Here is a 56651-nt window from a genome sequence, read left to right as displayed (position 1 = left end):
AAAAACACAACGACCATCTGTTTGTAACGCGGTTGAAACCATTCTTGTGCATCAAACTTGGGCAAAAAATCATATGCATGCCTTGTTAAACGCTCTTGCTGAGAAAGACGTAACTTTTGTTGGAGATGAAAATGTAAAACAATATAATACCAACATAACTACCGCAACGGAAGACGATTGGGCGAACGAATTCCTTGATCTGAAAGTGGCTTTAAAAATTGTGAATACCGTTGATGAAGCAATTGAACATATTCATCATTACGGAACAAAACATTCAGAATCAATTATAAGTGAGGATGCTGAAAGTGTTACTGCCTTTTTAAATAAAGTCGATGCAGCAGCTGTATATCATAATGCCTCTACACGCTTTACTGACGGTTTTGAATTTGGTTTTGGTGCAGAGATCGGGATTAGCACACAAAAACTACACGCTCGTGGACCAATGGGACTAGAGGCATTAACATCAACAAAATATATTGTTCATGGTACTGGACAAGTGAAAGGCTAGGTGCTATATTTTGCTACAAAACAAGAAAATTACATTTTTAGGTGCAGGCTCAATGGCCGAAGCGATTATTGGCGGACTCATATCAGAACAAGTTGTAGCACCGGAAAATATTATCGCAACCAACTTGAGTGATCATGAAAAATTACATTACCTCAAAAAAACGTATGACATTCAAACAGAAAGTGATCGTATGAAAGCTGTTCATGAAGGTGACATCGTTATTTTCGCCATGAAACCAAAACATGTAAAAGAAGCCATTGAAGCCATTCAGTCATCTACAAGACCGGATCAACTATTTGTCTCGGTGTTAGCTGGTATCCCTACGTTATATATTGAGGACCTTTTAGGGTCACAAGCTAGTGTGGTTCGCACAATGCCAAATACATCAGCAAAGGTTGGTGCTTCTGCAACAGCGATTTCAAAAGGAAGCTATGCAACTAATGAGCAACTTAAAGAAGTCGAACAACTTTTTGCAGCTGTTGGAACAGTTACCATTGTGACAGAAGATAAACTAGATGCCGTAACCGGGCTTGCTGGAAGTGGGCCTGCCTATTTTTATTACTTAATCGAAGCAATGGAACAAGCAGCCCAAGATGCAGGTCTTACAAAAGAAGAAGCATCTGAGCTCATTACTCAGACCGTTGTTGGTGTCGGTAAAAGGCTCCAAACAACCAGTAAAACATCAAAAGAACTCTATACGGAAGTCATGAGCCTAATGGAACAACCGAAGCGGGCATCAATGTTCTGAAAGAAAGAGATAGTCAAGAGGCCATGGTAAAAGCTGTGACCCGTGCTATTTCTAGATCAAAAGAATTAGGAGAGGTTTTCACCAAGTCAAAATAACTTATGGGTTTTTGAGAAGAACTTAAACACGTTTTTCTCAAAAACCTTTTTTATATTTATTGTTAGTTGTTTAATCGGAGGTGTTCTCTCCTTACTCCAGCTAGCCACTTCCCCCTGCTTTGGGACATTTAATAAACTTGCTTCTCTCTATTCCCTCTTACATATTGAACGGATAGAATTCTGTCTAATCGAAACATCCGAAAGCCTTTGCGTTCATAACAATAAGCCACAACATGGAGCTCATTAAACGTCTTTATTCGTACAATTCTCTGTGACAAAGAACCATCTGCAGCTTGATAGATCATTTCAAGCATTCTCTTTTCCTTTATGCTGTTCTTGAGAAGTTGCTCCATTCTTTCCCCTCTCTATCCTCTTTTTTGATTATCATACAAAATTACAACTTAAATTTCAAGAACATATGTTCGTTTAAGAATAACATCTTTTAGATGCACCTAAAATCTAGTAAAATAAATACTAGTATGTATTTTGAAGGAGCTATTAAATATGGAAACTAGAAATCCCGAATATGCTGCATCGCCATTTATTCGTGCTGTTCAGAAAATTGTTTTTCATCGAGCTTTTACGGCGACAATTATTACATTAATCGTCATTAATGCCATTATCGTTGGACTTGAAACGTATCCAGCCATTTACAAACAATATTATGACTGGTTTTATATAATAGACTACACTCTATTGTGGATTTTCACGATTGAAATTGCGATGCGATTTATTGCAACACGACCGACAAAGGACTTTTTTAAAAGTAGTTGGAATTGGTTTGATTTTCTTATTGTCGCAGCAGGACACATTTTTGTTGGTGCCCATTTCGTAACAGTGCTTCGTATTTTACGTGTTCTTCGTGTACTACGTGCAATCTCAGTTATTCCATCATTAAGAAGACTTGTTGATGCCTTATTAATGACCATTCCTGCACTGGGGAATATTATGATCTTAATGAGCATCATTTTCTATATCTTTGCTGTTATCGGAACGATGTTGTTTGCTGGAGTGGCTCCTGAATATTTTGGAAATTTACAACTTTCTCTTCTTACTTTGTTCCAGGTAGTGACATTAGAATCGTGGGCAAGTGGCGTTATGAGACCAATCTTTGTTGAAGTATCTTGGTCCTGGATTTATTTTGTTGTTTTTATTCTCGTTGGGACATTCATTGTTTTTAATCTCTTTATTGGGGTTATCGTCAATAACGTCGAAAAAGCAAATGAAGAAGAAGAAGAGGAACAAAAGAACTCGGAGCTAAAAGAACTTCGCCAAGAAGTAGCAGAAATGAAAGCAATGATTCAAACACTAACAGAACGAAAATAAAAAGGTTGTCCAAAGGTCTATTTATGACCTCATTGGACAACCTTGAGTTTTTTACGGACTCTTAGAAAAACCAAGTTTATTGAACCGTTTCATCTGCTCCGCCGAAAAATTCTTGATATAATTCAATGACAGCATGATCTGCATCAGAAGCATGAATTCCTAAAATTAAACTCACTTCTGAGGATCCTTGGTTAATCATTTCTATGTTAACATTTGCCCGCGTCAACGCTGCTGTTGCACGAGAAGAAATTCCAATTGTGTTATGCATTCCTTCCCCAACAATCATGACCATCGCAAAATCACGTTCAATATAGACATCATCCACCTGCAGTTCTTCTTGAATTCGTGAAACAACTCGTTCTGCTATCTCATCAGTTAGCTGATCTTGACGAAGAATAACCGATGTATCATCAATTCCTGATGGCATATGCTCATAAGATAGGCCTTCATCCTCCAAAATTTGAAGTAATTTGCGTCCAAACCCGACTTCTCTATTCATTAAGTATTTTCGTACATAGATGGTAGCAAATCCTTCATCTGCTGCTATTCCAATGACCGGATTCATAAAGTACTCTCTCTCAGCGATAATCATCGTTCCAGATGAAGATGGATTGTTTGTATTTTTCACACAAACAGGGATTCCATTGCGAAATGCCGGGAACAGTGCTTCATCATGGAACACAGAAAAACCAGCATATGACAATTCACGCATTTCTCGATAAGTCATTTTTTTGATCTTAACTGGATTTTCAATGACGTTTGGATTTGCTGCAAATACAGAATCTACATCAGTAAAATTCTCATATAAATCTGCCTTCACCCCAGCTGCTAAAATAGACCCTGTAATGTCTGACCCACCACGTGAAAACGTGACAAGAGAACCTTCTTTAGAGTATCCAAAGAAACCAGGGAATACAATAACTTCATCACGGTCTCTCAGCGCCTTTAAGTGATCATAAGCTTCTGGTAACACTTGAGCATTCCCAGGTTGATCACTAACAAACAATCCTGCATCTTGAGGATTTAAGTACGTAGCATGTAGTCCAATACTTTGAAAATAAGCAGCAATTAATTTGGCATTGTTGTCTTCCCCACTTGCCTTAATTAAGTCCATACAAGCTCCTGGTCGTAATCGATCAAACTGAAGCCGTTTACGCAAATCAGCCTCAATCGTTGCGACAACCTCTTTCCCTAAACCTAAACCATTGGCAATGTCATCATATCGATTAAGGACCGCTTGCAACTCGCTTTCAGTATCTTCATTTTTTAAGTAGGTTTCCCCCAATTGAATAAGAAGGTCCGTCACTTTCGTATCATCACTGCTTCGTTTTCCTGGCGCGGATACAACGATAATTTTTCTTTCTTTGTCTTCTGCAACAATGGAAGCTACCTTTTTAATTTGCTCCGCACTTGCGACTGATGTTCCCCCAAATTTCGCTACCTTCATGTTTTGTCTCCAGCTCCCTTATTCTTCAATTCTCTCTTCATATATACAAGTTTTTTGAACATTCTCAATATAGCACAATGCCTGAAGTTGTGCAAAACGATTCTTATGCGTTATTCGCCTACATTTTCTCATGAAAGTTCGTCAGTTATTCTCACCACTTTGTTCCATAAGATCCTCCCCGTTTCTTGGCAATGGCTCCCATTCCGACTAACCGAGGAACTGAAAGATTCTTCACTTCTTTTTCAGGGCCTTCTAAGCAGTGTGCAGAACGATTTTTTTAATTGAGCTATAAATAAAGTTGCATTGAACCTCTGTTCCCATTAACAAAAGAGTAGGTGACTTCTCACCTACTCTTTTAATTCATTATCCATTTTGACATAATAAAATAGTACATGTTCATAATCATCGTTTGGTTTAAGAGCTAACTCGTGATCAAAAGCACGTATAAAACTATCACTATTTTCAACATAATACGCAACGTATATTTTTTCACCAATTGGTATATGATCTAAACGATCAATCAAATATCCCCTTGACAACGCACCGACTTCTGCCCCTTCGCGCGTAAAGGAATACGTTGAGCTGCCAGAACTACCACTATCAAAAAGAATCTTCAAAGTCCCATTCATTTCAAGGTGATTATCTTTTTCTTCTTTGTTCATTGTAAATAAAAATCGAGCTCGTTCATCTCTTAATTCGGACTCTCTATCATTTGTCGCCATTGTCATTCCAGGGAGTGATTCAACAAGATTTCCGTAGTGAAAATAATCTACACCAACTTCGATTGTTTGAAAGTCTCCTGAGTCATCTGTGAAGTCAAAATAAAAAATTTGGTCTGCTAGCATCGAGAAAATCACTTGTTCATTTTCTGTTAGAACGATTTCCTTCATCGTCGTTTGCTCACTTGAGATCGATGTACGGAGTGAATCACATCCTGTTAACAATAGGAAGCTAACCATAATAAGAAACGTTGCTCTCATGCTTCGCTCTCCTTTATTGAAAAATCCCTATTAAGAAAGGCTTTGATTCTTGAAGTTGTTCTTCTGTACAAGAAGACTCACTCATGTAGTTTAATTGTTTAGCGTAAGATAGGGTTGTTTCCTCTAGATTATTTGTCAAGTCAGCTTGATCATAACAGCTAGGTACACTGTATACTTCAAGTGTATGATCAATAATAACTCTTGTATCCCCTGATATTTCTACATTGATTGGTATTAAAAAGCCTATAATTAGTAATAGAACTGCGAGTACCATCCAGATTTTTGTTCCTTTTTTCATTAGTTACCTTCTCCCTTTCATCCATGGAAACGATTCTCAACGATATTTAAAGTCGATATTCTTGTTTCCTTTTCCCTTTGTAGTGTAATATGGAGAAAGCACAACTGCAACATTTTTACTTTGCTATTCTTAAATAGCGAAACAAGTATCTACATGATAATCAGCCAACAATTGATTTTATTTTCAGGAGTGATAGATAAATGAAACGTTCGTTACCACCTAAAGCTGAGCGTCATCGCCATTTCGGGACAGTTGATCCAATTATAGGAACAAAGCCAACCGATAAAGAGAAGATGCCAGACTTACAAAATAAACCAGATGATTTTTATTTTCCAATTCAACAAGTCGGGATTTCTGAAGTCAAGTATCCGGTCATGATTGAATCGGAGCTTGCACCAACGACTCAAACGACGACAGCAACATTCGCCCTAACAACAAGCCTTGATCAAAATTTTAAAGGGATTAACATGAGTCGCTTAACAGAGCAACTTCATTTGTTCTTCCAATCACATTTATTAACAGATCAAACATTACGAGAATTCACGGCCATTCTTGCTCGTGAAATGAAACAAAGAGCTGCCAATGTCCGTGTAACATTCCCTTGGTTTTTTACAAAGACAAGCCCTGCAATGGAAAAAGAAGGAATGGCTCATGCTGATGTAACGTATGATGTAACATTTGATGAAGATAAAGGCTATACGTCGATTATCACATTAACAGGAGCTGTTACAACACTTTGTCCTTGTTCAAAAGAAATTAGTGAGTATAGTGCCCATAATCAGCGTAGTTTCGTGACAATGACGGTAACCGTCGATGATGCGTATGAAGCAGATTGGAAAACGGTTCTTTTAGAAGCTGCGGAAAGCAATGCGAGTTCGATTCTTTTCCCAGTCTTAAAACGTCCAGATGAAAAAGCCGTTACGGAGAGAGCGTACGAAAACCCTCGCTTTGTAGAAGACCTTGTTCGTCTTGTTGCTGCTGATTTATATGAGCACGAAGCGATTCGCTCATTTGAAGTGCAATGCCGCAACGAAGAATCGATTCATCAACATGATGCGATCGCTAAATTGAGCTATACAAAATAATATAAAAAGAAGAACCATTCCACTTTCGAATGGTTCTTCTTTTTTGAGTAAATTAGCACTCTTACTTTTTATTTGCTTTGTTGATTAACTTTTGTAATAGTTCTTCACGATTGGAACTTTGTAAGAAAGAAGCCGATGCACAAGAACGCAAAATTTCTCTTCTTTTCAGCTGATCCAATTGACTATTTAACACTTGTTTTCGTGCCTTCTCCAAAAAGAGTAGATCGTCTTCAATTGTTTCAGGTAGTATGCCTTCTACTTTTTTCATCAGTTTTTTTCCATACGTAGGGCTAGCTCCTCCAGTTGACAATGACACTGAAAGAGAACCTCTTTGTACAGTTAAGGGAAAATGAAAGTCACTTAAAGAAGAGTCATCTGCAAAATAAACGAGTTGATAAGGCTTCTTTTTCTCAAAAAGAGCCAAATGAAGCTCTGGATTATTCGTAAGGAAGAACAGAAGTTCCTCATCAAAATAAGCATGTGACTCAACAGAACCTTTTACCCAATGAAATTGTGGATTTTCTATAAATTGTTCTAGCTTGGAATCAATTGTCGGGGCATATAGGTTTACTTCTTTTATTCCAAGTTCCAATAATTTTGGGATATGCCTTGCCGCAACAGAACCGCCACCAATGACTGCCGCTCTTTTTGTATCAAGCTTTAACATAATAGAAAGGTGACTCATGATGACTGAGCACTTCTTTCATCAATCCGAACACGAAACGAGCAAGTGTCACAATTTACTCGAACATTTTCATCTAAAACCTCTTGTACACGAGTTCCTAAAACTGAAATCAATTGATCATCAAATCCTAAATAATCACAGAGAATAAATTCTTTTTCTGTTTCATCCGACCAATCATCTAACATTTTTTGTAAATCATTCATTAACACTCCTGTAAACAATAAGTAAGGAACAACATACACTTTATCGTTCGGAAGACGATTCATTCTCACTAAGCCCTCTTCTACATTTGGCCTAGTTGCTGCTAAAAACATACATCGACTTCATCGACAGGGACATATTCCCAAACAAGACGAGCAATCTTCATTAAATCACTAGTCTGGTCGGGATCACTACTCCCTCTCCCAACTAAAAGAATGGAAATCGGCTTACGCTCCTCATATTTAGGACGACGGTCAGAAAAGTCAAATCCTGCCGACCGCAGTCGATCTTTAATTATGGTTATAACAGTCGACTCTATTCCAATCGGACGCCCATACGAAAATGTTACGTTTGTATACTTTTTCTTCATTTTATTAATCTCATCTGGAATGTCTACCTTTGCATGCATGGCTGTTAGCAAAAGCAAGGGCACAACCGCAATTTTAGTGGCGCCTTGATTGATACATGCTTGAACCCCTTCCTCAATCGTCGGTTCAGCAAGCTCCAAAAAACAACACTCTTGAATTTCAATATTTGGATGTTGCTCTTTTGCTTTTGTAACAAACGATAAGAGCTCTTCATTCCCAGCTTGAACTCGACTACCATGACCTACGTACAAAATAGCTTGCATACATTCACCTACTTTTTGCAATATCTTTTACTATTTGAATTAATTCATCTTTAGAGGGCTCATTCATCATGAAATCCACTCGGTATCCTAAATCTTCAGCAGCTTTTTTTGATTCTGACCCAAAACAAATGATTTTTGCTCGATCACATAACGTGCTTGGTGTTTCACCAAGAGTAGCAATTTGATCTGTTACGACCTTAACAGCTTCAGCACTTGGGAAAACAATCGTATCAACCCGATCTTCATCAAGAATTCGCTGACAAGTAAAGTTGGATTGCTCGATAATTTCATCCACATGTGAAACAACAAAGTCATGGTCTCCATAGAGCTCATTCCTTTTTTGTTCCTTTGTTGACCAATTAGTAGAACCAACAACTAAACGCTTATTGCTGTCCATCATCTCCTGAACTGGAAATGCTGAACAGGCAAATGACTCAATTTCTCTTCTTGACTTTTTAGAGGCACCAAAAAGCTGAGCTTGTATGGAACGAATATCAATATGATTCATTTTTAACTGAGCAAAAAACCATTGAACAGACTTCGGTGAATGAAATATAATTTGATCATAATTTGAAAACGAAATGCTTTGTTCAAGTTTAGCGTGCTTCGTCACAAAACGTGGATATTCAAACACATCTGCTCCCAGTTTGACTAATTCGTTTGCAATTTCACTTGCTCCTTCAGTCGTTCGTCCAAATAGTATATGCTCTCCAAACAATGGCTGTCTTTCAAACCAACTTTCCTTTGTACGCAATTTTGCAACTTGTCCAACTAAAGTAATGGCTGGGTTTGAAAACTTTTCTTTCTTAACGAGATCTGCAATGGTTTCTAAGTCTCCGCTTAATGTTTTTTGCTTACCAACAGTACCCCATTGTACCAATAGAACTGGAGTTTTAGGATCTCGTCCAAAGTGAATTAACTGCTCACATATATATGGTAGATTTTTTACCCCCATATAAAATGCAATTGTATCAATTCCTGTAGCTAACCCTTTCCAATCAATAATAGGCTGGCCCGTTGGTGATTTGTCGTGACCTGTCACAATTGCAAAAGAAGCACCATAATCACGATGTGTAACAGGAACACCTGCATATGTTGATGCCCCGATACTCGCTGTAATTCCCGGAACAATTTCATAGGAAATCCCAGCTTCTTCTAGTGCAGCAGCTTCCTCTCCAACACGGCCATAAACACTCGGGTCTCCTCCTTTTAATCTGACAACGTTCTTTCCTTCTTGTGCATATTTTACTAGCAAATCATTTATCGCTTCCTGACGAAGCAAGTGGCGATCAGGTAATTTTCCACAATAAACCATCTCTGCACCTGGTTTCGTTACTTCGAGTAACAATGGATTTACTAGTCGGTCATATAAAATAACATCGGCTTTTTCTAAACATTGCTTACCTTTTACTGTAAGTAATCGAATATCGCCCGGACCCGCTCCTACTAAATAGACATACCCTTCATTCATCTTGATTCCCCTTCTCTTCCTACTTTCTCTATTTCCAACCATCAATTCCCGACTTTTTTATAAGATTAATCAATTATATAACAACCACTCTTGTAACTCAATTATAAATGTATTCTCGTGATATAAGGAGAGTTTGCATTCATTTTTTGTTACATTCTCAATTATGTATGTAAGATTTCCTTACATTAACAACCCAAAATGACAAGATTCTATGCTATGATATAAAAAAGATCAGAACATTCTAACTTAACAAGGGGTGGAATGGGTGTCATCATATAAAGATAAAAAAGTGATTACAATTGGAATTGTTAGTGAACTTACAGGCCTATCAGAGAGAAAAATACGCTATTATGAAGAGAGAAAATTAATTTATCCCGAAAGATCAAAAGGCGGTACTCGAAAGTATTCATTTCTTGACGTAGAACGACTATTAGATATTGCCAACAAAATGGAAGATGGTATGCAAACGTTCGAGATCCGAAAAATGGAACAAAAACAAATGCAAAAGAAAGAAGTGCGTGACCGTATGCTTCGGGGGCAACTTAATGCCGCATTTAATATTCGTAAATAAAACATGTGTGACGAGCAACTACTCGTTAGACATGTTTTTTTTTGCGTTTTTTACTGTTTCTTTTTTAGTTTTCCAAAAAACCTCCTCTTTTTATCATAGAATATGAAGTCGTTTGACAAACTACATACAAAGATATGTAAATGATAAAAGGTGGTTACGTATGCGATTTTATGTTGGATATCTCACGTTATTCCTTTGCCTAATTGTTAGTTCACCTTCATACAGCTTAGCTGTTACAGCCACAGACCATCAAGCTGCTATCATCATCGATGATTTTGGTGGAGATGTACGTGGAGTTTCATCTTTTTTATCGGGAGATGTTCCAGTAACGGTCGCGATTATGCCATTTATGGAACAATCAACAGAACAAGCAAAACTAGCCCATGAAAAAGGACTGGAAATTATTATTCATATGCCCATGGAACCGAAAATAGGGAAAGCATCATGGTTAGGTCCAAATGCCATTACGAGTGATCTGTCGAATGAGGAAATACGAAAAAGAATAGAAGCAGCGATAGAAAATGTTCCCCATGCAAAAGGCATTAATAATCATATGGGCTCAAAAATCGTAGAGAATGAGCGAATTATTCGGGTTATTTTAGAGGTAGCGGCCGAAAAGGGATTGTATGTCATTGACAGCAAAACAAGCTCTGCTTCCGTTATTCCAAAGATTGCTCGTGAGCTGAACATTCCATGTGGGACTAGAAGCATCTTCCTTGATGATACTCATTCTTCAAAACAACAAGTATTGAAACAAATGAACTCATTATTGAATATGGCAAAAAAGCATGATGACTCTATTGCAATTGGACACGTCGGCATTAAAGGTCATGAAACGTTTGCCGGGATTGAAGAAGCACTTCCTTTGTTTCAAAAAGAAGGGGTAACAATCGTTCCAACTTCTCACTTATTAAAAACCAATATAGATGAAGACCACTCCGATTTTTGGAAACCATTAGTGGAAGGTGAGGAAGATGACTAGGGATATCAAGGAACTACCAAATAGAACGTTCACAGCAAAGGACAATTCCAAGATTATTATCCGACCGGCTCACATACAGGATGCTGATGATATTCTTTATTCCGTAGCATCCATTATTAACAAAGGTGTATACATTCAAAAAGAACGTGTCCGTACAAAATTAGAAGAACAAAACTTTATTGAAGAAATGAAACGAAACGGACATATGTATATCGTAGTGGAAATAGATGGTGCAGTAAGAGGCATTGCAAGAGTCATTCGAGGAGAGCTCGAGATGAAGCGCCATACCGGACTTTTCCGAACATGGCTGCATGAAGATGCACAAGGAAAAGGTATCGGGAAACAAATTATGGATTATACTTTAACTTGGTGTAGGAGACATCAATTACACAAGCTCTGCCTCACCGTGTTCGCTTCAAACGAAGTCGCCATTCATTTATATAAAAAGGCCGGTTTTATTATCGAAGGAAAGCAGAAAGATCAAGCTTATCTTAATGGAACCTATGAGGATGAGTTATTTATGGCTTACTTTTTTAAGTGAAATTAGAAAGGAATGATCACATACATGTTATGGAGAATGGCACGAACCGTGTTAATAGTTGGTCTTGTCGGAATAGGTTTAGCCATTATCGGACGGGCATTAATCGATGATTATCAATACTCGTTTGAAACAAAGCAAATTCCACAAGAGCTTGAAGTCTCTGCAATGAACCATTTAATGGCAGAAGACTTATCGATGACAACATCCATGTTTTTAAAGCAGTTATCCGCTCAAATGCAACGATGGTCTAATCAAGACTTAAACAATCAAGAGCTCCAGACACGCTTTGCTGAAGAAGTAAACGAGCACCCTCATTTTCATGGATTTGCGGTAATGAAAGAAGATAAAGTCATTACAGCTATAGGAGAAATGGAGAGGCTAGATCCTTCAAAAGTTACACACACCCATATGGCTAGTCGCTTTTCGGATCCTTATTCTGTTGATGGGCGTCAATATATGTTAATGGGTGAAGAATTAAACGATGGTCGAATGGTGCTTGGTGAGATCGACTTATCTTTTGTGAAATCATTTGTGAAAGGGCTAGCTTCTGTTGCTGATGCAAATGGAACGTTTTTTGTATCAGGCGCTGACCCAGAAGTTGACTGGGAAACAACCGCAGACATACCAGAAAAATTAGAAGCAGAAACGGTTCCTGAATTAGGATGGCAAATTGTTGTTCACTCCGACGAGCATAAACCTGAACAGTTGCAACAACCTTTCTATGAACATCAAGCTGTTATTAAGTTTAAACATCCTGAATTTGCTACGACATGGTTTAGTGAAAATCAGGACCTTGAAATAAAAGAAGACAATAATCCTTTATTTGTCGTTGAATCAACGAGAGAAACAACGGAACAGCTGGTAAGAAGATTAAGATTAGAATACGATTTAGCTATTGTGGAACCAAATTATAAGATGACCAAACAAGTCATTTTATTCTCTACAGATCCGAACGAAACAAGAAATCAAGCTCCACGAACAACAAACAGAGAAGCAGAAGAAGCACCTCATCAAACACCAAGGCATGCTGAAGGTGTGCAGCAAAATGTGTTAACGACTACTCCAAACGATGAATTTTTTGAGCCATATCAATGGAATTTAGATCAAATAGAGATTCATGAAGGATGGAACTTAACAGGTGGCCAAGGTGTTAAAATAGCTATTTTAGATACAGGAGTTGACCCGAATCACCTCGACATTGCAGAAAAATTAGGCCCTGGCTATAACGCTTTTGATGATAATACCGATTTTTCTGATGCTCATGGACATGGAACACATGTAGCTGGTGTAGCTGCAGCGTTAACAAACAACGTTACCGGAATAGCTGGAATCTCTTGGGATAGCACGATCCTTCCTGTAAAAGTTCTGAACGATGAAGGAGAAGGTTCATCATATGAGGTAGCGAAAGGAATTTATTGGGCTGTAGATCAGGGGGCTGACGTTATTAACATGAGTCTTGGTGATTATTATCCATCTGAGTTGTTGCATGATGCTATTCGTTATGCATATGAACAGGATGTCGTCTTAATTGCAGCTTCAGGAAATGATAATGTGCAAGACCCGATGTACCCTGCTCAATATGAGGAAGTGTTCACTGTCGGAGCAGTTAATGATGCTAGAAATCGAGCTTTCTTCTCTAATTACGGAGATCATGTAGATGTAACAGCACCTGGTGAGCACATTCCAAGCTTATTTCCTGATAACAACTATGTCGTCATGTCAGGGACTTCGATGGCCGCTCCTCACGTTGCAGGCTTAGCGGGATTGATTCGTTCGTTACGTCCTGAATTATCAAACGAAGAAGTGTACAATGTTATAAGATCAACAGCCAAAGACTTAGGAACAGATGGACATGATCCATACTACGGTTTTGGTGAGATTGATATCGCTAAAGCATTGCAATCTATTGCCAACTAACCACTAAGGTATGATCATCAACAAAAAGATAAAAAACAAGAGCAACATGAGAATGTAAAAAGCCAGACCCTTCAGTGTCTTGCTACGAATAGATGTAGTAGGAAATACTGAGGGTCTGACTTCTTATATGATGTTGTTGTCCTTTAAATAATCCAAAATCGCTTGTACAGATTCTTCAACCGTCTGTTTATCTGAATCAACAATAATTTCAGCTGCATTGGGTTCTTCATACGGCGAGCTAATACCAGTAAACTCTGGAATTTCTCCCGACCGTGCCTTTTTATATAGTCCTTTAGGATCACGTTGTTCGCAAGCTTCTAAGGAACAGCGCACATACACCTCAATAAACTCTCCCTCTTCCACTAATTCACGCACGCGATTCCGATCTTCTTTAAATGGGGAGATAAACGCCGTGCAAACAATGGTACCTGCATCAACAAAAAGTTTTGCTACCTCACCAATTCGTCTAATGTTTTCTTTACGATCTTCGTCACTAAAACCTAGACCTTTATTTAACCCATGGCGAACATTATCCCCATCCAATACGTAACTTGTTTTCCCTTGTTGAAACAGTTGCTGCTCTAAAGCATTTGCTAATGTTGACTTTCCTGCCCCGGAAAGACCTGTAAACCACAAAATGGCACTTTTATGCCCGTTGCGTTCTTGACGTTCTTCTTTTTTAATGGTTGTCTCATGCCAAACAATGTTATTCGTCAAAGCTATTTCCCCCTTAAATAAGTTCATGTATGTTAAAAAGAAAAGCGATTGATAAGCTATTTTAGCTTCAACAATCGCTCCAGCAAACAACAACGTATCCCGTACTTTAGGAAGTATTAGATCCATTGTCGATTCAGTTCGACTGAGTACTATCTACTATGCATGAACTTTCATGCCACGAATTAATACTTCAACGACTTCACGTCTACTAAATTCCGGAGGCGGTACAACACCTTCAGATAACATTTGACGAACCTTAGTACCTGAAAGGACAACATGATCGTCTTTACCATGAGGGCACGTTTTTGTAGATGCCATGTTTCCACAAGCCTTGCAAAAGAAACTATGTTCAAAGAACAATGGATTAATTTCCAATTCTCCTTCTTCAAACTCAGAGAAAATTAATTGTGCATCATACGTTCCATAATAATCACCAACACCAGCGTGATCACGCCCAACAATAAAATGAGTACAACCATAATTTTGACGAACAATTGCATGGAATATTGCTTCACGCGGACCAGCATAACGCATAGCAGCTGGGAAAACCGCTAAAAACACTCGGTTTTTCGGATAATACTTCTCAAGCAATACTTCATAGCTTTCCATACGAACATCTGCTGGAATATCATCCGACTTGGTTTCACCGACAAGTGGATTTAAAAACAACCCATCCACAATCTCAAGTGCTGACTTCTGAATATATTCATGCGCACGATGAACAGGGTTACGCGTTTGGAACCCTACAATTCGTTTCCATCCTAACTCTTCAAACTTTGCACGAGTTTCTTTAGGATCTAGGTAATAGGTTTCAAAACGTTCATGTTGAACACGTTTCGTCAACGTGATTTCCCCACCAACATACACATTTGGACGTTCAAACATTTTTTTCACGCCTGGATGTGCATCATCACTTGCCCGGTAAACTTTTTCTGCTTCTACTTGCTTATTAGGTGTATAAATATCAGCAATGTCGATTACGCCATATACATCTCCATCAAAAATAAGCTTCGCTTTTTCCCCTACAACAAGATCAGCTGCCTTTTCTTCTGTAACTGGTAATGTAATGGGAATGCTCCAAACAGTCCCATTAGCTAGACGCATGTTTTGGACAACAGACTCATAATCTTCTTTTCCTAAAAACCCTGTTAACGGACTGAATCCTCCAATTCCAATCAATTCTAAATCAGATAGTGAAAAAGAATCTAATGCTATTTCTTTTGTTATAGCTGATGTGTCATAAGATTGATCAAAACGGTTAATTAATGTGCCTCCATGTGCTTGAATCATCGAAAAACTCCCTTTCTATTTCGCTTATTTGTGTAATCCACATTCCGTTTTGGCTGAATTTGCCCAACGCCCACTACGAGGATCTTCTCCTTTTGCAACTGGCTTTGTGCAATATTCACAACCTATACTCGGAAAACGTTTGTCATGCAACTCGTTGTAATCTAACTGATGAAGTTTTACATACATCCAAATTTCTTCTTCTGTCCAATGAATCAAAGGACAAATTTTAATTGAGTTGAATCGATTGTCTTGATTGACAAACTGAGTGTTCGCTCTTGTTGGCGATTGTTCTCTGCGTAACCCTGAAATCCAAGCATTATAACGACTTAATTCACGCTCAAGAGGAACCATTTTTCGCAAGTTACAGCACGCATCCGGATCTCTCTCCCACAAACGATCACCATGTTGTTCTGCTTGTTGTTCTGGTGTTAACTCAGGTTTCGCTAGTTCAATATTTAACGTTGGATAACGTTTCTTTACTTTTTCAATCAATTCATATGTTTCTTTAAAATGAAAATCGGTATCAAGGAAAAGAATGGTCGCATCTTTTTTCACCTTACTAATTAGATCAATCAGCACCATACCCTCGACACCAAAACTACAGGAGTATACTAAGCGATCGCCAAACTCACCGTAAGCCCACTTTAAGACGTCCAGAGAATCTTTCCGTTCTAAATCCTTATTTAGTCTTTCATAATCCTCTTTATTTAATGATTTATAATTTAAACTCATCTTCTCACCCCTTGATAAGTAAAAACGACGCTGATTACACGTGCATGCTAATCAATCGCCGCCTCTAGTTGTTCTAGTCAGCACGCTTTTTTATTTCAATCGCACTTTTTCACTTTTTTCTATTTGAACAATCTTTCCATCTTGAACAATTAACGTCACAGAACCAAATTTTAACCCGTCTAGTAGTTCTTGCAATTGCTTGCTTACACGTTGAAATTCTTGTTCACTTGCCATCTTATCCTCCCTCAAATCCAATTATTTCAAACGAGGAAGTTCAATTCCTTGTAATTTGATATGATTTATTAGTTTAATAGTATTCTATCCATCATTCAAAAAAAAGTCAAGATAATATGTCGTAAAAAATTCGCGGTGAGTGCAAAGAAGCACACTCCCCTTTATGGGTGGTGCGCTTCCGATTTATGGTTTTGTAACTGTTCCTGTTACCTCTTCAATTGTAACTGTTCCACCACGGCTTTCTAAAATGTCGACATCGCCTTCTATATCTTGAATAAGTAAGTTTCCAGAACCGCTTCTTATCGTAACATTTCCTCGATGATCTTGAAGTTCAACATTCCCAGAGCCTACAACAAGCTGTAAAGGACCGGCTGATGTTAGGACACTCGTTAGTCCAGCATTGTTATTAATAGAAATATCACCGTTAACATTCTCAAGCGTTACATTACCGGCACCATCTGTAATTACTACATTGCCTTCTATATCCAATAAAGATAAATGATTTGCTCCATGTTGAACGTTAATATCCGACTTCATAGATTGGATTTTTAATTGTCCTTCATTTTGTCGGTAAATCATTGAGAGATGATCTGGTACTTCAATTTCTAAATGAACAAACCCTTGTTCAACATTCGTTCCTCGGTTTACCGATGTTTGCAAAAGACCTGCAGTTCCATCCAATTCTAATGAAAGAGTAATATTATTTTCAGTGAATTGTTTTGCTTGCTCCATATTCTCATCACTCATTGCCGAAAATGTTGCCGTAACTTCAATCTGCTCCAAGTCCGGGACACCAACAATTGAAACGTCACCTTCCTCATGATGAATCACCATTTCTTTTAAACCGTCGGCATCTAATGTAAAGACTTCCTCATTTTCATATGTAACAATGTTACAACCAGCCAACCCTACGAGGAGTGTCGTATAAATAAGCACTTTCACAAAATTTGTCATTCCGTTCTCTCCTGTCTATTTTCATGCCAGATTCCTCATTAAGTGTACAAAATGTTTGCCAGGAAGCCAACACTTATAAATAGATCTTGTTTAAATTCACTATTTAGTCACTTTTTGATAAAAGGAAGGACATCAGCTGGTGCTTTTTCCCTTTTCACATATTCTATTTTATACCCTTCTTTTTTGCGCTTGTGGAATGTCTTTTTTGATATTGGTCTAGCTCTTGACCAGCTAAGAGAATGTATATTGTTCCAAGAATCATGTGTAATTAATTCTTTTTTATAATAATAATTGTTACCAGATGGATACGACTCACATATGTATTTAACCGTTTGTTTTGAATGCATATTTGCCACTCCTTTGTTCCTATCGTTCCCAGAACAAACGAAGTTCAAACGATAAAACAAACGTCCACCTGATGTCAGGTAGCACCCTTACATTTAGAGTTGCCGTTATTAAATTCTTTTCTAATTGCCTCTTCCCTTTCTTTAAACATATTCGTTAAAATAGGTTTACTAATATAACTAGGAACCCACGCTTTGAATGTAACGATATCTTCCATAACTGTTTGTGAGCCTAGTGAATAAAAACGATGTTTATGATGCCATTCCTTAAATGGAAATGGAATTTTCTCTCCTTTATCAATAAAAAAGTGCGGAGCCTCAACATCTTCAATAACAGAGGCCCAGTGTGCAGACAAAAAGAAAAAGTTCAGTTTCATTAAAATCGTATTTCCTTTTGTTGTACTTGGATTAGTTAGGATCGTCACTTTAGGGAACGTTGTAATCTTTGCTAAATTATCAGCTGTTGAAAAAAAATTCCAAACCGTTTCAATTGGTGCATGAATATGCGTTCGATACGTAAATACAAGATGATCCACTTTCTCACCTTCTTCTTATTTATGGCTATTTCGCATGGATTGTTGCTTTGGAATATCAAAAACCTTCTTTTTATAATACAAACGAACATACGAGGAATAGAATATGAACAAAAACAATGTTATCTTTACAATCGGCATGATCTTAGCCCTTATTTTATTATCTTTAAGTTTTTCCGTACAGCCCAATCACTTTTGGACGCTTTTTCCGTTTTCACTACTTTTGCTAACGATATATAGCTGGATATTTGAGCGGCATACATTTGAAACTCCTTCATTGGTTCAATGGATCATTGCGATAGGAAGTGGTGTTTTCATTTATTTGTTGTTTGCTATTGGCAAATGGCTTATTGTCATAACTGACATTCCATTATTAGCACAATTACAACAGCTTTACTTGCTCGTACAACCAGTTGAACCTATACACTATGTCTGGCTCTTTCTTGTTATTATTCCAGGAGAAGAGTGGTTTTGGCGTGGATTTGTTGTAAAACATTTAAGCAGGAGAACCTCCTTGTTACGGGCAGCGTTTATCGGGACCTTGCTATATGGAGCAGCCCATATCGTAACAGGGAGCATTCTTCTCGTTATCGCTGCCTTGATTGCAGGATTTGTTTGGTCTCTTCTTTATGTTAAGACCGAAAATATCATTCTCGTAATCGTGTCTCACCTTATCTTTAATCTATTTCTACTCGTTCTGTTTCCACTTATGTAATGAAGAGGGCAGGAAATCGGTCATTGTCACTTTGTCACTCACTAGCCTTGCAGAAAACAGGAATTTTCTTACATAAGTTAATGGGTAACCATCCGCAGGGGAATGACACTACGCTTTCCGCGGGTGCCCGGTGAGCCTCCTCGGCTGTCGCCTGCGGGGTCTCACACTTGGGTCACTGGTCCCGCAGGAGTCTCCGTGTCATTCCCCCCTGCTAGGGTTACTTTTCCATCCTTAAATGTATTTATTTTACATGCACATGCATGGTATTTCTCCTATTGTTTGTGATTTGAGTAACATGTCTTCACACATACAATAGGGGATTTTTTTATGTCTGTATAACCAAATAAATCCTTTTATGGTAGGAGATTCAATTTGTTTGCAAGGCTAATGCTTTTCACTGCCCTCTATCATTGGTTATCGAATGTAGGCTGTTCTCACGCATAAATATTGACCATAAGCCCTTTTATTTCACCAACCATATTTAATATATCTAACCCTTTTTTTTGTTTTTGTAAAACAGCATCTGTTAAATCCAACAGCTTACGGTCAACTTCTTGTACAATTTTATAAATTTTCGTTCGACCACGTCTATTAAATCCTCTTCGCTCTTCTAAACTCAAGCCAAAGTGAACGGCATCTTCCATAAACTCTTTTACAAGCTGTTTGTATTTTCGTAGTTCATCTACCGTCCTTGTTTCGGCGAGAACTTTTCCTTGATCATCTATTTTGCTCATCAGCTGCGACAAGCGTTCATATGCTTTTTCATCCCTTTGTTTTCCCATCACTTCCTGGAAAGACACTTTCGCTTCAGGGCCTACTTTTTTCGGTTCAACACGGCCCAAACCTGTCTTGGCTATACGCTGTACATCCATAGTGCACCTACTTTCTCATTTGAAACCTGCTTTCGTTAGTCTAACACAAAACGAAATGAAAATGAGGTGCCTCCAAAAGATTCCACCCTTTTAAGACACCTCTTCATTTTTTTATTGTAGCAATTGTAATACGCCTTGAGGCAATTGATTCGCTTGAGCTAACATCGCTGTTGCCGATTGATTTAAAATGTTGTTACGAGTGAACTCCGTCATTTCTAACGCCATGTCAGCATCACGGATACGTGATTCAGATGCTGTTAAGTTTTCATGAGTTACTTGAAGGTTGTTGATTGTGTGTTCCATACGGTTCTGAACTGCACCTAATTTAGAGCGCGCTTCAGATAATTTGTTTATTGCCTGGTCAAATGCAAAAATAGCTCTATTTGCATCCTCATTGGTTAGTACATTTACATTTTCAATTCCTAAAGTCACGATATCCATTCGCGGAATATCAATCATAACGTTTTGGTTTGTATTCGGTCCAATTTGAAATGAAAGTGCATTGTTGGTAACAGTAAAGTTAAAGTCACCTTCATCTGAATTAGATGCTTTAATATTATTTTTGAACTGATATTCCACTCCCCCATAACGGAATGCCCCATTTGTACTCACTAGTTCACGTGGAGCTTGAATAGCAACTGCACTACCATTTGAGACACTTCTTAACTCCATTGTTGCCTCTGCTTCCATTTTTACTTTTACTGTTCCAGCCGATGAAATCTTATGGATATCTATAGTAAGTCCAGAGACCGTCCTTCTTTCAATTGCATTTGCTCTTAAATCTTCTAAAAGAGCAACTTTTTCAGTTATCAATCCTCGATTTGTTTCTTGTGAAGCTTCTCTCTCAGTAATTAGCTCTTGATTTGTTCCTTGAGAAGCCTGCCTATTCGCTATTAAGTTCTCTTGTTCATTAATAATTTGGTCTTGATCTCCAATAATAGTTTGTTGTTCAACAATTAATCCCGAAAGCACTTGAATACGACTAGTTTGCTCCTCAGTTGGTTCATCTAATTCTTCTAAACTGTTTAGTTCAGTTTGGAGTACACCAAGCTCATCCTCAGCCCCCGACTTTAAAGCTTGAGCTTCAGTAATTACTGCTTGCGCCTCAATTATCTCTTCTTCTGCAACAGCAATCTCTTGTCTTGCATTATCAATATCTAATTGAGCTGAAGCGATTGCTTCTTCAGCTGCAGTCATTTCTGTTTGAGCAGATAAAATAGCTTCATTAATTTCATCTGTAGTCTGAATTGCTTTTTCACCAATTTCTACAACCTTGCTCCCAATTGACAATCCATCTGGATCGAGAACTTCCACTCTGGCATAATTATTCGGCTCAACATCTCGAACCAATAAGGTATATTCACCAAGTTTCATTGCTTCTGCACCTTCACCGAAATTCTCAAAGACAATGTCATCAACATGTTGACCTAATCCCGCAGAAGGTTGTGTGGCAGTATATTTGGGAGAAACTCCTGAAATCGCAAGCTGATAATCTCCTGATTTAAGGTTTGCATCCATTACTCGTGGAAAATCAACTAGGTTAATACTATTTGCATTCGTATCATAAGTAGTTAAGACTGCACTAAACCCATTTAATAATTTACGTGTATTAAACTCTGTTTTCTCTGAAATATCATCTATTTCAAGTTTCAGTTGATCAATTTCTTTTTGAATTTGCTCACGATCATATTCTGTATTTGTATCATTGGCAGCTTGTACGGCTAATTCTCTCATCCTTTGAAGCATAGTATGAACTTCTTGCATTGCTCCTTCTGAAGTTTGCATAAGTGAGATTCCGTCCATCGCGTTACGTTCAGCCTGTTTTAACCCACGAATTTGTGAGCGCATTTTTTCAGAAATAGCCAGTCCAGCTGCATCATCTGCTGCGCGATTAATCCGCAAGCCGGAAGATAATTTCTCTAAATTTTTAGATGTATTAAATTGATTTTGATTTAAATTTCTGTAAGCATTTAATGCTTGAATATTATTATTGATTTTCATATATCATTACATCCTCTTTTTTTATTAGTCATCATTCATAAATTGAATAGCTATCATATACTTTTATTTTTTGTTTTACACGGTTAGGCATTCGATCTCGGTTAGTTTTCATTGCTTCATTCCACGAAGTCATAATTGTTGTCAGAATGTTAACTATTTCTGCTATCTTCGCTCTGTCTTTTGTGAAATTTGCTATTACTAACTGATTTGCAATATAGTTATACACTTGTTCAAGCTGATCAGCAACGATACCTGCTTCATAGTTTAATCCAGCTCCTATTCTATGAATAATATCGCTTGCTTTTTGCAACTTTTCATTTACTTTAATAAAATCTTTCTTCTCCATATATTCCATTGCATCTTCCAAATTTGTCAAACAAGCTTCATAAAGCAATGCTGTAAGTTCCTGTGGCGATTTTTGTAATAACGCTTCTTCTGTTAGGAATGTGGTCAACACGTTCCACCTCCATATCTAGTCTTTCTTGTTTTTATATCGGATTTTGTTCACTAGAGTTTAATAGCTTTTTTCCATTTCCTCAATAAGTAATAATATCTCAGCTATAACAGAATAGAGTTGAGGAGGGATATTGTCTCCTAAGTCCATATCTATTAAGTTTTCTACTAATTTAGCATCTTCTTGCATATGAACATTGTTTTTTTTCGCTAACTCAATAATTTGATTGGCTATTTGACCTTTTCCATGGGCAACCACTTTGGGAGCTCCACCATTTTCATCGTCATAACGGATAACAGCAGCAGTGGGCCCATTGGTTTTTTTTCTTTGTTTATGGTTGATATGTCTTGTCACCATCATATTTTATAGTCAAATCCTTTCTCGCCAAATACGGGTAATTGCGAAGATTCTTGCTCATTTGTCGTTGGCTTCTCTACTGAATTCAATTTGCTATAATTAATTCCATTGATGGAGTAGCCGATCTCACCCAACTTCGTTACAGCCATCTCCACAAGCGGAGCCATTTTTTCTTTGAAATCAATTTTGTTGTTTTTTAATGTAACAGAAAGTTGTCGTTCTGTTGCAGAAATGACAATCCCGATTTCCCCCATTTTTGGAGTTTCCATTAAAAAGTACAAACTACAATTTTCCCAGTCTACTTTTTGCCCTTCGTTTCGTGAATTAACAAAAACTTGTAAATTTTCTACTTTATCTTCCAATAGAAGTGGCAATTGAAAGTACAGACTTTGCAAATTACTTTGCTGATCTGAACGGCTCATTAATTGCTGCCCTGTTACATTTGTTAGTGCCTGATTGGCTAACTGCTGAACTCTTGAGCCTTCCTCTTCTCCTTTGGCTATCTGCATAAGTAAGGACTTCAGATTTCGATCAGACGACTCTTGTTGCTCTCGACCAGATGCTAATTGCAAAGCGATTTCACTATCACGATTTAATCCTAGGCTACGAACCATTTCAAACATCGATCGTGGTGATCCTTCTTGAATAGGTCCCCGAGCCACTTCAACGTATTTCGCTTCAAATCCTTTCGCTGGTAGTTCGCGTAACGCTTGTTCATTCGCCGCTGTATAGTGCTTTACTTTCGTCTCCGATGGTTTAAATTGAAGTTGCTCAACTTGCCGCTTTACTTCTTGCACAATTTCGTTAGCTTGTCGATATTGGCCACGGTTAAGTAATTTCTTAGCTTCTGTTAATTGACTGCTCGCCACCATTAGTTGACGCTCGGTTTTCATGTCCGTAACTAACATCATTTCACTTTTTAATATTGCATGATCTAGATTTTTAATAGTCGTTTCAAGCAATGGTTTTGCTTGAGGTTGAGCTTGATGGCGAAATTGCTCAATTTGCCGATTAACGAGATCAAGATTCCTTGTAATATCTCTTTGAAGCTTTTTAAATTCAACAGTCATTTGAGCCATTTTTTCTGTTATCGTCGTTACAGCAATTGCCTTGCTTGCAACTTCTATACTTGTTTGAAATTCTTCATTTCTCGTATAGGAACTTGGATCTTGCTTAGAAACTTGTTGCTGCTGAATACCTTTATCAATTTCTTGAATAAAATTGGCCAATTCTTGACGTGCTTTTAACTCTCTTCCTTGCTGCTGTAGTTCTCGTGCAATCGAAACAGATTCATTCAATCTATTTTGTTGCCCCGCAGTGAGCTCGGAATGGTTATTCAATAATGTATTTACTTTCTGTATAGCCTGTTCTAAGGAAGGTTCTCGTCGAAGAGTTTGAAAGGCTTCAGATGTTACTTCACTCAAAGTTCTAACGTGTGAGGTCTCAACTTGTGGCCTTTTCTCCATTAACTGTAAAGATTGCTGTAAGCGCTCATTCCCTGCATGTTGCAATTGGACCGACTGACGAAGAGACTTGGACAGTTCATTAGTAGAGATTTGCCCTACAATTGTTTCAATTCGTCCTTGAACAGTGTTAGTCAATCCCTGTTGAGCAAGTTGCTGACGGACCTCGGAAAGAGCTTGACGTTCTGGTTCAGTATTTAGTCCCCTTTCAGCTTGTTGCAACGCTTGACTTAAACGTTCAACCGAAATCTTATCAAGTTGACGTGCTTCTGTAACGAGCCGCTCGACTGCACGACTCGTTTGGCGATCTACTTGTGGTTGATTAGCCAATTGCTGGACCCGTTCTGAGGCACGAGTCAAAGATTCACGCTGAATCAAATTTCGTACATCTTGGTTTGAATCTACTGCTCGTGCAGAATTTCCTTCCCTCACTTGATTTGTTTGTCCGCGCTCTTGGCTTGATTGCACATCCCGCTCTAACCTTTCAAGTCCTTGTGCAATTCGTTCTAGCCCCACTCTCTCTTGTCCACGTCCTGCATCCGTTCTTGCTTGTTGTATGACTCGATCTAATTGCCCCGCTTGATCGCGGCTTATTCGTTCAGGTTGAATTAATCTTCTCTCAACTTGCTCACTGGCTTGTTGAACGGTTCTAGCTGTTTGCACATCCTGGTGAACTTCGCGAATGTGTAGAGCTTGAGTTGAGGTTTTCTTTGTTACTGCTTGATTTTCTAGTTGGTTCACAGCACTTATTAAACGGTCATTTACCAACTGTTGGGTTTGATTCATTTGTCGGACTTCCCGTGTTAATTGCTCGTGTCCCGGCGTACGATTTTCTCCTAACTGCCTACTCAGACTTTCAATTCGCTCCCTTGACATTAGGGACAAGCCATGTTGTTCCACTTGTTGACGCACACCTTGGATCAGCTGCCGTTCTGATGGGTTTGCAGCCTCTCTCTCCACATGTTGAAGCGTCTGAATCACTCGGTCTGTACCGACTCGATCAATATTACGAACTTCTGTTGCTAACTGTTCCACCACACGACTCATTTGGCGATCTACTTGTGGTTGATTAGCCAATTGCTGGACCCGTTCTGAGGCACGAGTCAAAGATTCACGTTGAATCAAATTTCGTACATCTTGGTTTGAATCTACTGCTCGTGCAGAATTTCCTTCCCGCACTTGATTTGTTTGTCCACGCTCTTGGCTTGATTGCACATCTCGCTCTAACCTTTCAAGTCCTTGTGCAATTCGTTCTAGCCCCACTCTCTCGTGTCCACGTCCTGCATCCATTCTTGCTTGTTGTATGATTCGATCTAATTGTCCCGCTTGATCGCGGCTTACTCGGTCGGATTGAATTAATCTACTCTCAATTTGCTCACTGGCTTGTTGCACGGTTCTAGCTGTTTGCACATCCTGGCGAACTTCACGAATGTGTTGAGTCACTGAATTCGGTCTCTCAAATCGCTCCCTCGGTGCAGATTCAAGCTTGAAATCACGATTTAATTCTTTCGCTAAATCCTGTAGAACTCCGCTAACTGGACGACCGTGTAATGTTTCATGAATGGATCGTAAATGAGTAGATGTAACTTCTATTCGCTTATTTGCCAATACCTCAACTGTATGTAATCGTTGCTCTACTCTCCCTTCATTCACAAATCTATGTAAATCTCTTACCGCTTCTTTAGAAAGAGGAACACCTTTATCCATAACAATTGCAACTGCCTGCCTTAATTCAGAACTTGGATGTTGAATACCGAACTGACGTAACGTTTGGGTAACACTCTGTTGCTGTTGCTGCCCCTGCTCGCCTGTTCTAGCATGACTAGTTCCTCTTTTGCCTTCATCGTGGATAACCTTTACCCGAATATGATCTTGTTCAGAGTAGATTACTTGTATAGTCGTCCGTTCACCAGAAGGTACTGCACCATCAAATGTTGCTACCATTTCTCGCCCTCTTAGAGAAAGAAGTGCCTCATTTGCACCTCTTTGTTCTTTAACAGTGACTTTATATACGTCTCCTTCTCTAATTGGAATCGGACGTTCTGACTGTTGCAATGTATGTATAGGCTGCTGAATCTGCATATCTTTCACGCTCCGCTCATTTCTATCTACCTTTACTATCGGTTTAAGAAGCGCAGATGTTTATTCTATTCTGTTTCTTCTTTTTTCCAACCCTTTTGAATGATATCTTCCCCAAAACGTTCTTTTAATTGCTGAACCATTTCATTAATATCATCTTTCTTGATCTCTTCTTTATATGTAAATAAATCCAATTGCTTATACGCATACTTTTTCTCGATTAAGTCATACGTACTAATTCCTAATAGCCGAACGGATTCGCCACTCCACCCCTTTTCCAAAAGTGTGATAGCTTCCAGAAACAGGTCCTCTTGTTCTTGGATAGGGCTTTCTAGCTTGCGGCTTTTTGTAACTAATTTCCAGTCAAAATAACGAATGGTTAATTGGACGCCTCTAGCAAATACGTCTTTCTTTCGCAACCTTTTATGTACACGATTTGCTAACTCTTGTAGCGTTGACATAATGATTTGTTTGTTTCTCGTATCCGCCCGTAACGTCGTTGAATGTCCTATTGATTTATATTCTGAATAAGCGTGAGGATTTACCGGTCGATCGTCCTCTCCATTTGCTCTTTTTTTCAACTCTAATCCACGTTCTCCGAATTTCTTTAGGAGCAATTCATTCTCTGCATTTGCCAAATCACCAATCGTGGAGATATGCAAGTTCCTCCATTTATCAACCGTTCTTCTTCCAATTCCATGCATTTCATTTATTGGGAGAGGCCATAATTTCTCTGCAATATCACGTTTCCGCAAAACCGTTATTCCGTTTGGTTTTTTCATATCACTGGCCATCTTCGCTAAAAATTTATTCGGCGCAATTCCAATACTGCATGGTAATTTCAGTTGAGTAAATACGTCTTCTTGCATCGACCTCGCAAGTTGGATTGGGTCTTTTTTGTACATATAAGATGTTAGATCAAGGTATCCTTCATCAATTGAAACTTGCTGCACAAGCGGAGTATACGTAAATAGTAAGTCGAACAACGATTTGATGCCTCTCTATATCGATCACCATTCGGTCTTAGGATGATTAAATTAGGACATAACTTTTTCGCTTCCCAAATAGGCATAGTCGTTTTCACCCCTTTGGATCTTGCTTCATAACTACTTGTAACAATAATCCCTCTTCTCTCCTCAGGGTTTCCAGCTATGGCCACTGGCTTCCCTTGCAAAGAAGGATTATGAGCTATTTCTACTGAAGCAAAAAAGCTATTCATGTCTAAATGAAAAATAAGGCGTGCTCGATTCATCCTAAAGACCTCCTTTTTAAGCTATTATACGAAAGAACGTTCGTTTAATAAAGCTCCCTTAGTTGCAGGAACATCATTATTGCTGTAAGGTTATACTAACTAAAAATTGTTCTGAAGGGGGAATACGTATGTCTATAAATAAAGGGAAAAATGCAAACTATTACACCACATTATTAGATGAAGTATTACTCCTTGTAGCCATACTCCGGAAAGAAAAAAGAAAATCGCCAACCATAGCTGAGTTAGCTTTGCTGATTGGAGACTCTGAAGAACGCATCTTGGAGTGTTTAGAATTTGGCAAACCGTTAAAGCTAATTCATTAATTTAATGACCGTTTTTACAACTCCCTATTTCACCCTCTATGAAAAATAAATCTAAATTAGATCATACGGTCTATCTATATAAGAAGAGGTCCTACATATGTAGGACCTCTTCAATCGTCTTATTTATCAGAAACTTGCTTAATAACAGATACAACCGCTTCCGATAGCTTTACAAGCTCTGAAATTGGCATACGCTCATTTTTCGTATGAATTTCCTCATACCCTACTGCTAAGTTCACTGTAGGAACACCATGACCTGCAAAAATATTTGCATCGCTCCCACCACCACTTTGGAGAAGTTTTGGTGTTCGACCTATCTCTTTCATTGCCTTCTTCGCCACTTCAACAACTTCATCACCATCACCAAGTTTAAAGCCGGGATACATAATTTCGACTTCTACTTCAGCTGACGTTCCCATTTCTTGTGCTGTCGATTCGAAAGCATGTTTCATCTTCTCTACTTGCGCTTCCATTTTCTCAGCAATCAACGATCTAGCTTCTGCCAAGATAGCTACATGATCACAAACGATGTTCGTTTGTGTCCCTCCTTCGAAACGACCAATGTTTGCCGTCGTGTCCTCATCAATACGACCAAGAGGCATTTTTGAAATAGCCTTTGATGCAACAGTAATTGCGGATATCCCTTTTTCTGGTGCAACTCCGGCATGTGCAGTCTTTCCTAAAACGGTAGCCTTAATCTTCGCTTGTGTTGGAGCAGCTACTATGATATTTCCAACTGGACCATCACTATCTAAAGCAAAACCATATTTGGCTTTTAAGTGAGTAGGATCAAGAACCTTTGCCCCATTTAAACCTGATTCTTCTCCAACTGTGATAATAAATTGAATCGTACCATGCTCAATCTTTTCCTCTTTTAAGACGCGAATCGCTTCGAGCATAGCTGCTATTCCAGCCTTATCATCAGCTCCTAGTATAGTCGTTCCATCTGTAACGACATAACCATCTTTTATGGAAGGTTTAACTCCCTTACCTGGAACAACTGTATCCATATGTGAAGTGAAGTAAATTGGATCAACACCACTCTTTGTGCCTTCAAGCGTACAAATTAGATTTCCAGCTGCATGCTCTGTTTTGTTTGCAGCATCATCTTCCATTACTGAAATTCCTAAGTCTTCGAATTTCCTTTTCAATATAGGAGCAATTAAGTCCTCATGCTTCGTCTCCGAATCAATTTGAACGAGTTCTAAAAACTCATCTATTAAGCGTTGTTCATCTACCATTACGTATTCCTCCCATTTTTGTTATGTACAAGCTTCTAATGAAATTCTACTTGATCGCTCTTGTAAATGTTACCGTTCTCGTTACAAAAGCGCAAGTTTGCTCTATTCCAATATAATTATCTAACTTTTCTCACAAAACTCATATAAAACACCCTTTGTAGAAGTTGGATGTAAAAACGCCACTTTTGCACCGCCTGCTCCTTCGACAGGATGATCATGTATCATCTTCACACCATTATTTTGTAGATCCTCAATCCTTGATTGTATATTCTTTACACCTAAAGCCACATGATGGATTCCTTCACCACGCTTTCGCAGGAATGTTGAAATGGGGCTTTTTTCAGATAAAGGCTCAAGTAATTCAATCTTAGATTCTCCAATCTCTAAAAAAGCAACCTTTACTCCTTGAGATGGAACATTTTCTATATGAACTAATTTCAAATGCAACTGCTCTGTATAAAAAGAAAGTGCATCCTCAATCGAATAGACTGCAATGCCAATGTGATCAATTCTCTCTGGTCCTTTTTTCTCCATAATCTCCCTCCTCCGTTCTTTTATTGTGTTATTCTCTATTTTTAAAGGCGTTTCCTGCTTTTATCTGGTATCTTCTAGATTTCCCTTGTCCAAATACGAATAAGGAGATAAAATAGAAAAAGGTATTGAAGAGGAGGGTTTCACATGCCACGTAAATTTCAAAAAGCAATTATTTACATTATGATTGTAACCATGGTCCTTGGTACCCTTTTAATGGGTGTATCTTTCTTCTAAAACAAAATTAGGATTTGCTTATCATAAGTGAAACAGTAAAAAACCTGGTACAATGCACCAGGTTTTTTACTATATTGCTCCAAATTGTGTAGCTATTTCTAAAAACGGTTCGTTTTTATCTGTTATGTGAATGGTTGTCCCAAGTGGAATTTCTTCAAACAATGTTTCAACAATCATATTTGGAAGGCGTATACACCCAGAGGTTATAGAATAGCCAATAGAGTCTGGGCGATTGGTCCCGTGAATACCAAACATTCTTCCATCCGTATCATTTGCATTAAAACCAATCCACCTCGTACCAAGAGGGTTATTGGGATCTCCTCCTGGAATATCTTTTTTCCGGTAATAAGGCTCCTTTGCTTTCACTATAATGGTAAACGTCCCTAGAGGGGTCTCATCCCCAACTTTTCCAGTTGCCACTTTGTAAACATCTTTGATTTCTCCGTCATTAATAAAAGCTAATTCATTAGAGGAGACATTCACAATAATAAATGGATCACCGACAGTTGGGTTTTCACCAATTGGCCAAATCGGGGATGCAATTAGAAGAAATAACATTGAAAAAAGTGAAAGTTTCATGAATATTCCTCCCTCATTTCTAGTTGTAACCATATGGTTTTTGTACACGTTTATAGTTTCTTTTTATCCGCGTGGTTCCACAATCGATCTTTTATTTGTAGATATTCCTCAAGTTCGTGCAAAATATACAACAATGATGACCTAATTTCAAACTCTTCTCTCGTTTCCGGAAGAGGCATTTCTTTAAACCCATCCTTCATTTGTCGGAGACGTTCTAAAAAATAGGGTACTCTATTTGCTGGGCTAACAGCGTTGCTAAGCTCATCTAAAAAATCCGCAACCGTTTCACTTTGAATGACCGTTTCATGAATTTGGGAAACATAAGGCATTAGCCGTTCTAATATTTCAAATTGCTTTTCTCTCATACGAAAATAATAATAATATTGATCATCATATCGAAGAATGTGGTTTTGGATATTCCGTATGGCTAAACTTTGTCCTTTTTGAAGTAAGTCAACCGTTTCAGATATTTCACTACCTTCCCACTTGCTTTCTCCATGACGTAAATAAATCGATAATTCGTGAAGAATCGTCTTAAAATGCTCTTCAATATCCTTTTGATACACCCGTAAAGCTTTGTCACTATTAGGCATATATAAGTTCATTAAAAGAGCAACTCCTACTCCTATAACAATTAACAAAAGCTCATTTATAATGAGTGACACTGACATATCTGCAACTGTATACAAATGGAGAATAATGACAGAGCTTGTCGCAATACCTGCATTCATCTTTAACATAACAACAATGGGTATAAATAAGACAATAATAATAGCAAGCGTCCATGGTTCATATCCCATGATCTCAAACAACAGTCCACTAATGGCCATCCCAATCATACAAGAAACTATTCTAGCCCAAGATACTTTTAAAGAGTCCCTTCTGGTAACAGAAATACAAAGAATGGTAATGATAGCGGCCGATCCGTAAAAATCCAATTGTAGCCACTGTGCGATCGCTACAGCAAGACCTGCACCTACTGCCGTTTTAAGCGTACGATACCCAATTCTAAATGACATTTTGTTCTCCTATGCTTTTTTTAGTTTATTATATAATATGTACCATTTCTGTATATAAAAAAGACTACACAGGTGTAGTCTTTTTTTATAAAACTTTTTCAAGAAACTCTTTAGCACGCTCTGAACGAGGTGATTGAAAAAAATTCATTTGGTGGTGCATCTTCCATTAGAATACCTTGATCTAAGAAGAGAACTCGATCAGCTACTTCTCTCGCAAAGCCCATTTCATGCGTGACAATCGCCATCGTCATCCCTGAGGTTGCTAAGTCTTTCATAACAGCTAATACTTCTTTAACCATTTCTGGATCTAATGCGGACGTAGGCTCATCAAATAACATGACATCTGGTTCCATCGCTAACGCCCTTGCAATGGCCACACGTTGCTTTTGTCCACCGGAAAGTCGACTTGGATATTCATCTCGTTTTTCAAGCAAGCCAACCTTTCTTAAAAGCGTCTCTGCTTTTTCTGTAGCTTCAGACTTTGAAATTCCTTTTACAGTCATTGGTGCATAGGTTAAGTTGCCTAACACAGTCATATGAGGAAATAAATGAAAATGTTGAAAAACCATCCCAATTTGTTGTCGCACTCGTAATACATTGCTTTTAGGGCTAGTTAATTCTTCTCCTCCAACATATATTTTACCTGATGTCGGCTTTTCTAATAAGTTCATGCATCTAAGGAAAGTTGATTTCCCTGATCCAGAAGGGCCAATAATGGCGACAACATCTCCCTTTTTAATCTCAGTTGAAATCCCCTTTAACACGTCAACTTTTCCAAATGATTTATATAAATTATCTACCTTAATCACTGCGCTGCAACCTCCTTTCAATAAGACGGCCAATAATCGTTAACACCATCACAAGTAAATAATAGATTAGACCAACAAATAAAAGCGCCTCAAAATAACGATAGATCTGCGCATTTAAAACTTGAGCACGACGCATAAGGTCCATGACTCCGATGATTGAGACAATGGCAGACTCTTTCGTAAGATTAATGAACTCATTGAAAAGTGCAGGCAAGATATTACGGAAAGCTTGTGGCAAGATAATACGTAACATCGTCGGACGGTATGGAATTCCAAGTGCTTCAGCCGCTTCTTTTTGACCTTTGTCAACAGCTTGAATCCCCGCACGAATGATTTCTGATACATACGCTGCTGAATTTAATCCAAAAGCAAGTACCCCAGCCACGTAAGCTGAAATATCCATTCCAAATTGCGGAATCCCAAAATAAATAATTGATAATTGTAAAATTAAAGGTGTTCCTCGAAATACAGATGTATAGGCATCTGCAAACCAACGAAGAACTCGGAATCGACCAATCTTAAAAATGGACAATATGATTCCTAAAACGAGACCTAATACTAGTGCAGCTGATACAAATTGTAACGTGACCCCGATCCCTTGTAACAAAAAAGGGATATGGGGCACGATTTGGCTAAAATCCAAATTCATGCCCAATTTCCTTCCTATTAACATTGTTTTCTAACACAACACATCCCGCGGCAAATATTTGCGCGCGGGTATGCTTTAAAAACTTTTTCATTACTGCGCGTTTAAATGACCTTCAGCAACAGTATCTTCCATTAAGATTGCATCAATACGTCCAGCATTCAATTCTTGCATAATTTCAGGAATACGGTTTAATTTCACTACTTCAAATCCGTACACTTCAGCTAGCTCATCCGCTTCTTCTTCTTGAATCGAACCTAATTGAACACCAACTTTTAATCCTTCTAAATCTTCAAGAGATGAAATCTCCGTGCTTTCTTTTGAAACGATTAAGTTTGTTGCTTCATAGTAAATGTCAGAGAAGTCAACATTTTCTTTACGCTCTTCAGTTGGCGTCATACCAGCTAAAACAAAATCAACTCGTCCCGATTCCATAGCAGGAATTAAACCATTAAAGTCCATATCCTCAATTTGTAAGTCATATCCTAATTGAGCTGTAATGTATTTAGCAATGTCAATATCAAAGCCAACAATTTCTCCTGTTTCAAGATCTACTGACTCGTAAGGTGGGTAATCAGCAGATGTTCCCATAATTAATGTCGTTGTTGTTTCTGTAGCTTCTGGTAGTTCAACTTCTGTAGCTTCTTCTGCGTCAAACCACTTGATAATTAGGTCGTCCATTTTCCCACTTTCAATTAACTCATTCAATGTTTGATTGAATGGTTCAAGAAGTTCACTTCCTTTAGGAAACGCAATTGCAGAACCTAATTCCCCTTCGCTAGGAATTTCAAAGCTAACTAATTGATCAGTAGCTTCGTCGCCACCACATCCAGCTAGTATTCCGACAGACAATACGGCCGACATACCAGCCAGTAACCAATTTTTTTTCATCATAAGTAAAGCCCCCTATATGTTTAGTAATATAATATTTATTCTACTTAATGCATATTAACACATAGTTTTATTGTTGCAAATAATTTTTTTTTAAAAGAACAAGACTATTATTACCAGATTATTCGCTACTTTTCAATTAAATATAGGAGATAACTTATCAAACAAATTGCTATTTGAAAATATTATGCTATTTTTCTATGGAAATGAAAAGAGCGACCTTATAATAAGGTCGCTCCAAAGTAAGTATGTTTATTCAGCTGCTTCTACGTCTTCTTCTACTGGTTCATCAACGGCAGCCGGATCATCCACTGGCGCATTCTCATCCACTGGCTCTCCACAAGCTGCTAACACACTAACTGAAAGTGCTCCCGCTAAAATTGTATAAAGTAGTTTCTTGCTCATCTCAAATTCCTCCTTTGTCTTTAGGTTGGATTTGTTGATGCGCTTCCAACAATCCCAATGATACTAAAGACACTGTCGCATTTGAAGACTATTTCCTCTTTTTACAAATTCTCACAAACTTGTTACAAATTCTCTCAATCTGTTTTTACTTTTTTTAGTTTTCGAACAACTTTGTATCATCAAGAAAAACGTGTATTTTCTCTGTATTATTCGCTATACTTGTGTAAATATCAAATTGAAAGGAGAGATGATTGTGCCCTATCGTCGTAACGAAGCATTCCGTTTCCCTTTTAGCTCCCCAATCCAAGCAACATTCAAACTAATTAAACTTGCAGAAAAAGAAATTACAAGCTCTGAAGGAGAAATCCAACTTTTAGATATTAGTCCTGGAGGTTTAAGAGGAAAATCCTCCTTATCATTGCCAGACCCTGAAAATACGAAAACCTCCCTAGAAATTCAATTTCAACTTAATTCAGAAAAGCTGGTCGTACAAGGTGAAATTGTTTGGAAGAAAGCATTAGCATACTCATACGAATACGGCGTTGTATTTTCTTTAACAGATGCGGAAGAAGCTTTATTAGTTAATGAGCTTAAGAAATACACTAAAAAACAAACCTAAACAAACGAAGCTACTGTGGCAATGCTTCGTTTGTTTCCATTGCGACAGAAGTAGGTAAAATGATTTCCATTTTGGTTCCAAAACCTTCCTTACTATAAATATTAAATACTCCGTTATGATGTTCAATAATTTTATAGCAAACCATTAATCCTAAACCTGTCCCTTTTTCTTTCGTTGAATAAAAAGGTTCACCTAACCGTTCAATTCTCTCTTTTGGAATTCCGCATCCATTGTCCTCAACTTGTATGCAAATTTGATTATGTGGATGGTTTGCGATTCGTACTGTAATAACTCCTTTTTCAGCGATCGCTTCAATGGAATTACGAATTAAATTAATTAAAACTTGTTTCAGTTGTTTCTCTAATCCATAAATCATTGGGACCTGCTCATATTCAAAATCTAATTTAACATTATTCATGTTTGATTGTGCTTCTGTCAATGTTATTAGTTGATTTACTAAATGAACCATATCAATTTTTTGGAATTTATTTTCAAAATTCGGTTTAGCTAACGTCAAGTATTCATAGATGATGGATTCTACTCTCTCTAGTTCTTCCATCACTAAATTTAGATAAAAAGAGTTATATTTCTCTTCCTTTTGAAATACTTGCAAAAAGCCTTTTATTGTAGTTAACGGATTCCGTATTTCATGTGCTACCCCAGCAGCTAATTGGGCTACAACTGCTAATTTATCGGATTTCCTTATAAGGTCATCCATTTTCTTACGCTCAGAAATATCCTTTATAATTGTTCTAAATGCATGTTTTCCTCTGAATTGAATTACAGTTGTCGTTGCTTCGATTCAATCGTTTTTCCATTTTGCAGCAAAAGAGTATACAGGGAGTGATCAACAGCAATATCACCAGATAAAAGTTGTCTAATTCCCTCTCGTACTTTCGCCATATCATATGTAGACAACAATTGATTTAATTTCGTCTCAGATAACCTATCAGCATTTGTCACCCCAAATAGTGATTCACCTGCAGGATTGATATAAATAAACTCGTTGCCATCATGAACTGTAATGGTTTCCGGTATGTTTTCTACCAGACTTCGATAATTCTCTTCTTTTAATCTGAGCTCTTCTTCCATTTGTTTTCGCTCAGTAACATTTATAAAATACATCGTTACTTGATCTTCAGAACGATAGGCCCTAACATCAAACCATTTACTATGTTTTTTATCAAAATATTCTACTTGAGCGTAGTCTTCACCAACGAGTAAATGATAAAACTTTTTCGTTAAGGTTTCATTTCTATCTTTCATTAAGTATGACCAAAAATCAGATTGCTGCAGATCGTTCCAAGTCAACGCTAGCATCTTTTCTGCTTCTTCGTTAACATATAAAAATTGTCCATTAAGTTTAATTGTAATGATGGCATCTTTTATGCCGTCTAAAATCTTCTTAGGCAATCGAACTTCATCTCTGTTACGAATGCTTTCTAACAGCATCTTTTGATCTCCATCTTGCTGTAAATTGACCGTTACTCGATCTAACTGAAGGTGAAAGCAAGTTTCCTCTGAAGAAGAAACGTCTGTTATTGTAAAGAGAGTCGACTGAAGATACCCATTCCCGTGCAAAATGACCTTTTCTACTTGCTCATATTTTTGTCCCTTTTTGAAAAGAAAATCTGAATGATTCTCTTTCGTAGCATGATCCTCACATATGAAAAACGATTCAATCGGCCTTTCATACATTTCCTCTTTCGAATAACCAAAATGTTGACAAAATGCCGTATTCACAAGTAAAAAAGCACCCGTTTCACTAACGATTGCTTGCCCTTGTAATGATGCTTCAAAACATGAGGAAATGACTGAATCATTCATTTTACATTCTCCTAACTTAGACAAAACTAGCTCTTAAATATACATTTTCGTCGTTTTTCCCTAAAATTCCTTCTTGCTTCCTTTTTTTCTGCCTTTTTTACGTTAGAGATGGAAATGGAGCTAACTAAATAAGGAAATTCCAAGAGGTTCCACGAAATCATACGTTTCCATCAAAAGCCCTGAGGACGAAGGCGCTCGTCTCTCAAGGCATCGACAAACAGATCCTAATAAATCCGTTTTAAATTTATTTACATCATTGGAGGAAGATGAGGATCGCTTGGTAACATTGTGTTATGAACATAAGGAGGAGCAGGTCTAAGTTTTGGAATTTTTCCAAATGGCTTAGGATTATGATAATATTTGAATTCGCCTAATCCATCCATACTAGGACCACTCGCCCACCGGCCTGCCTTACTAGCTGTTCCACCAGAAAGATCATAAAAATCATAGGCAACAGCTTGCTTCTCCAGAGCACGTGGAAAAGAACTTGGTACAACGATATTCTCTTTTTCTTCTAATTCACAGATCGCTGCATACCACTGATTTTGATGCATCGTGTCACGCGCAATTAAAAATGAAAGCATATCCTTAACACCAGGATCGGTTGTCATTTCATATAAACGAACCGCTTGAAGACGCCCTTGTGATTCAGATGTTAAATTTAAACGAAAGTCTGCAAGTAAGTTTCCACTTGCGTTAATATATGCAGCTGTCCATGGATTTCCAACACTATCAGTTGGCATAGCTCCAAGTCCACTTACAATCGCATGCTGTGGATTCATGCCACCTAAGACTGCTCCAATAACAGGGTCTTTTGCCGCTGCCTCTTGATCCCCAACTGGTGCATTATCTAATAAACGTGCAATCATCGTAGCTAGCATTTCAACGTGGGCCATTTCCTCTGTTCCCGTTGCAAGTAGCAAATCACGATATTTCTCTTCCCCCCTAAAATTCCATCCTTGAAACATATACTGCAAAGCAACCGAAATTTCCCCAAATTGGCCACCTAAAATTTCTTGTAATTTTTTTGCGTAGACAGCATCTGGTCTAGCTGGCTTAGCATTGTATTGCAATTGATCAACATGATAAAACATAATTCCATCTCCTCGCTATTAGATCTGTTCTTAGTTACGTTATTCTAGTAACTTGGACTATGTTCAAAAAAATGCAAAACAATCAATTTTCCACAAGAAATCAAAGAAGACAGGGGATCTCCCTGCCTTCTCTAAAATGAGACAAAGTTCTATAGAACATCAATATTAACAAGTAACGCAAGAAGAATTTGAAGCAATAACTGAATGTTTACACCAATTTGCGTATCTGTTGTTGTTACGTCGACATTTCTTGAGTTTTCAATGACCGTTTTTTGGAAAGTCAATTGCTTTGTTTTTGTGCTTTGCAATAACTCTTGAGTAATTTGTTCTGCTTGCTCACTGCTAGCTACAGAAATGCTTACAACTAACGCGATTGCTGCTTGTAGAGATGCCTGTAAAGAGACTGCCGCTTTTGTATCAGTTGAACTTACATTCACATCACAAGAGTCCTTGATGAAAATATATTCTTCTGATTGTTGGAATGTTTTATCTACTTGACCCGCGCTTTGTGTTACTGTTTCATTATCTGTTGGATGACATGCGTCTGGGTCTAATGCTGACCACCTTTTTTGATCGTCTTTCTTTGAAGAATAATATACATCTTGATTCATTTCTTAATTCCTCCTTTCCGTTTCTAATTTACACTATGTCTGTTAGCTGATTTTGACTGGTCGTTTGCCTTGGGTTTTCTGACTAATTTTAAAAAAAGCAAATATTTTTTCTGTAACAAAGGAAATGTCGTACAAACAATATGAATAATCTCTTTACCGGACTAACTTCTTTGAACCACTATTGAAAATGGACAACCTCTATAAAAAAAGATGACCATTATAGCAATCTATAACAGTCATCCTTATACCATCTTTTATTAGCTCTTAAAGAACATCTAAATTAACTAATAACGCAAGTAGGATTTGCAATAGTAATTGAATGTTTACACCAATTTGCGTATCTGTTGTTGTCACATTAACGTTTTTGGAGTTTTCAATTACAGTCTTTTGCATAGTCATTTGTTTTGTCTTCGTACTTTGAAGCAATTCCTGAGTAATTCTTTCAGCTTCTTCACTGCTAGCAACTGAAATGCTAACAATTAAGGCAATAGCCGCTTGAAGGGATGCTTGAAGAGATACAGCTGCTTTCGTATCCGTTGAACTCACAGTAATATCTGCAGAATCACTAATAAAAATATACTCCTCGGATTGTTGGAATGTTTTATCCAGTTGACCAGCTGTTTGGTTAATTTCTTGACTCATCTCGAATTCCTCCTTTCCGTTTCTAATTTACACTATTGCTATTCACCGATATTTGATTGGTCATTTGCCTCAATAAAGAAGCCCATTTTTTATTCAAAAAACAGAAAGTGAGGTTGCCCCCACTTTCCTCACCTGATTTATTCTTCATCTTTATTAAAAAACGTCTTAACTTGTTTTACATCATTGTTGCTATTCATCATTTTTTCTAAAGACTGCTCAATAACTGAATTTGTAGGAGCCTCATCATTAGAATTTTGCACTGGTCCCTGCTCGAAATCCTCTTCACTTAGTACTTTATTTTGATTTTCAAGAAATTTTTCAACCTCGGCTTGAATTTCTCCTACGACTTTCTTTACCTTTTCTTTTTCTTCATCAGACAAATCAGTAGCTGGCTTTGCATTATGCTTACTTAACACTTTTTTCACCATAATATTCATAAGATCTTGCTGATAGTTTTCCATCATCAAACTCCTCTCTTCCATCAATCTTTATAGCCGAATGGCATTATTAGGATATGATACAAGCGGAATGGGTGTGTTAGACTTCTGCATAGAACTTACGAATTCAATACAAAAAGGAAAGGGAAATAACTGAATATCCCTTTCCTTTCTTTATTTTTTTTCATCTTGATCTATCTCTAATTTTTCAATTAAATCTTCTTTTATTTCTTCTTTCATTTCATCAATTAGTTCATCTTTCATTTCTTCTTTTATTTCTTCGATCACTTCTTCTTTAATATTGTCATACATTTCATCCCGAATCTCAGCCTTTATTTCTTTTCGATTTCTTTTACGGCGTTTGCTACCTTCGAGCTTATAGTCTTTTCCTAACATGATTAAAACAGAAACAATCATAACCGTCATAATAATCGCAAATGGTAAAGCCGCAATGATTGAAGCTGTTTGCAAGGCACCTAAACCACCGTCTCCACTAATTAAAAGAACTGCAGCTGTCCCAGCAATTAAAACACCCCAAAGCATTTTTGAGAACAAGCTAGGGTTTAAACTTCCGTGTGACGTCATAGCCCCCAATACATAAGACGCAGAATCAGCTGATGTAATAAAGAAAATTAAGATTAACACCACTGCAATAAAGCTCGTTATAGCACTTAAAGGTAATTCTCCAAGTGTAGCAAATAAGGCTAATTCAACATTGTTCATGACAAGCTCGCCAATCGGAGCTGTCCCTGCTATTTCTAAACTTAAAGCCGTTCCACCAAACGTTGTAAACCAAATAACCGCTAAAATAGAAGGTACAACTAACACGCCTGTCATAAATTCCCTAATTGTTCTTCCCCTTGAGATTCTGGCAATAAAAATCCCCATAAAAGGAGCCCAGGCAATATGCCAAGCCCAAAAAAAGATCGTATTTGTCCCAAGCCAAGCACTTTCAAGAAATGGCGTCATCGTTAAACTCATTGAAGCGACGTTCGTAAAATAACCACCAAGTGTTGTGACAAAACTCTCTGCTATAAATAGTGTTGGCCCTACAATAATAACAAACAACAAAAGAACAGCGGCCACAGCTAAATTAATGTTACTTAACCTCTTGATCCCTTTATCTACGCCCTTTGCGGCAGAAAACATAAACAAAAATGTCACAACCGCAATGATAATAACTTGAGTAGCAACGGTATTAGGGATAGGAGATATATATGACAGTCCTCCTGTAATTTGCAAGGCACTAAGTCCAAACGTTGTTGCTACACCTGTACAAGTAGCAATAACGGCTAAAATATCAATGGATTTTCCTAACCACCCGTGTACCCTTTCTCCAATTAACGGGTAAAAAGCCGAACTAATTAACGCTGGTCGGTCTTTTCTAAATTGGACGTATGCTAGAGTTAGTCCTACAATCGAAAAAATTGCCCACGGATGTAAGGCCCAATGAAAAACAGCGTACCGTAACCCTGCAACGGCAGCTTGGGGAGTTTCTGGTGTAATACCTGCTGGTGCATCAAAATAGTATAAAACTGGTTCTGCTACTCCCCAAAAGACGAAACCTACTCCGATCCCAGCTGCAAATAACATACCAATCCACGAATACCAAGAATACTCAGGTCGTTCATCTGGTTTTCCTAAACGTATTTTCCCCAGTGGCTTAATGCTAGGACAATCACAAATAGAACAAAAAAAGCTGTTGATAACATGTAAAACCACCCAAAGTTATCTAACATCCATCCTAGTCCTTGTCCTGCTGCCTCATCAAGGGAACGAGGAGACAGCGCCCCCCACAATACAAAAAGACCTACTAAAACGGCTGATATAATTAGGACACTTTCATTTTTTTTGTTTCATTTACTCTCTCCATCGTAACCTCCTTTTTAAACGATCCCTTATTTTTATCACCTTTATAAAAAAATAAACATACCTATCTTTTACTTTCGTCTATTTCAAGTAAAATATTCTATTCTTTCCTCTATCCAATTATTGTAATGAATCCATTCAGTTTAGAAAGATCTTTTACACATACACTATAAATCATCTAGATAAAAATATAGCGAGGTCTTAAAATGAGCAAAGAAAAAAGAGCTGAGATCATTTTTTGGAGCATTGCTTTTCCTGGGTTTGGTCAATTTTTAAATCAAAAATACGCAAAAGGATTTCTATTTGTTTTATTGGAGTTTATTGTAAATGTCCAAGCAAGGTTAAATTTAGCAATTATTCCAAGTTTCTATGGCTTGGGTGAGTCAGCTAATGCAACCGTAAACTATCAATGGATTATGTTTTATCCTTGTTTATATCTCTTCTCTATGTATGATGCCTATCGAGACGCTGGTGGAAAAGAAGTTAAGTATGCTTTTATTCCCTTTGTCACGTCCGCTTACGCTGGGACGATTGGAGTGATCTATTCATCCATTGAATTTTTTGGTCAAGTTGCTGGAGTGATCTGGCTTCCGATTATTTTTCACTTAAGCGGTTATGTAATCGGAATGGGCATAAGGTTACTCGTATTAAAAACAGCAGGTGTTGAACCACAACCATAAATGCTAGTCATTTTCAAATTCCTCACATACCTAGTATAATGAGTGAAAAAGAAAAGGGGGGACTCTCATGACAAAGCGCACTTTCGAAAAAGCAACGTTTGCTGGTGGGTGTTTTTGGTGTATGGTAAAACCTTTTGATCAATTTGAAGGCATTGAATCGGTTGTCTCAGGCTACACTGGCGGTCATACAAAAAACCCTACATATGAGGAAGTCTGTTCAGAAACAACAGGTCACTTTGAAGCTGTTCAAATCACATTTGATCCGACTGTTTTTTCATACGAAAAGATTCTATCCATTTACTGGCAACAAATTGATCCAACAGATCCCGGCGGCCAGTTCTTTGATCGTGGTGACTCTTATCGAACAGCCATCTTCTACCACAATGAAAAACAAAGGGAATTAGCTGAACAGTCTAAAGTAAGCTTGGAAAACAGCTCAAAGTTCTCAAAAGCAATCGCAACATTAATCTTACCAGCTGAAGAATTTTACCCAGCTGAAGATTACCACCAAGATTACTATCAAAAGAACCCAGTTCATTATATGAGATATCGAAAAGGATCAGGTAGAGAAGCATTTATTCAACACCATTGGGGAGGCGAACAATGAGCAAAGAATCAAAAGAACAATTAAAAAAACGACTGACACCGATGCAATATGCCATCACACAAGAAAACGGAACAGAACCACCTTTTCAAAATGAATATTACAATCATGAAGAAGAAGGAATTTATGTTGATATTGTTTCTGGGAAACCTCTTTTTAGTTCATTAGATAAATATGATGCTGGATGTGGCTGGCCTAGTTTTACAAAACCGATTGTTGACGAAGAAATTATTGAGAAAGAGGACTACACTCACGGTATGATTCGAACAGAAGTAAGAAGCAAGGCAGCCGATTCTCATTTAGGCCATGTTTTCAACGATGGTCCGGGTCCAAATGGGTTACGATATTGTATTAATTCTGCTGCTCTTCGTTTCATTCCTAAATCGGAACTAGAAAAAGAAGGATACCCATCTTATAAAAAACTTTTTGATTAAGTAAAAAACAGGGCGAGTTCAAAGATCCATTGAATCTTTTTCGACTCACCCTGTTTATTTTTTCCTTTTTACCCCTTATCTGTTTATCCATTATCTACAGCTATACTTTTTCATCATACGTGTAGCGCACAACATACTTATCTGTCCGAAGTTTTTTAATTTCAACAAGTGGACCTATTTCATATCCATTCATCCAATTGTCTTCTATTTTCGCTTTCACACATCCAGCTTGAAACTTCGATTTGAAAACTTGTTTATAATAAATCCATCTTGGAATACTCGCCATCTTATCTCACCTTTCTGTCTTTTCTATATAGTACAAAATATTACAGAACTTCTCAATTTGTTCGAGACTTCCCATTTTAAGTTAAATATTATATTCCTTACCTTAACATAGCATTCTTAACAATCATTAGGTAAAATAAAAAAGAGATCTTCTATAAAAGGGGTTGAAACAGATGAGTTACCGCTCATTAGAAGGAATGATTTCAGAAAGAAGTATTCAGAGTAAAGAACTACAAGAAGAAATTTCTTTGCTAGTATATACACCTCCAAACTTCACGCCTCTTCAATCTTATGATGTTCTAATTTGCCAAGATGGTCATGATTACTTCCAACTTGGACGGATTCCAAGACAATTAGAACAATTGATAGATGAAGGTGAAGTGAGAGAAACCATCATCGTTGCGGTTCCGTATCCTTCTGTAGCTGAACGCAGAAAGAGATATCATCCTAACGGAGAAAAGGTAGACGCATATGTACGCTTTCTTGCTCATGAACTTGTTCCATTTATCGATCATAACTTTCCAACTCATCAACTAGCTTCATCAAGGACATTGGCTGGAGACTCTCTTGCTGGAACCGTATCATTATTAACAGCTTTACAGTATCCAAACCTGTTTGGACAAGTGATGATGCATTCTCCCTATGTAAATGATAAAGTATTAACGACTGTAGCTTCTTATGAGAAAAATGAGAATTTATCTATTTACCATGTTATAGGTAAGAAAGAAACAAACGTTAAAACAACAGACGGTCAAGTTCTTGATTTTGTTACACCTAATAGGGAACTGTATGCCCTATTAAAAAAAATGCCTTTTTCTTACACATATGAAGAGTTTGATGGAGACCACACCTGGACGTATTGGCAAAAAGATTTGCCAAGGGGATTAACCACGTTATTGGCGTAAAAGACAAGTAAAAGGAGGAGTTTAACTTGAACTATGGAATTGCCCTATTTCCATCTAAAGAGCTGCAAGATCATGCGAATTCATATCGGATGCGTTATGATTCGCATTATGCACTCATACCGCCTCACATCACCTTGAAAGAAACGTTTGAAATATCAGAAGAGGAATTGCCTTTATACATTTCAACCTTAAAGGAAATTGCAAATAATGCCCAACCGGTTCACATTAATATTTATAAAGTAGATACTTTTTACCCACAATCCAATACGATTTTCTTTAAAATTCGTGAACATGCATCATTAATGTATCTGTACGATGCTTTGCACCAAGATCCCTTTTCTCGTAATGAAAAGTATGGATTTATTCCTCATCTAACAATTGGTCAAGACTTATCGAATCAGGAACATTCTGATGTTGCTGGCCAACTCAAAATGAAAACAATTGAACACCAAGAAACCATAAACCGCATGCAATTGCTCTATCAACTTGAAAATGGCTCTTGGACGGTCTATGAAACATTTCATCTTGGAAAGGACGCTTAACTAATTATGAATGTCGTAAAAGTTACAACAAAAGATCAACTACAGGAAGCTTATAAAATTCGAACTGAAGTGTTTGTTGAAGAACAAAATGTTCCAATAGAAGAAGAAATAGACCAGCACGAACAAGAAGCGATTCATTTCGTTCTTTATAATCAAACAAAGGCAGTCGGTGCTGGTAGGCTTCGTTTTGTAGATGGGTATGGAAAAATTGAACGAATATGCGTTTCTAAAGAAGCTCGAGGTACAGGAGCCGGAAGACAATTAATGAAAGCAATTGAAGAAACAGCTCAGCTTGAAGGGGCAACGAAAGCAAAGCTAAATGCCCAAATTCAAGCTCAGGATTTTTATCATAAGCTGGGGTATGAAACTGTCTCTGGAGAATTTCTCGATGCGGGCATTCCACATGTAACAATGATAAAACCCCTAAAATAAAAAAAGATTGTCGCACAGGTCTTTACCTGTGTGACAACCTTTTTTCATGATTCTTTATGTTGAACTGGCTCTGTTTCTAGTTCGACTTGACTTAAGTGCGCTTGAACCGCTTCTACCTTACCTTCCATTGTTGCTCGTTTATCACGTCTATCGTCAATTCGAATATTTGTCGCCACTCGCTGTAGGCCATGTTTAAATGGAACCTCATGAATGGCTTGTATGACTTCAAATAACACAGGCAATTCCCCTTCAATAAGGGTACTCATTGGGGTTAATTGATACGTAATTTTGCCCTCATATGTTTTTAACACTTCTTGTATTTCTGCCACATATTTACTCACACTTGGTGAATCTGTTCCAATTGGTATTATTGTTACATCCACAATTGCCATATATGTTTCCTCCTTCTTTCGTACAGGCCTTTTTACAACCAATTTATCAGGAAATTCTTTTGATGCAAGCTTACGATACGACTCGATTGAGGCAATCATATGTCTTCTCTCAGGCTCTGTTGTCGTTACATGTATTTGTAACCAATAGGATACCGATAAAATGACTTTTTTAACAAAACCAAATCCTTCTATATTCATTAGCCTTTGAATAATCGGAACAAGCAGCAAACTACTATAAGACGCAACCTCTACTGCTCTAGCTCCACTCTCCATTATTGCAGCTAAACTACTACCAATCAAGATAACACTTAGAAAATAAATGACGACGATATTGGTTGAGCAATACCGATTTGTAATGCTTGCTTTTTTTATCAAAGGAAGACGAGCCCTGCGTATGACACCTTTATCACTAAAAACTTTATGTTCAGCACCGTGATATTGGCGAAGCTGCTTTGGGAAGATAAAATGAGTACCGAATATATAATAAAGCAAAAAGTAATAAGGAAGCCCGTTCCAATTGATCGGATAGAAAATAGTGACTATTTTTGGGATAAATATGAGACCAACTAAAAAGAAAGTAAATAATTTAAACCAAATCGGCATAGATAGAGTAATTTGCTTCATCATTACACCAAGGGTCGCTACATTGATTGGCTTAATCCAACTTTTCAAGCGGCCCTTTTCATGGTAGGCGCATGCAACATGTTGTCTACCAATATAAAAAATACCATTTTGATAAGACAGTCCTCTAATTTTCATGCACGTACCTTCCCCTTCTTTAGTCCTTATTGCAATCTCTTCTCCACTGTCCAATAAGGAACATTTGCTGCACCAATAAAAGTAGGTTCTACAAGTAAAGCATCTGTTTTATCAAGGGGAGCATGCTCTGTCCATGTATGCAAAAGAGTGACAATAATATCTTCTTTATCGATCCCTTCCCCATCGAACAAAACTTCAAATTGACCGATATTTCCAAAGCTTTCATGCTCCACTAATTTATTTGAAAAAGAAAAAATTAATCCGTTATCAACAGTCGTCCCGTCTGTTTGTTCAATTGGTTGACCTGCATATAATAGCTCAAGGCTCCCTTGTAAATCAACATCTGTACGTGGTACACCTGTTTCCTGATCCATTACAACAATCCCGATATAATCTTCGCCATACAAACCCTCTTGTGGCATGATGGTCCAATCCCATTCTCCCGTTAACTTGATCCCCTTCTCTGTTTGAGTATAATCAAGCTCGAATTCCATCACATCTTGCAATTCCTCATTTGTAATTGTTTCAGAGCCTTGCAAAAAATGATAGCCTCCTAAAATCATGATGATTGCTAAAATGGCTGGTAAAATAAGTACTGGTTTATTTCCGCGAAACATATTCTTTTCTTCCTTCCTATGTTCTACACCCAAGATACAACCCTTACTCTTATACTAATCGATTTATGTGGAAGAAGTAAACGACTTACGTAAGAATGAAGCAAATACTCCATAAAAAGAGGATCTCACAAAAAGTTCACTTTGACTTTTTGAAAGATCCTTCCTTATTACTTCCCTAAATGTCGATATGCAGCATGATTTGTAGGGCCAATGCCTCTACCAATTACTAACGAATTAGAAATAGCAGCGGTAATAAATTGCTTAGCCGTCTCTGTTGCATCTTTTATTGTAGCACTTTTTGCTAGCTCGGCTGCAATGGCTGCTGCAAATGTACAACCCGTTCCATGCGTATGCTTTGTATCGATTCGTTCTACTTTTAATTCGAAGAACTCTTCCCCATCATACAATAAGTCAACAGCTGGACCTTCTGTTAAATGTCCACCTTTTAAAACGACATACGTCGGCCCTAGTTTATGTAAATCGACAGCTGCCTGTTTCATCTCATCTACTGTTTTCATTTCCGCTCGCCCTAGTAGCTTAGCTGCTTCTGGCAAATTCGGCGTAATTACCGTAGAAATTGGTAACAATTCATGTTTAAGAGCTTGCACAGCCTCTTCTTGTAAAAGTGAAGCTCCGCCTTTTGCGATCATAACCGGATCGACAACAATATTACTCACTTCATATTGCCTTAACTTGTTGGAAACTAAAGTAATAATTTCCGCGGAAAACAACATTCCCGTCTTCACTGCGTCTGCCCCTATATCAGATAAGACCGCATCAATTTGAGCCTCAATGGCTTCGATTGATTGTGGATAAACGCCATGAACTCCTAATGTATTTTGAGCCGTTAACGCTGTAATAACGCTCATCCCAAACGTATGTAACTCTTGAAATGTTTTTAAGTCTGCTTGAATACCAGCTCCACCACCACTATCTGAGCCAGCAATTGTTAACGTTTTAGCAAGTGACATACATCAGCCTCCTCCTATTATGTTTTATTTACGAAAAGCGCTCTGGTTTACAAGAGGCAAGTGGAGAATAAGGTTCTTTTTCATCCAACAAATCTGCTACAGCAACCGCAGTAATCGGACTTAATAAAATTCCATTTCGATAATGACCTGTCGCAAACACGACATGCGGCGCTTCCTCAAGTTTTCCTATTAATGGAAACCCGTCTTGAGTTGCCGGACGCAATCCGGCCCAAGTGTGAAATGGCGTTTCTTTTTCAAGAAACGGGAACACCTTCTTGTTCCAATTTGTTAGTCTTGCTATGCCTTTTTCTGTCACATCTGTGCGAAATCCAGCAATGTCTTCTGAAGCACCATTTACTAGGGTTCCGTTTGCTTTTGGAACAAGGTACCCTTGACTTGTATAAACAATATGCTTAATCTGTTCAACAGGAACTTCATATGCACAAATTTGACCACGGATCGGATAAACAGGAATCCGCACTCCAAACACTTCTTCTAATTCACTAGACCATGCTCCCGAACACACGATGAGACGATCTCCCTTAAATACCCTTCCATCTTTAGCACGAAGGGTAATAGACTCTTTCCAATCCACCACATCAACCTGTTCAAGCTGTTCAAAAATTTGTACGCCGTTCAACCGACATGCCGCCTCAAGCGCCTTCACATAATCAGGAGCAAATACATGGCTCTCTTCTGGATAATACATAGCTGCTTTTATTTCTTTTGAAAGAGAGGGCTCCATCTCCCATAAACGATCTCCCATAATAAGCTCCGTTTCAGCCCCCCAGTCACGTTGCCATGATTGTCGTGTTTCAAGAGCTAAAACATCTGCATCATGATAAACGGCATGCAGACTTCCACTTTCCGAAAACTCAAAATCCATTTTAGACATACCTTTTACTTCTGCTTGCCATTTTTTATACATCCGCAAACTATCAAGACAAAGTTTAAAAAAGTCATCTGGATCTTCTCCAATTTCGGAATAAGGAGCAAGCATCCCCGCGGCTGCTCCGGATGCTTGTCCCCCACAACTAGTTTTCTCTAGTACAGTTACATCAAAGTTTCGTCTACTCAGCTCAAAAGCGGTAGCTAGACCAATGACGCCCCCTCCTAATACCACTACTTTCTCTGACACCTGTCTCCCCCCAATGTCTTTCTATTTTGGTACAAACTCAGTTAAACCACTGCTTGCTGTCGCGTACTTTTTCTTTGGAATTCGACCCGCTTCATAAGAAAGTCTTCCTGCTTCAATGGCATATTTCATGGCTCTAGCCATCTTTACAGGATCTTTTGCTTTGGCTACAGGAGTATTCATTAACACTCCGTCCGCTCCGAGTTCCATGGCTTGGGCAACATCCGCTGCAGAACCAAGGCCTGCGTCAACGATGATTGGTACATTGGCTTGCTCAATAATCAAATCTAGATTATACGGATTTAAAATTCCTAATCCAGTTCCAATTGGCGACCCTCCCGGCATAACAGCCGCCGCTCCGGCTTCCTCCAACCTTCTACATAAAACAGGATCATCAGACGTGTATGGCAGAACAACAAATCCTTCTTTTGCAAGGATCTCTGTTGCTTTTAATGTCTCAATCGGATCAGGTAGCAACGTTTTTTCATCTGCGCTAATTTCAATTTTAATCCAGTCACTTAAACCTGAGGCCTTAGCCAACCTCGCAATACGAATCGCTTCTTCCGCCGTTTGTGCACCTGAGGTATTTGGTAAATACGTAAAGGACATCCCTTCTAAATGCTGCAAAATAGCATCCTCATTTGGTGCACCTAGATTAACTCTCCTGATTGCAAACGTTAGTACTTCTGCTTCTGACGCCTTAATCGCTTCATTTTGAACAAATGGATTCGGGTACCTTCCTGTTCCTAAAAAGAAACGTGACGATAGTTCTTTTCCAGCAATTGTGAGTTTATTCTTTTTCATTTCATCCACCTCCAACGAACTGAACAAGCTCAATTCGCATTCCTTCTTTCATTTCTGTTACAGCCCAATTTACTCGTTCAATAATCTCCCCATCAACCTCAGTAACAACAAGATGTGGTTCTAGTTCAAAGTGTGAGACAACATCTTCTAATGTCGAAACATCCACGTTATGTTCTTCTCCATTAATAACTAATTGCATATTACCTTTTCACCCTTTCAGATAAGATGCTTGTAAACTGCTCACAAACACCCTTTACATCGTTTGCTCCAACAATTTCAGAAATCATACAAATTCTTGTTGCGCCTGCATCTATTACTTGCTGAACGTTATGCAGTTTAATACCACCAATTGCAACGAAAGGAATTTTAATTTCTGCTACAACTTGCTCAATGTAGTTTGTCGTAACCGGATCAACCACATCAACTTTGCTATTCGTATGGAAAATCGGTCCAACTCCAATATAGTCAGCACCACCAGCCTCGGCTTCACGTGCTTCTTCGATTTGATGAGTAGAAATACCGATAATTTTATCTTGTCCCATAATTTTTCTCGCATCAGCTAAAGGCAGATCATCTTGACCAATGTGAATTCCATCCGCATCAACAGCTAGTGCTACATCAATATGATCATTCACAATAAACATGACATCATGCTTTTTAGTTAGCTCACGTAACGCCTTTGCCTTTTGTAGTACGTCTCTTTTGCTACTCGTTTTATCTCGTAATTGAATAATATCGACCCCACCTAGGATCGCTTCTTCCATTACCTCTAACAAATCTCGTTCTGGGTGAAATGCTTCCCCAGTAATTGCGTATAACGAAAACTCTCTCATGATACCCACCCTTTTTTCTATATAAAAGATAAAAAGCCGTATCCGGACATACGGAATACGACTTAGGCGACTTCCCTACGCTGGCGTGATCCAGATCAGGTATGAGGGTAATGTTCTCAGCCCACTATTAGCAGACACCCCTAGTCGAAACAAATTCATTTCTAGCTATTACATTCATTATGACACACTGTTTCAAAAAAGCAAGAGAAGAGCAATCATTCCTCTAACAGAGAAACAATTGCTCCATCTGACAAATCAAAAACCGATTCAAAACGATCCCCTATAAGGAGATACCCTCCCGAAGGAGACACACGTAGAGGAACATGCTTATCAAAAGTAGCTAATTTTTCTTCTGCATCTGTATCAACGTAATAAGCGATTAAATCAAACCCTTCATCGTAACTAAAAAAATCACTACTATGCTTTGGCCGTAAATAATAGAATACGCGGTCATGAACATCATACGTATAAAAGGGAATCCACCACTGTTCTGAGTATGTATTCAAGATAGGCATCTCAATTTCTCTGAACGGTTTTTGCTCATCATAAAACGTGTACGTTGAATAAAGCTCATACACACTATCTACCGTAACGGTAAGAGACAGTGTATCTGGAAAACTCATATAAGCAATGACTGATTCCTTCCATTTTCGTTCTTCACTATTTTCGACATTCACTTCATAAAGCGGCGCCTGAAAGCTAGGCTCAAGCTCTTCCCATTTTAAGTAACCAACATGCTTTTCTGATATCCACTGTACATATGAATTGTCTAAGGAAAGTTCTTTTACTTTTGTATCTGTCACAACATACGTTTCAAATTCCCAGTCAGGTAAAAAAGCAACCATGATAAACGTATCTTCTTTATAAGGATTCCAATAAACAACATACTCTTCCCCATAGTCTTGAAAAATTTGCCTACTATCTCCATCCCGATCAACAATGATTAAGTTTGTTTCATGATTAAGCGTAACTTGCTGAACAGCAAAGAGACTATAATCAGCATTAGCCTGAACATCTATAATCCAACCATCCAATTGGAGGAATGGGCTTGATTCAGATGTATGGAGATTGTATTGATATAAAGTCGAGGATTCCCCTTGTTCTTCAAGATAGAGAATGGACCCGTCATCAAACCAACCAACGATTTCAGTAATGCTAAGATTATTTTCGAGCGGTACTAATTGTGAGCCCGTAAAAAAAGAAGAAGGTACATCACGCTTGATCGGTTGATCCTCAAACCTTTTTGGCATATGTTGATTCTCTAATGGGGCTTGAGTACAGCCTGCTAGAACAAACACAGCTATTAGAATAAATAACACCTGCCTCACACCGATTCCCCCTTCATATGTATCTTCTTAATAGGTTATGGAAGGTGTTCGTTCCTTTGCGAAAACTCTTTATGCAACAATTGTTCAGAAACACTCTACTATATAGACGAAATCCACCCATCTCTTGTTTCATAAAAATAAAAATAAAAAAATGACTCATTCGCAAGCTCCACTATTATAGCGCAAAAAGTTCCTTGTCTGCACTAAGAGAGCAAGATGAATTGAATCATTTTTTTACTTTCTATTCGCCTTCCATAAACCTTGCTCCTGCAATCCCTGGATTTGTCATTTCTTTCGGGTCAAGAATTTCATTTAATTCTTCTTCCGACAAGATTCCTCTCTCCAAGCATATTTCCCGAATAGGGCGGTTTGATTGAATGGCTTCTTTTGCTACTCTTGAAGCTACTTCATAACCAACATGAGGATTAATGGCTGTTACAATTCCTACACTGCGTTCAACCATTTCAAGGCACCGGTCTACGTTAGCTGTTAATCCCTCTATCGCAAAATCAGTAAAAACTCTCATTCCATTTTGCAATATGGAAAAAGACTGCAATAGATTGAATACCAACACCGGCTCCATTACATTCAGCTCTAACTGTCCAGCCTCTGAAGCCAGACTAATCGTATGATCGTTGCCAATAACTTGAAATGAAATTTGATTAATCACCTCACACATGACCGGGTTCACTTTGCCTGGCATAATCGAAGAACCTGGTTGCCTAGCAGGGAGATTAATTTCATTTAATCCTGTTTTGGGACCTGAACTCATTAAACGTAAATCATTAGCCATTTTTGATAAGTTAATAGCCATTATTTTTAGTGCACTTGACACTTCCGTATAAGCATCAGTATTTTGTGTAGCATCAACTAAATCATCTGCTGTTTTAAACGGGTAGCCGGTAATATCTCCTAAATATTTCGCCACTTTTTTGATATAATCAGGCTTTGCATTTAATCCTGTTCCAACCGCTGTTGCCCCCATATTTACTTCATATAAATGCTCCACAGACCTTTTAATACGGCCGAGATCACGTTCCAGAACACGCCGATAAGCGCCAAATTCTTGCCCGAGTCTAATTGGCACTGCATCCTGTAGGTGCGTTCTTCCCATTTTCAATACGTCATCAAACTCGTTTTCTTTTTCTTTTAACGCTTCAATTAAATTTTTTAATTGTTTTGTTAATCCGTCTGCTAAACGAAGAGCAGCTATATGAATAGCAGTTGGAAATGCATCATTTGTTGATTGGGCCATGTTTACATGCGTATTTGGGCTTACTCGCATGTACTCCCCTTTTTCTCCCCCTAGCAACTCAATAGCTCGATTGGCGATTACTTCATTTGCGTTCATATTAAATGAAGTACCAGCTCCCCCTTGTATGGAGTCAACAATAAATTGGTCTTGGTAGTTCCCATGAATCACTTCATCTGCAGCCTCTATGATCGCATCCGCAATGTTAACTGTAAGTACTCCTACATCGCGATTGGCCATTGCTGCCGCCTTTTTCACATATCCAAACGCTCGGATTAATTCAGGATGTGGCGGATATCCTGTAATGGGAAAATTCTCTCTTGCCCGCATTGTTTGGATTCCATAATACGCCTCTTTCGGCACTTGCTTTTCTCCAACCAAGTCGCGTTCTGTGCGATATTCTAGCATCGACATCTGTCTCCTTTTTCGGTCTAAACTCCTTAGTAAATAAGATTGTCCATAGTTATTTTATGTATGGTAACTCTTTTTGGTACTTTCAATCCTTCAAGTTAGTCGACGTCATCATTTGAAAGGATTATTAGCATTAGCCACGTATGCTAATGCCATTCCTATCAAATTACAGCTTATTTTTCTCACTCCTTGATTCGCTTCGTATGATCAGCAACGCTTGTTGAAAATCAACGGTCTCAATCATTTTCCATTCATGTAATTCTTTAAGTTCCTCTTCCATTAGAGCAAGATCTAAAGATCGGTCACGAGTATACACAATCGTACCATGCTTCTTTAATAATTGTCTTACATCATACATTGACTTCAAAACGCTTCACCTCTGTCACTATTATAACAGCTTTAAAAGTGTGACGAAAAGAAGCCAAACAAGCGGGGTATACGATGCATAGGATTGACGCCAGAACACTTGTTTAATTTGCAGTTGAATAAAAATTCCTAGCCCAAGTGCAGCCGTGAATAAAAAGGATGCCGTTAATGTAAAGAAAGTTCGATATCCCAAAACCCCCCACTCTAGCCCCATTAAAAAGAACAATAGCGCTATAACGGAAAGGAGAATTTTATCTTCAGGATGAAAAAATCCGAGTGTTGGATGATACCGACTAAAACAAGCCACAATAAATAAGAGGGCAAGGATGGATAAAACAATTTCGATAAGACGAATGCTAATCCAGCCTGTAAAAAACATTCCGGTAATCATACCGATGTATGCTAAAAATAAGAAAAACAATGAAAATAAAAATAAATGAAGAGGTTTAATTGATTCCCTAGGTGCTGCTAACAGACCACCTAGTGTAATACCAAATGTGCAAACAAAAATAAACATAATGATGATAACCCACATTGTTGCAACACATCCTTTCTTGAGAGCGGTTCCTAATTGACAAATTTCGTACAGCTTTGGCTAGATTATTTTTCTAAAACATTCTTATGCTATGATATGTATGCAATGAAAAATTAAGAAGGACAAGACAAAAATTATCTTAATTCGTTTATCTTAATTCGTTAATGAAATGAGGCGTAAAAATTGGGGCAAAAAGTTAAAGAAGTCATTGATCGAGCACTTTATGGAACTCCAGAGATTAAACCAGAAGAAAAGAACCTATTTTTATCAACTTTTCTTGAAAGAATTCATATAGCTTTAACTAAAAAACAGGTCGTTCATAAAGGAATGTATCCTGAAGTGGTTGAAATCATGAAAGAAAAGAAAAATCTCCATCTATATATAAATGGAAATCTAAACTATGGAAACTATTCAAATTATGTTCAACAAGCTAGCAAATCTAACATTCGCTTCACGATTGTGACACCTAAAAAACAAACGCCATTTGGGCTCGTATTAGCTGATGAAACACAAGCAATAAATCGAAATAACATCTTTATACAAGATGAATTATACGATTTAGATATGGAAGAATCGATCAATCTTTAAAGCTGGTTTCGTCAAGGATGTTGCAGGCTCATAGTGACATAAAATAGTGGAATTTCTTTGTGACGAACACGTTACCTTTAAATACGAAGTGGAATAGCAAAAGACCACGTAATCCGTGGTCTTTTGCTATTCTACCGGTCTGGATCGTTTGGATGAATGGCTTGTGGTCGTTGTTTTTTGAGTGGCATTGCTGTACGTAATAGTACATCTTTTAATGCTAATGCATTAAATGGCAAAAATGGCCACATATAGGGTGTACCTAGTGATTTTAAGTGGACAAGCATTAATAACCAAGCCGTAACCCCAACAACAAAACCAGGTACTCCAAAAAGAGCCGTACTGATTAAAAGAGCAACTCTAATTAAACGGTTCGCAAGGCTCATTTCGTAACTTGGTGTAGCAAATGTTCCTACTGCTGCAACGGCTAAGTATAGAACCACTTCAGGTGAAAACACACCTACATTGATTGCAACTTCTCCAATTAATAGCGCCGCGACTAACCCTAATGCTGTGGCTAGTGCATTAGGAGTGTGAATAGCAGCCATTCTGAGCATTTCGATCCCTATTTCAGCAATGATAAATTGGGCATATAACGGAACCGTTCCTTCTTCTTGTGCTCCAATAAAATTTAAAGCAGGAGGCGCTAGTCCTTCTCTTGTTGCTAACAAATACCATAAAGGGAGCAAAAACAAAGAAGCCCAAACAGCTGCGTACCTTACAATTCTTAGGCTTGTACCAACAATTGGCTTTTGACGATATTCTTCTGCATGCTGCATGTGATGCCAAAAGGTTGTTGGAGTAATCATGACACTCGGTGAACCATCGACCATGATAATAACATGCCCTTCAAATAAATGACTTGCTGCCACATCAGGACGTTCTGTGTAACGCACCATTGGATAAGGATTATTATGATGACCGAAAATAAATTCCTCTATTGTCTTATCACCCATAGACAGTCCATCCGTATCAATATTTTCTAATGCCTGCTTAATTTCCTTTACATAACTCGGATCAGCAATATCACCAATATAGGATATGGCTAAGTCTGACTTAGACCTCCGACCTACAGAAATGTACTCAACTCTCATCGTTCGATCACGAATTCGTCTTCTTAATAGAGCTGCATTCATGACCAATGTTTCAACGAATCCATCCTTTGAGCCACGGATCACCTTTTCCGTATCAGGCTCCTCTGGCCCTCTGATTGGATATTCTCTTGTATCAATAAGAATAACTTCATCGATACCTTCAACTACGAGTGCCGCTGGACCAGCCAGTACTTGATCAACAACATGATCTAAATCATCGGTTGATTCTATTTCTGCATAAGGAATGTAACGCTTCATTAATTTATCTAGAGTTTTTCCTTCTAGATCTGTTGGTTTTAATCGAATTAACTCGCGTTGAATTTGTGTGATCGCCTGGTCCTTTCCGAATCCATCAACAAGAAAGAGGGACATTTGTCTTTCTCCGTAATCCAATTCTAGATGGACGACATCAAAGTTGGCGTCA

General features: G+C 38.0%; 59 protein-coding genes, 9 pseudogenes and 1 riboswitch (2 of these 69 cut by a window edge). Of the genes and pseudogenes, 19 read left to right on the top strand and 49 right to left on the bottom strand.

From position 1 onward, the window contains the following. Window positions 1-508, top strand: a pseudogene (locus JCM9140_RS03510) (glutamate-5-semialdehyde dehydrogenase) (it extends 739 nt beyond the left edge of the window). A gap of 52 nt (window positions 509-560) precedes the next feature. Next, window positions 561-1351, top strand: a pseudogene (proC, locus tag JCM9140_RS03505) (pyrroline-5-carboxylate reductase). 128 nt (window positions 1352-1479) lie between these two features. Here proC and JCM9140_RS03500 read toward each other — a convergent pair. Then, the gene (locus tag JCM9140_RS03500) at window positions 1480-1704 is read right to left on the bottom strand and encodes a WYL domain-containing protein (RefSeq protein WP_034742396.1); all 225 of its coding nucleotides are present in this window, start codon (window positions 1702-1704) and stop codon (window positions 1480-1482) included. Window positions 1705-1855: 151 nt separating this feature from the next. Between JCM9140_RS03500 and JCM9140_RS03495 the strand changes: the two genes are divergently transcribed. Beyond that, window positions 1856-2677: an ion transporter gene (locus tag JCM9140_RS03495; protein WP_052002033.1), complete on the top strand. Its 822-nt coding sequence runs from the start codon at window positions 1856-1858 to the stop codon at window positions 2675-2677. A 76-nt stretch (window positions 2678-2753) separates the two neighbouring features. Here JCM9140_RS03495 and JCM9140_RS03490 read toward each other — a convergent pair whose 3' ends face one another. The 3 genes from JCM9140_RS03490 to JCM9140_RS03480 form a co-directional block, all read right to left on the bottom strand. Continuing rightward, entirely contained in the window at window positions 2754-4124 is a 1371-nt protein-coding gene (locus JCM9140_RS03490; RefSeq protein WP_034742393.1) for an aspartate kinase, read from the bottom strand. 347 nt (window positions 4125-4471) lie between these two features. Further along, the gene (locus JCM9140_RS03485) at window positions 4472-5104 is read right to left on the bottom strand and encodes a YgaN family protein (RefSeq protein WP_034742390.1); all 633 of its coding nucleotides are present in this window, start codon (window positions 5102-5104) and stop codon (window positions 4472-4474) included. A gap of 13 nt (window positions 5105-5117) precedes the next feature. Then, on the bottom strand, window positions 5118-5402 hold the full coding sequence (locus JCM9140_RS03480) for a hypothetical protein (protein ID WP_034742388.1): 285 nt from the start codon (window positions 5400-5402) through the stop codon (window positions 5118-5120). 200 nt (window positions 5403-5602) lie between these two features. On the opposite strand from JCM9140_RS03480, the gene folE2 reads away from it, so the two are divergent. After that, window positions 5603-6487 carry a GTP cyclohydrolase FolE2 gene (folE2, locus tag JCM9140_RS03475; protein ID WP_034742386.1) on the top strand — a complete coding sequence of 295 codons (885 nt, stop codon included), beginning with the start codon at window positions 5603-5605 and terminating at the stop codon, window positions 6485-6487. Window positions 6488-6548: 61 nt separating this feature from the next. On the opposite strand, the gene JCM9140_RS03470 is transcribed toward folE2, so the two are convergent. The 3 genes and pseudogenes from JCM9140_RS03470 to cobA form a co-directional block, all read right to left on the bottom strand. Beyond that, window positions 6549-7172, bottom strand: coding sequence for a precorrin-2 dehydrogenase/sirohydrochlorin ferrochelatase family protein (locus JCM9140_RS03470; protein ID WP_034742383.1), 624 nt, complete (start codon window positions 7170-7172; stop codon window positions 6549-6551). Next, window positions 7169-8004: pseudogene (locus JCM9140_RS25485) on the bottom strand (sirohydrochlorin chelatase). Before JCM9140_RS25485 ends, JCM9140_RS03470 begins: the two are co-directional and overlap by 4 nt. Before the next feature lie 4 nt (window positions 8005-8008). Beyond that, window positions 8009-9475: a uroporphyrinogen-III C-methyltransferase gene (gene cobA / locus JCM9140_RS03460; protein ID WP_034742380.1), complete on the bottom strand. Its 1467-nt coding sequence runs from the start codon at window positions 9473-9475 to the stop codon at window positions 8009-8011. A gap of 265 nt (window positions 9476-9740) precedes the next feature. Here cobA and JCM9140_RS03455 point away from each other — a divergent pair, with 265 nt between their 5' ends. The 4 genes from JCM9140_RS03455 to JCM9140_RS03440 all read left to right on the top strand — a co-directional run bounded on the left by JCM9140_RS03455 (window position 9741) and on the right by JCM9140_RS03440 (window position 13486). Beyond that, window positions 9741-10046 (top strand): MerR family transcriptional regulator, encoded by a 306-nt coding sequence (locus tag JCM9140_RS03455; RefSeq protein ID WP_034742377.1) that lies wholly within the window; start codon window positions 9741-9743, stop codon window positions 10044-10046. Between the two features lie 160 nt (window positions 10047-10206). Beyond that, window positions 10207-11028 (top strand): divergent polysaccharide deacetylase family protein, encoded by an 822-nt coding sequence (locus tag JCM9140_RS03450; RefSeq protein WP_034742375.1) that lies wholly within the window; start codon window positions 10207-10209, stop codon window positions 11026-11028. Further along, window positions 11021-11569: a GNAT family N-acetyltransferase gene (locus JCM9140_RS03445; RefSeq protein WP_052002032.1), complete on the top strand. Its 549-nt coding sequence runs from the start codon at window positions 11021-11023 to the stop codon at window positions 11567-11569. Before JCM9140_RS03450 ends, JCM9140_RS03445 begins: the two co-directional genes overlap by 8 nt. Window positions 11570-11593: 24 nt before the next feature. Then, window positions 11594-13486 (top strand): S8 family peptidase, encoded by a 1893-nt coding sequence (locus JCM9140_RS03440; protein ID WP_034742370.1) that lies wholly within the window; start codon window positions 11594-11596, stop codon window positions 13484-13486. Between the two features lie 123 nt (window positions 13487-13609). On the opposite strand, the gene cysC is transcribed toward JCM9140_RS03440, so the two are convergent. From cysC to JCM9140_RS03410, 7 genes are all read right to left on the bottom strand, one after another. After that, on the bottom strand, window positions 13610-14230 hold the full coding sequence (cysC, locus tag JCM9140_RS03435; protein ID WP_034742438.1) for an adenylyl-sulfate kinase: 621 nt from the start codon (window positions 14228-14230) through the stop codon (window positions 13610-13612). Window positions 14231-14359: 129 nt separating this feature from the next. Further along, window positions 14360-15493 carry a sulfate adenylyltransferase gene (gene sat / locus JCM9140_RS03430; RefSeq protein ID WP_034742368.1) on the bottom strand — a complete coding sequence of 378 codons (1134 nt, stop codon included), beginning with the start codon at window positions 15491-15493 and terminating at the stop codon, window positions 14360-14362. A 24-nt stretch (window positions 15494-15517) separates the two neighbouring features. Further along, window positions 15518-16225, bottom strand: coding sequence for a phosphoadenylyl-sulfate reductase (locus JCM9140_RS03425; protein ID WP_034742365.1), 708 nt, complete (start codon window positions 16223-16225; stop codon window positions 15518-15520). Between the two features lie 90 nt (window positions 16226-16315). Further along, entirely contained in the window at window positions 16316-16459 is a 144-nt protein-coding gene (locus JCM9140_RS22940; protein WP_081727544.1) for a YezD family protein, read from the bottom strand. Between the two features lie 183 nt (window positions 16460-16642). After that, window positions 16643-17413 carry a DUF4097 family beta strand repeat-containing protein gene (locus tag JCM9140_RS03420; RefSeq protein ID WP_034742361.1) on the bottom strand — a complete coding sequence of 257 codons (771 nt, stop codon included), beginning with the start codon at window positions 17411-17413 and terminating at the stop codon, window positions 16643-16645. Window positions 17414-17520: 107 nt separating this feature from the next. Continuing rightward, window positions 17521-17760, bottom strand: coding sequence for a hypothetical protein (locus tag JCM9140_RS03415; RefSeq protein ID WP_034742358.1), 240 nt, complete (start codon window positions 17758-17760; stop codon window positions 17521-17523). 74 nt (window positions 17761-17834) lie between these two features. Further along, window positions 17835-18293, bottom strand: a complete 459-nt coding sequence (locus JCM9140_RS03410) for an SRPBCC family protein (RefSeq protein WP_034742354.1) — start codon at window positions 18291-18293, stop codon at window positions 17835-17837. A gap of 103 nt (window positions 18294-18396) precedes the next feature. On the opposite strand from JCM9140_RS03410, the gene JCM9140_RS03405 reads away from it, so the two are divergent. Next, a complete protein-coding gene (locus JCM9140_RS03405) occupies window positions 18397-19005 on the top strand; it encodes a CPBP family intramembrane glutamic endopeptidase (RefSeq protein WP_034742351.1) in 609 nt (202 codons plus the stop codon). A 434-nt stretch (window positions 19006-19439) separates the two neighbouring features. Here the strand turns inward: JCM9140_RS03405 and JCM9140_RS03400 are convergent, their stop codons facing one another. The 6 genes and pseudogenes from JCM9140_RS03400 to JCM9140_RS03370 form a co-directional block, all read right to left on the bottom strand. Then, entirely contained in the window at window positions 19440-19877 is a 438-nt protein-coding gene (locus JCM9140_RS03400) for a YaaR family protein (RefSeq protein ID WP_034742348.1), read from the bottom strand. A gap of 111 nt (window positions 19878-19988) precedes the next feature. Further along, window positions 19989-21878, bottom strand: a complete 1890-nt coding sequence (locus JCM9140_RS24320) for a flagellin N-terminal helical domain-containing protein (RefSeq protein WP_235715263.1) — start codon at window positions 21876-21878, stop codon at window positions 19989-19991. Between the two features lie 31 nt (window positions 21879-21909). After that, window positions 21910-22335 carry a flagellar export chaperone FliS gene (gene fliS / locus JCM9140_RS03385; protein ID WP_369384392.1) on the bottom strand — a complete coding sequence of 142 codons (426 nt, stop codon included), beginning with the start codon at window positions 22333-22335 and terminating at the stop codon, window positions 21910-21912. 57 nt (window positions 22336-22392) lie between these two features. Next, window positions 22393-22692, bottom strand: coding sequence for an EscU/YscU/HrcU family type III secretion system export apparatus switch protein (locus JCM9140_RS03380; protein ID WP_034742345.1), 300 nt, complete (start codon window positions 22690-22692; stop codon window positions 22393-22395). Next, entirely contained in the window at window positions 22689-26243 is a 3555-nt protein-coding gene (locus JCM9140_RS22285; RefSeq protein ID WP_156314739.1) for a coiled-coil domain-containing protein, read from the bottom strand. The genes JCM9140_RS03380 and JCM9140_RS22285 overlap by 4 nt, the downstream gene beginning before the upstream one ends. A gap of 56 nt (window positions 26244-26299) precedes the next feature. After that, window positions 26300-27450, bottom strand: a pseudogene (locus tag JCM9140_RS03370) (DNA polymerase IV). A 161-nt stretch (window positions 27451-27611) separates the two neighbouring features. Here JCM9140_RS03370 and JCM9140_RS03365 point away from each other — a divergent pair. Next, window positions 27612-27806, top strand: a complete 195-nt coding sequence (locus tag JCM9140_RS03365) for a hypothetical protein (protein ID WP_034742342.1) — start codon at window positions 27612-27614, stop codon at window positions 27804-27806. A 119-nt stretch (window positions 27807-27925) separates the two neighbouring features. Here JCM9140_RS03365 and JCM9140_RS03360 read toward each other — a convergent pair whose 3' ends face one another. Then, window positions 27926-29047, bottom strand: coding sequence for a M20/M25/M40 family metallo-hydrolase (locus tag JCM9140_RS03360; protein ID WP_034742339.1), 1122 nt, complete (start codon window positions 29045-29047; stop codon window positions 27926-27928). A 120-nt stretch (window positions 29048-29167) separates the two neighbouring features. After that, window positions 29168-29581, bottom strand: a complete 414-nt coding sequence (mce, locus tag JCM9140_RS03355; protein ID WP_034742336.1) for a methylmalonyl-CoA epimerase — start codon at window positions 29579-29581, stop codon at window positions 29168-29170. A 144-nt stretch (window positions 29582-29725) separates the two neighbouring features. On the opposite strand from mce, the gene prli42 reads away from it, so the two are divergent. Beyond that, entirely contained in the window at window positions 29726-29815 is a 90-nt protein-coding gene (prli42, locus tag JCM9140_RS23520) for a stressosome-associated protein Prli42 (RefSeq protein ID WP_152608134.1), read from the top strand. A 69-nt stretch (window positions 29816-29884) separates the two neighbouring features. Here the strand turns inward: prli42 and JCM9140_RS03350 are convergent, their stop codons facing one another. From JCM9140_RS03350 to JCM9140_RS23515, 6 genes and pseudogenes are all read right to left on the bottom strand, one after another. Continuing rightward, a complete protein-coding gene (locus JCM9140_RS03350; protein ID WP_034742334.1) occupies window positions 29885-30394 on the bottom strand; it encodes a L,D-transpeptidase in 510 nt (169 codons plus the stop codon). A 50-nt stretch (window positions 30395-30444) separates the two neighbouring features. Then, window positions 30445-31413 (bottom strand): aromatic acid exporter family protein, encoded by a 969-nt coding sequence (locus JCM9140_RS03345; RefSeq protein ID WP_034742331.1) that lies wholly within the window; start codon window positions 31411-31413, stop codon window positions 30445-30447. 85 nt (window positions 31414-31498) lie between these two features. Then, window positions 31499-32222: pseudogene (locus JCM9140_RS03340) on the bottom strand (amino acid ABC transporter ATP-binding protein). After that, window positions 32215-32871 (bottom strand): amino acid ABC transporter permease, encoded by a 657-nt coding sequence (locus tag JCM9140_RS03335; protein ID WP_034624909.1) that lies wholly within the window; start codon window positions 32869-32871, stop codon window positions 32215-32217. The pseudogene JCM9140_RS03340 and the gene JCM9140_RS03335 overlap by 8 nt, the downstream one beginning before the upstream one ends. Before the next feature lie 96 nt (window positions 32872-32967). Beyond that, a pseudogene (locus JCM9140_RS03330) lies at window positions 32968-33549 on the bottom strand (transporter substrate-binding domain-containing protein); the annotation flags it as partial. A 462-nt stretch (window positions 33550-34011) separates the two neighbouring features. Next, window positions 34012-34164: a hypothetical protein gene (locus JCM9140_RS23515; RefSeq protein ID WP_166485447.1), complete on the bottom strand. Its 153-nt coding sequence runs from the start codon at window positions 34162-34164 to the stop codon at window positions 34012-34014. Window positions 34165-34417: 253 nt separating this feature from the next. On the opposite strand from JCM9140_RS23515, the gene JCM9140_RS03325 reads away from it, so the two are divergent. Next, a complete protein-coding gene (locus JCM9140_RS03325) occupies window positions 34418-34783 on the top strand; it encodes a PilZ domain-containing protein (protein ID WP_034742328.1) in 366 nt (121 codons plus the stop codon). A gap of 10 nt (window positions 34784-34793) precedes the next feature. Here JCM9140_RS03325 and JCM9140_RS22280 read toward each other — a convergent pair whose 3' ends face one another. From JCM9140_RS22280 to JCM9140_RS03295, 7 genes and pseudogenes are all read right to left on the bottom strand, one after another. Further along, entirely contained in the window at window positions 34794-35501 is a 708-nt protein-coding gene (locus tag JCM9140_RS22280; protein ID WP_052002030.1) for an ATP-binding protein, read from the bottom strand. A gap of 62 nt (window positions 35502-35563) precedes the next feature. After that, window positions 35564-36610: a PAS domain-containing protein gene (locus tag JCM9140_RS22275; protein ID WP_052002029.1), complete on the bottom strand. Its 1047-nt coding sequence runs from the start codon at window positions 36608-36610 to the stop codon at window positions 35564-35566. 248 nt (window positions 36611-36858) lie between these two features. After that, entirely contained in the window at window positions 36859-37704 is an 846-nt protein-coding gene (locus JCM9140_RS03315; RefSeq protein WP_034742325.1) for a manganese catalase, read from the bottom strand. A 149-nt stretch (window positions 37705-37853) separates the two neighbouring features. Beyond that, complete coding sequence (locus tag JCM9140_RS03310; RefSeq protein ID WP_034742322.1) at window positions 37854-38315, bottom strand: spore coat protein; 462 nt, start codon at window positions 38313-38315, stop codon at window positions 37854-37856. 264 nt (window positions 38316-38579) lie between these two features. Next, window positions 38580-38951, bottom strand: a pseudogene (locus tag JCM9140_RS03305) (spore coat protein); the annotation flags it as partial. A 143-nt stretch (window positions 38952-39094) separates the two neighbouring features. Continuing rightward, window positions 39095-39418: a hypothetical protein gene (locus tag JCM9140_RS03300; protein ID WP_034742316.1), complete on the bottom strand. Its 324-nt coding sequence runs from the start codon at window positions 39416-39418 to the stop codon at window positions 39095-39097. A gap of 150 nt (window positions 39419-39568) precedes the next feature. After that, window positions 39569-41193, bottom strand: a pseudogene (locus JCM9140_RS03295) (BCCT family transporter). A gap of 276 nt (window positions 41194-41469) precedes the next feature. Here JCM9140_RS03295 and JCM9140_RS03290 point away from each other — a divergent pair. The 3 genes from JCM9140_RS03290 (at window position 41470) to msrB (ending at window position 42981) form a co-directional block, all read left to right on the top strand. Beyond that, entirely contained in the window at window positions 41470-41943 is a 474-nt protein-coding gene (locus tag JCM9140_RS03290; protein WP_034742313.1) for a hypothetical protein, read from the top strand. 67 nt (window positions 41944-42010) lie between these two features. Further along, window positions 42011-42550: a peptide-methionine (S)-S-oxide reductase MsrA gene (gene msrA, locus JCM9140_RS03285; protein WP_034742310.1), complete on the top strand. Its 540-nt coding sequence runs from the start codon at window positions 42011-42013 to the stop codon at window positions 42548-42550. Then, entirely contained in the window at window positions 42547-42981 is a 435-nt protein-coding gene (gene msrB / locus JCM9140_RS03280) for a peptide-methionine (R)-S-oxide reductase MsrB (protein ID WP_034742307.1), read from the top strand. The genes msrA and msrB overlap by 4 nt, the downstream gene beginning before the upstream one ends. Before the next feature lie 100 nt (window positions 42982-43081). Here the strand turns inward: msrB and JCM9140_RS03275 are convergent, their stop codons facing one another. Beyond that, the gene (locus tag JCM9140_RS03275; protein WP_034742302.1) at window positions 43082-43267 is read right to left on the bottom strand and encodes a hypothetical protein; all 186 of its coding nucleotides are present in this window, start codon (window positions 43265-43267) and stop codon (window positions 43082-43084) included. A gap of 172 nt (window positions 43268-43439) precedes the next feature. Between JCM9140_RS03275 and JCM9140_RS03270 the strand changes: the two genes are divergently transcribed. From JCM9140_RS03270 to JCM9140_RS03260, 3 genes are read left to right on the top strand one after another with little or no spacing between them, the layout of a single operon-like run. Then, entirely contained in the window at window positions 43440-44171 is a 732-nt protein-coding gene (locus JCM9140_RS03270; RefSeq protein WP_034742299.1) for an esterase family protein, read from the top strand. Between the two features lie 26 nt (window positions 44172-44197). Beyond that, window positions 44198-44713, top strand: a complete 516-nt coding sequence (locus tag JCM9140_RS03265) for a YjcG family protein (RefSeq protein WP_034742296.1) — start codon at window positions 44198-44200, stop codon at window positions 44711-44713. A gap of 6 nt (window positions 44714-44719) precedes the next feature. After that, window positions 44720-45145 carry a GNAT family N-acetyltransferase gene (locus tag JCM9140_RS03260; RefSeq protein WP_034742293.1) on the top strand — a complete coding sequence of 142 codons (426 nt, stop codon included), beginning with the start codon at window positions 44720-44722 and terminating at the stop codon, window positions 45143-45145. Window positions 45146-45189: 44 nt separating this feature from the next. Here JCM9140_RS03260 and JCM9140_RS24315 read toward each other — a convergent pair whose 3' ends face one another. The 12 genes and pseudogenes from JCM9140_RS24315 to JCM9140_RS03205 form a co-directional block, all read right to left on the bottom strand. Further along, window positions 45190-45537 carry an MTH1187 family thiamine-binding protein gene (locus JCM9140_RS24315; RefSeq protein ID WP_052002035.1) on the bottom strand — a complete coding sequence of 116 codons (348 nt, stop codon included), beginning with the start codon at window positions 45535-45537 and terminating at the stop codon, window positions 45190-45192. Window positions 45538-45615: 78 nt separating this feature from the next. Next, window positions 45616-46296: pseudogene (locus tag JCM9140_RS24310) on the bottom strand (DUF1385 domain-containing protein); the annotation flags it as partial. A gap of 26 nt (window positions 46297-46322) precedes the next feature. Further along, window positions 46323-46913 (bottom strand): hypothetical protein, encoded by a 591-nt coding sequence (locus JCM9140_RS03250; protein WP_034742290.1) that lies wholly within the window; start codon window positions 46911-46913, stop codon window positions 46323-46325. A gap of 167 nt (window positions 46914-47080) precedes the next feature. Then, complete coding sequence (thiD, locus tag JCM9140_RS03245) at window positions 47081-47884, bottom strand: bifunctional hydroxymethylpyrimidine kinase/phosphomethylpyrimidine kinase (protein WP_034742287.1); 804 nt, start codon at window positions 47882-47884, stop codon at window positions 47081-47083. 28 nt (window positions 47885-47912) lie between these two features. Further along, window positions 47913-49022 carry a glycine oxidase ThiO gene (gene thiO, locus JCM9140_RS03240; protein WP_034742284.1) on the bottom strand — a complete coding sequence of 370 codons (1110 nt, stop codon included), beginning with the start codon at window positions 49020-49022 and terminating at the stop codon, window positions 47913-47915. 21 nt (window positions 49023-49043) lie between these two features. Then, window positions 49044-49823 carry a thiazole synthase gene (locus JCM9140_RS03235; RefSeq protein WP_034742281.1) on the bottom strand — a complete coding sequence of 260 codons (780 nt, stop codon included), beginning with the start codon at window positions 49821-49823 and terminating at the stop codon, window positions 49044-49046. Between the two features lies 1 nt (window position 49824). Then, complete coding sequence (gene thiS / locus JCM9140_RS03230; protein ID WP_034742278.1) at window positions 49825-50022, bottom strand: sulfur carrier protein ThiS; 198 nt, start codon at window positions 50020-50022, stop codon at window positions 49825-49827. Between the two features lies 1 nt (window position 50023). Then, complete coding sequence (gene thiE / locus JCM9140_RS03225) at window positions 50024-50656, bottom strand: thiamine phosphate synthase (protein ID WP_034742276.1); 633 nt, start codon at window positions 50654-50656, stop codon at window positions 50024-50026. Window positions 50657-50711: 55 nt separating this feature from the next. Next, a riboswitch (TPP riboswitch) is annotated at window positions 50712-50808 on the bottom strand. Window positions 50809-50871: 63 nt separating this feature from the next. Further along, on the bottom strand, window positions 50872-51984 hold the full coding sequence (locus tag JCM9140_RS03220; protein ID WP_034742273.1) for a YqgU-like beta propeller domain-containing protein: 1113 nt from the start codon (window positions 51982-51984) through the stop codon (window positions 50872-50874). A 241-nt stretch (window positions 51985-52225) separates the two neighbouring features. Further along, window positions 52226-53644 (bottom strand): aspartate ammonia-lyase, encoded by a 1419-nt coding sequence (aspA, locus tag JCM9140_RS03215; RefSeq protein ID WP_034742270.1) that lies wholly within the window; start codon window positions 53642-53644, stop codon window positions 52226-52228. Between the two features lie 169 nt (window positions 53645-53813). Next, window positions 53814-54005: a YqgQ family protein gene (locus JCM9140_RS03210; RefSeq protein ID WP_439644262.1), complete on the bottom strand. Its 192-nt coding sequence runs from the start codon at window positions 54003-54005 to the stop codon at window positions 53814-53816. Window positions 54006-54035: 30 nt separating this feature from the next. Beyond that, complete coding sequence (locus JCM9140_RS03205) at window positions 54036-54548, bottom strand: hypothetical protein (RefSeq protein ID WP_034742263.1); 513 nt, start codon at window positions 54546-54548, stop codon at window positions 54036-54038. Between the two features lie 183 nt (window positions 54549-54731). Here JCM9140_RS03205 and JCM9140_RS03200 point away from each other — a divergent pair, with 183 nt between their 5' ends. Next, window positions 54732-55136: a YueI family protein gene (locus JCM9140_RS03200; protein ID WP_034742261.1), complete on the top strand. Its 405-nt coding sequence runs from the start codon at window positions 54732-54734 to the stop codon at window positions 55134-55136. Window positions 55137-55267: 131 nt separating this feature from the next. Here JCM9140_RS03200 and JCM9140_RS03195 read toward each other — a convergent pair whose 3' ends face one another. Further along, window positions 55268-56651, bottom strand: partial view of a spore germination protein gene (locus JCM9140_RS03195; RefSeq protein WP_034742258.1) — the 3' portion only. It continues 80 nt past the right edge of the window; the window shows 1384 of its 1464 coding nt (coding positions 81-1464); its start codon lies beyond the right edge, outside the window — the gene reads right to left on this strand; its stop codon occupies window positions 55268-55270.

Source organism: Halalkalibacter wakoensis JCM 9140 (assembly GCF_000513095.1).
Taxonomy (GTDB): domain Bacteria; phylum Bacillota; class Bacilli; order Bacillales; family Bacillaceae_D; genus Halalkalibacter; species Halalkalibacter wakoensis.
This window is presented reverse-complemented; position numbering and strand designations above follow the sequence as displayed.

Excerpts from the sequence above, each read along its gene's own strand:
- JCM9140_RS03500 (WP_034742396.1), bottom strand. The coding sequence starts at position 1,704 with ATGGAGCAACTTCTCAAGAACAGCATAAAGGAAAAGAGAATGCTTGAA.
- JCM9140_RS03450 (WP_034742375.1), top strand. The coding sequence starts at position 10,207 with ATGCGATTTTATGTTGGATATCTCACGTTATTCCTTTGCCTAATTGTT.
- JCM9140_RS03425 (WP_034742365.1), bottom strand. The coding sequence starts at position 16,225 with ATGAGTTTAAATTATAAATCATTAAATAAAGAGGATTATGAAAGACTA.
- JCM9140_RS22275 (WP_052002029.1), bottom strand. The coding sequence starts at position 36,610 with ATGAATGATTCAGTCATTTCCTCATGTTTTGAAGCATCATTACAAGGG.
- JCM9140_RS03485 (WP_034742390.1), bottom strand. The coding sequence starts at position 5,104 with ATGAGAGCAACGTTTCTTATTATGGTTAGCTTCCTATTGTTAACAGGA.
- msrA (WP_034742310.1), top strand. The coding sequence starts at position 42,011 with ATGACAAAGCGCACTTTCGAAAAAGCAACGTTTGCTGGTGGGTGTTTT.
- JCM9140_RS03480 (WP_034742388.1), bottom strand. The coding sequence starts at position 5,402 with ATGAAAAAAGGAACAAAAATCTGGATGGTACTCGCAGTTCTATTACTA.
- JCM9140_RS03235 (WP_034742281.1), bottom strand. The coding sequence starts at position 49,823 with ATGAAAAAGAATAAACTCACAATTGCTGGAAAAGAACTATCGTCACGT.
- msrB (WP_034742307.1), top strand. The coding sequence starts at position 42,547 with ATGAGCAAAGAATCAAAAGAACAATTAAAAAAACGACTGACACCGATG.
- JCM9140_RS03290 (WP_034742313.1), top strand. The coding sequence starts at position 41,470 with ATGAGCAAAGAAAAAAGAGCTGAGATCATTTTTTGGAGCATTGCTTTT.
- JCM9140_RS03415 (WP_034742358.1), bottom strand. The coding sequence starts at position 17,760 with ATGCATTCAAAACAAACGGTTAAATACATATGTGAGTCGTATCCATCT.
- JCM9140_RS22940 (WP_081727544.1), bottom strand. The coding sequence starts at position 16,459 with ATGGCAAGTGAACAAGAATTTCAACGTGTAAGCAAGCAATTGCAAGAA.
- JCM9140_RS03490 (WP_034742393.1), bottom strand. The coding sequence starts at position 4,124 with ATGAAGGTAGCGAAATTTGGGGGAACATCAGTCGCAAGTGCGGAGCAA.
- prli42 (WP_152608134.1), top strand. The coding sequence starts at position 29,726 with ATGCCACGTAAATTTCAAAAAGCAATTATTTACATTATGATTGTAACC.
- folE2 (WP_034742386.1), top strand. The coding sequence starts at position 5,603 with ATGAAACGTTCGTTACCACCTAAAGCTGAGCGTCATCGCCATTTCGGG.
- JCM9140_RS03275 (WP_034742302.1), bottom strand. The coding sequence starts at position 43,267 with ATGGCGAGTATTCCAAGATGGATTTATTATAAACAAGTTTTCAAATCG.
- JCM9140_RS03420 (WP_034742361.1), bottom strand. The coding sequence starts at position 17,413 with ATGACAAATTTTGTGAAAGTGCTTATTTATACGACACTCCTCGTAGGG.
- JCM9140_RS03300 (WP_034742316.1), bottom strand. The coding sequence starts at position 39,418 with ATGGAAAACTATCAGCAAGATCTTATGAATATTATGGTGAAAAAAGTG.
- JCM9140_RS03440 (WP_034742370.1), top strand. The coding sequence starts at position 11,594 with ATGTTATGGAGAATGGCACGAACCGTGTTAATAGTTGGTCTTGTCGGA.
- JCM9140_RS03270 (WP_034742299.1), top strand. The coding sequence starts at position 43,440 with ATGAGTTACCGCTCATTAGAAGGAATGATTTCAGAAAGAAGTATTCAG.
- JCM9140_RS03210 (WP_439644262.1), bottom strand. The coding sequence starts at position 54,005 with ATGTATGATGTAAGACAATTATTAAAGAAGCATGGTACGATTGTGTAT.
- JCM9140_RS03495 (WP_052002033.1), top strand. The coding sequence starts at position 1,856 with ATGGAAACTAGAAATCCCGAATATGCTGCATCGCCATTTATTCGTGCT.
- JCM9140_RS03365 (WP_034742342.1), top strand. The coding sequence starts at position 27,612 with ATGTCTATAAATAAAGGGAAAAATGCAAACTATTACACCACATTATTA.
- thiD (WP_034742287.1), bottom strand. The coding sequence starts at position 47,884 with ATGTCACTTGCTAAAACGTTAACAATTGCTGGCTCAGATAGTGGTGGT.
- JCM9140_RS03405 (WP_034742351.1), top strand. The coding sequence starts at position 18,397 with ATGAACAAAAACAATGTTATCTTTACAATCGGCATGATCTTAGCCCTT.
- JCM9140_RS24315 (WP_052002035.1), bottom strand. The coding sequence starts at position 45,537 with ATGGCAATTGTGGATGTAACAATAATACCAATTGGAACAGATTCACCA.
- JCM9140_RS03470 (WP_034742383.1), bottom strand. The coding sequence starts at position 7,172 with ATGAGTCACCTTTCTATTATGTTAAAGCTTGATACAAAAAGAGCGGCA.
- cobA (WP_034742380.1), bottom strand. The coding sequence starts at position 9,475 with ATGAATGAAGGGTATGTCTATTTAGTAGGAGCGGGTCCGGGCGATATT.
- JCM9140_RS03310 (WP_034742322.1), bottom strand. The coding sequence starts at position 38,315 with ATGAATCAAGATGTATATTATTCTTCAAAGAAAGACGATCAAAAAAGG.
- JCM9140_RS03380 (WP_034742345.1), bottom strand. The coding sequence starts at position 22,692 with ATGATGGTGACAAGACATATCAACCATAAACAAAGAAAAAAAACCAAT.
- JCM9140_RS03345 (WP_034742331.1), bottom strand. The coding sequence starts at position 31,413 with ATGTCATTTAGAATTGGGTATCGTACGCTTAAAACGGCAGTAGGTGCA.
- thiS (WP_034742278.1), bottom strand. The coding sequence starts at position 50,022 with ATGCAATTAGTTATTAATGGAGAAGAACATAACGTGGATGTTTCGACA.
- aspA (WP_034742270.1), bottom strand. The coding sequence starts at position 53,644 with ATGCTAGAATATCGCACAGAACGCGACTTGGTTGGAGAAAAGCAAGTG.
- thiE (WP_034742276.1), bottom strand. The coding sequence starts at position 50,656 with ATGAGAGAGTTTTCGTTATACGCAATTACTGGGGAAGCATTTCACCCA.
- JCM9140_RS03260 (WP_034742293.1), top strand. The coding sequence starts at position 44,720 with ATGAATGTCGTAAAAGTTACAACAAAAGATCAACTACAGGAAGCTTAT.
- JCM9140_RS22280 (WP_052002030.1), bottom strand. The coding sequence starts at position 35,501 with ATGGATGACCTTATAAGGAAATCCGATAAATTAGCAGTTGTAGCCCAA.
- JCM9140_RS03360 (WP_034742339.1), bottom strand. The coding sequence starts at position 29,047 with ATGGTAGATGAACAACGCTTAATAGATGAGTTTTTAGAACTCGTTCAA.
- sat (WP_034742368.1), bottom strand. The coding sequence starts at position 15,493 with ATGATTCAAGCACATGGAGGCACATTAATTAACCGTTTTGATCAATCT.
- JCM9140_RS03350 (WP_034742334.1), bottom strand. The coding sequence starts at position 30,394 with ATGAAACTTTCACTTTTTTCAATGTTATTTCTTCTAATTGCATCCCCG.
- cysC (WP_034742438.1), bottom strand. The coding sequence starts at position 14,230 with ATGAACTTATTTAAGGGGGAAATAGCTTTGACGAATAACATTGTTTGG.
- JCM9140_RS03315 (WP_034742325.1), bottom strand. The coding sequence starts at position 37,704 with ATGTTTTATCATGTTGATCAATTGCAATACAATGCTAAGCCAGCTAGA.
- JCM9140_RS23515 (WP_166485447.1), bottom strand. The coding sequence starts at position 34,164 with ATGAGCAAGAAACTACTTTATACAATTTTAGCGGGAGCACTTTCAGTT.
- JCM9140_RS03205 (WP_034742263.1), bottom strand. The coding sequence starts at position 54,548 with ATGTGGGTTATCATCATTATGTTTATTTTTGTTTGCACATTTGGTATT.
- JCM9140_RS03335 (WP_034624909.1), bottom strand. The coding sequence starts at position 32,871 with ATGAATTTGGATTTTAGCCAAATCGTGCCCCATATCCCTTTTTTGTTA.
- JCM9140_RS03445 (WP_052002032.1), top strand. The coding sequence starts at position 11,021 with ATGACTAGGGATATCAAGGAACTACCAAATAGAACGTTCACAGCAAAG.
- JCM9140_RS03400 (WP_034742348.1), bottom strand. The coding sequence starts at position 19,877 with ATGGATGTACAGCGTATAGCCAAGACAGGTTTGGGCCGTGTTGAACCG.
- mce (WP_034742336.1), bottom strand. The coding sequence starts at position 29,581 with ATGGAGAAAAAAGGACCAGAGAGAATTGATCACATTGGCATTGCAGTC.
- JCM9140_RS24320 (WP_235715263.1), bottom strand. The coding sequence starts at position 21,878 with ATGAAAATCAATAATAATATTCAAGCATTAAATGCTTACAGAAATTTA.
- JCM9140_RS03250 (WP_034742290.1), bottom strand. The coding sequence starts at position 46,913 with ATGTTTCGCGGAAATAAACCAGTACTTATTTTACCAGCCATTTTAGCA.